This is a genomic window from Bacillus sp. NPDC094064 (assembly GCF_050279585.1).
Lineage (GTDB): Bacteria > Bacillota > Bacilli > Bacillales > Bacillaceae_G > Bacillus_A.
The window spans coordinates 57,216-114,886 of the sequence record NZ_JBNNUI010000007.1; the positions used below are offsets into that span (position 1 = coordinate 57,216).

At 36.2% G+C, this 57,671-nt stretch carries 56 protein-coding genes, 1 pseudogene and 1 riboswitch (2 of these 58 cut by a window edge); of the genes and pseudogenes, 39 read left to right on the forward strand and 18 right to left on the reverse strand.

From position 1 onward, the window contains the following. The 3 genes in view from ACQKNI_RS16845 to ACQKNI_RS16855 are tightly spaced (at most 2 nt apart) and all read right to left on the reverse strand, a layout consistent with a single transcriptional unit that may run on beyond the window. Positions 1-386 carry the start of an ABC transporter permease gene (locus tag ACQKNI_RS16845; protein WP_088232401.1) on the reverse strand. Its footprint begins 790 nt before the window's first position, so 386 of the gene's 1,176 nt are visible here — the first part of the coding sequence; the start codon lies at positions 384-386; its stop codon lies off the left edge, out of view. 2 nt (positions 387-388) lie between these two features. Further along, positions 389-1,063 (reverse strand): ABC transporter ATP-binding protein, encoded by a 675-nt coding sequence (locus tag ACQKNI_RS16850; protein WP_000609103.1) that lies wholly within the window; start codon positions 1,061-1,063, stop codon positions 389-391. Further along, positions 1,060-2,163 (reverse strand): efflux RND transporter periplasmic adaptor subunit, encoded by a 1,104-nt coding sequence (locus ACQKNI_RS16855; RefSeq protein WP_088232402.1) that lies wholly within the window; start codon positions 2,161-2,163, stop codon positions 1,060-1,062. The genes ACQKNI_RS16850 and ACQKNI_RS16855 overlap by 4 nt, the downstream gene beginning before the upstream one ends. 211 nt (positions 2,164-2,374) lie before the next feature. Here ACQKNI_RS16855 and ACQKNI_RS16860 point away from each other — a divergent pair, with 211 nt between their 5' ends. The 3 genes from ACQKNI_RS16860 (at position 2,375) to ACQKNI_RS16870 (ending at position 5,078) form a co-directional block, all read left to right on the forward strand. Further along, complete coding sequence (locus tag ACQKNI_RS16860; RefSeq protein WP_088232403.1) at positions 2,375-3,109, forward strand: TIGR02206 family membrane protein; 735 nt, start codon at positions 2,375-2,377, stop codon at positions 3,107-3,109. An 87-nt stretch (positions 3,110-3,196) separates the two neighbouring features. Next, positions 3,197-4,063 carry an ABC transporter permease subunit gene (locus ACQKNI_RS16865; protein ID WP_088232404.1) on the forward strand — a complete coding sequence of 289 codons (867 nt, stop codon included), beginning with the start codon at positions 3,197-3,199 and terminating at the stop codon, positions 4,061-4,063. Between the two features lies 1 nt (position 4,064). Then, positions 4,065-5,078, forward strand: coding sequence for an ABC transporter permease (locus ACQKNI_RS16870; protein ID WP_088232405.1), 1,014 nt, complete (start codon positions 4,065-4,067; stop codon positions 5,076-5,078). A 43-nt stretch (positions 5,079-5,121) separates the two neighbouring features. Here ACQKNI_RS16870 and brnQ2 read toward each other — a convergent pair whose 3' ends face one another. The 4 genes from brnQ2 to ACQKNI_RS16890 form a co-directional block, all read right to left on the reverse strand. Next, entirely contained in the window at positions 5,122-6,438 is a 1,317-nt protein-coding gene (brnQ2, locus tag ACQKNI_RS16875; RefSeq protein WP_098840761.1) for a branched-chain amino acid transport system II carrier protein BrnQ2, read from the reverse strand. 218 nt (positions 6,439-6,656) lie between these two features. Next, a complete protein-coding gene (cotJC, locus tag ACQKNI_RS16880) occupies positions 6,657-7,226 on the reverse strand; it encodes a spore coat protein CotJC (protein WP_002170510.1) in 570 nt (189 codons plus the stop codon). A 12-nt stretch (positions 7,227-7,238) separates the two neighbouring features. Beyond that, a complete protein-coding gene (locus ACQKNI_RS16885) occupies positions 7,239-7,502 on the reverse strand; it encodes a spore coat protein CotJB (RefSeq protein WP_136699588.1) in 264 nt (87 codons plus the stop codon). Between the two features lie 8 nt (positions 7,503-7,510). Next, entirely contained in the window at positions 7,511-7,726 is a 216-nt protein-coding gene (locus ACQKNI_RS16890) for a spore coat associated protein CotJA (protein WP_088232408.1), read from the reverse strand. 108 nt (positions 7,727-7,834) lie between these two features. Between ACQKNI_RS16890 and ACQKNI_RS16895 the strand changes: the two genes are divergently transcribed. The 5 genes from ACQKNI_RS16895 to ACQKNI_RS16915 all read left to right on the forward strand — a co-directional run bounded on the left by ACQKNI_RS16895 (position 7,835) and on the right by ACQKNI_RS16915 (position 10,238). Then, complete coding sequence (locus tag ACQKNI_RS16895) at positions 7,835-8,209, forward strand: VOC family protein (protein ID WP_088232409.1); 375 nt, start codon at positions 7,835-7,837, stop codon at positions 8,207-8,209. A 275-nt stretch (positions 8,210-8,484) separates the two neighbouring features. Continuing rightward, positions 8,485-8,766 (forward strand): YkvA family protein, encoded by a 282-nt coding sequence (locus tag ACQKNI_RS16900; RefSeq protein ID WP_088232410.1) that lies wholly within the window; start codon positions 8,485-8,487, stop codon positions 8,764-8,766. 10 nt (positions 8,767-8,776) lie between these two features. Continuing rightward, positions 8,777-9,382, forward strand: coding sequence for a DedA family protein (locus ACQKNI_RS16905; RefSeq protein WP_088232411.1), 606 nt, complete (start codon positions 8,777-8,779; stop codon positions 9,380-9,382). Between the two features lie 109 nt (positions 9,383-9,491). After that, entirely contained in the window at positions 9,492-9,869 is a 378-nt protein-coding gene (locus ACQKNI_RS16910; protein ID WP_088232412.1) for a DUF3992 domain-containing protein, read from the forward strand. Positions 9,870-9,884: 15 nt separating this feature from the next. Then, complete coding sequence (locus ACQKNI_RS16915; protein ID WP_088232413.1) at positions 9,885-10,238, forward strand: DUF3992 domain-containing protein; 354 nt, start codon at positions 9,885-9,887, stop codon at positions 10,236-10,238. Positions 10,239-10,349: 111 nt separating this feature from the next. Here the strand turns inward: ACQKNI_RS16915 and ACQKNI_RS16920 are convergent, their stop codons facing one another. Beyond that, the gene (locus ACQKNI_RS16920; protein ID WP_088232414.1) at positions 10,350-10,817 is read right to left on the reverse strand and encodes an S-Ena type endospore appendage; all 468 of its coding nucleotides are present in this window, start codon (positions 10,815-10,817) and stop codon (positions 10,350-10,352) included. 317 nt (positions 10,818-11,134) lie between these two features. On the opposite strand from ACQKNI_RS16920, the gene ACQKNI_RS16925 reads away from it, so the two are divergent. Further along, positions 11,135-13,594 (forward strand): LamG-like jellyroll fold domain-containing protein, encoded by a 2,460-nt coding sequence (locus tag ACQKNI_RS16925; protein ID WP_141552127.1) that lies wholly within the window; start codon positions 11,135-11,137, stop codon positions 13,592-13,594. Positions 13,595-13,674: 80 nt separating this feature from the next. Continuing rightward, entirely contained in the window at positions 13,675-13,878 is a 204-nt protein-coding gene (locus tag ACQKNI_RS16930) for a hypothetical protein (protein WP_088232485.1), read from the forward strand. Positions 13,879-14,031: 153 nt separating this feature from the next. Here ACQKNI_RS16930 and ACQKNI_RS16935 read toward each other — a convergent pair whose 3' ends face one another. Further along, positions 14,032-15,435: an amino acid permease gene (locus ACQKNI_RS16935; protein WP_088232416.1), complete on the reverse strand. Its 1,404-nt coding sequence runs from the start codon at positions 15,433-15,435 to the stop codon at positions 14,032-14,034. Positions 15,436-15,641: 206 nt separating this feature from the next. Here ACQKNI_RS16935 and ACQKNI_RS16940 point away from each other — a divergent pair, with 206 nt between their 5' ends. The 5 genes from ACQKNI_RS16940 to ACQKNI_RS16960 all read left to right on the forward strand — a co-directional run bounded on the left by ACQKNI_RS16940 (position 15,642) and on the right by ACQKNI_RS16960 (position 21,554). Beyond that, positions 15,642-16,850, forward strand: coding sequence for a cation:proton antiporter (locus ACQKNI_RS16940; RefSeq protein WP_098882881.1), 1,209 nt, complete (start codon positions 15,642-15,644; stop codon positions 16,848-16,850). Positions 16,851-16,999: 149 nt separating this feature from the next. Further along, entirely contained in the window at positions 17,000-17,863 is an 864-nt protein-coding gene (locus ACQKNI_RS16945; RefSeq protein WP_088232418.1) for a MurR/RpiR family transcriptional regulator, read from the forward strand. A 301-nt stretch (positions 17,864-18,164) separates the two neighbouring features. Continuing rightward, a complete protein-coding gene (gene murQ, locus ACQKNI_RS16950) occupies positions 18,165-19,049 on the forward strand; it encodes an N-acetylmuramic acid 6-phosphate etherase (protein ID WP_088232419.1) in 885 nt (294 codons plus the stop codon). Positions 19,050-19,072: 23 nt separating this feature from the next. Further along, positions 19,073-20,437, forward strand: coding sequence for a PTS transporter subunit EIIC (locus ACQKNI_RS16955; protein WP_098882882.1), 1,365 nt, complete (start codon positions 19,073-19,075; stop codon positions 20,435-20,437). 55 nt (positions 20,438-20,492) lie between these two features. Then, positions 20,493-21,554, forward strand: coding sequence for a DUF871 domain-containing protein (locus ACQKNI_RS16960; RefSeq protein ID WP_098882883.1), 1,062 nt, complete (start codon positions 20,493-20,495; stop codon positions 21,552-21,554). A gap of 41 nt (positions 21,555-21,595) precedes the next feature. Here ACQKNI_RS16960 and ACQKNI_RS16965 read toward each other — a convergent pair whose 3' ends face one another. Beyond that, positions 21,596-22,507 carry a DMT family transporter gene (locus tag ACQKNI_RS16965; protein ID WP_098882884.1) on the reverse strand — a complete coding sequence of 304 codons (912 nt, stop codon included), beginning with the start codon at positions 22,505-22,507 and terminating at the stop codon, positions 21,596-21,598. 204 nt (positions 22,508-22,711) lie between these two features. Here ACQKNI_RS16965 and ACQKNI_RS16970 point away from each other — a divergent pair, with 204 nt between their 5' ends. Next, positions 22,712-23,206, forward strand: a complete 495-nt coding sequence (locus ACQKNI_RS16970; RefSeq protein WP_088232423.1) for an Lrp/AsnC family transcriptional regulator — start codon at positions 22,712-22,714, stop codon at positions 23,204-23,206. A 127-nt stretch (positions 23,207-23,333) separates the two neighbouring features. Next, positions 23,334-23,789 carry an N-acetyltransferase gene (locus ACQKNI_RS16975; protein ID WP_098882885.1) on the forward strand — a complete coding sequence of 152 codons (456 nt, stop codon included), beginning with the start codon at positions 23,334-23,336 and terminating at the stop codon, positions 23,787-23,789. A 73-nt stretch (positions 23,790-23,862) separates the two neighbouring features. On the opposite strand, the gene ACQKNI_RS16980 is transcribed toward ACQKNI_RS16975, so the two are convergent. Further along, positions 23,863-24,633, reverse strand: a complete 771-nt coding sequence (locus ACQKNI_RS16980) for an SDR family NAD(P)-dependent oxidoreductase (protein ID WP_088232425.1) — start codon at positions 24,631-24,633, stop codon at positions 23,863-23,865. Between the two features lie 243 nt (positions 24,634-24,876). Between ACQKNI_RS16980 and ACQKNI_RS16985 the strand changes: the two genes are divergently transcribed. From ACQKNI_RS16985 to ACQKNI_RS17005, 5 genes are all read left to right on the forward strand, one after another. Then, positions 24,877-25,236 carry a MerR family transcriptional regulator gene (locus ACQKNI_RS16985; RefSeq protein ID WP_088232426.1) on the forward strand — a complete coding sequence of 120 codons (360 nt, stop codon included), beginning with the start codon at positions 24,877-24,879 and terminating at the stop codon, positions 25,234-25,236. Positions 25,237-25,650: 414 nt separating this feature from the next. After that, complete coding sequence (locus ACQKNI_RS16990) at positions 25,651-25,995, forward strand: DMT family transporter (protein ID WP_088232427.1); 345 nt, start codon at positions 25,651-25,653, stop codon at positions 25,993-25,995. Between the two features lie 2 nt (positions 25,996-25,997). Next, the gene (locus tag ACQKNI_RS16995; RefSeq protein WP_088232428.1) at positions 25,998-26,312 is read left to right on the forward strand and encodes a DMT family transporter; all 315 of its coding nucleotides are present in this window, start codon (positions 25,998-26,000) and stop codon (positions 26,310-26,312) included. 135 nt (positions 26,313-26,447) lie between these two features. Beyond that, positions 26,448-27,026 carry a TetR family transcriptional regulator gene (locus ACQKNI_RS17000; RefSeq protein WP_098252346.1) on the forward strand — a complete coding sequence of 193 codons (579 nt, stop codon included), beginning with the start codon at positions 26,448-26,450 and terminating at the stop codon, positions 27,024-27,026. Between the two features lie 210 nt (positions 27,027-27,236). Then, complete coding sequence (locus tag ACQKNI_RS17005) at positions 27,237-28,439, forward strand: MFS transporter (RefSeq protein ID WP_098252345.1); 1,203 nt, start codon at positions 27,237-27,239, stop codon at positions 28,437-28,439. Between the two features lie 58 nt (positions 28,440-28,497). On the opposite strand, the gene ACQKNI_RS17010 is transcribed toward ACQKNI_RS17005, so the two are convergent. Next, positions 28,498-30,237, reverse strand: a complete 1,740-nt coding sequence (locus ACQKNI_RS17010; protein ID WP_098252344.1) for an SgrR family transcriptional regulator — start codon at positions 30,235-30,237, stop codon at positions 28,498-28,500. Between the two features lie 107 nt (positions 30,238-30,344). On the opposite strand from ACQKNI_RS17010, the gene ACQKNI_RS17015 reads away from it, so the two are divergent. Beyond that, positions 30,345-31,601, forward strand: a complete 1,257-nt coding sequence (locus ACQKNI_RS17015) for an MDR family MFS transporter (protein WP_098882886.1) — start codon at positions 30,345-30,347, stop codon at positions 31,599-31,601. 122 nt (positions 31,602-31,723) lie between these two features. Here ACQKNI_RS17015 and ACQKNI_RS17020 read toward each other — a convergent pair whose 3' ends face one another. Both ACQKNI_RS17020 and ACQKNI_RS17025 read right to left on the reverse strand, forming a co-directional pair. Further along, on the reverse strand, positions 31,724-32,923 hold the full coding sequence (locus ACQKNI_RS17020; RefSeq protein WP_098357040.1) for an ABC transporter permease: 1,200 nt from the start codon (positions 32,921-32,923) through the stop codon (positions 31,724-31,726). A gap of 60 nt (positions 32,924-32,983) precedes the next feature. Further along, entirely contained in the window at positions 32,984-34,408 is a 1,425-nt protein-coding gene (locus ACQKNI_RS17025) for an amino acid permease (protein ID WP_088232434.1), read from the reverse strand. A 147-nt stretch (positions 34,409-34,555) separates the two neighbouring features. After that, a riboswitch (Lysine riboswitch) is annotated at positions 34,556-34,737 on the reverse strand. A 199-nt stretch (positions 34,738-34,936) separates the two neighbouring features. On the opposite strand from ACQKNI_RS17025, the gene racE reads away from it, so the two are divergent. The 7 genes from racE to ACQKNI_RS17060 all read left to right on the forward strand — a co-directional run bounded on the left by racE (position 34,937) and on the right by ACQKNI_RS17060 (position 43,981). Continuing rightward, positions 34,937-35,767, forward strand: a complete 831-nt coding sequence (gene racE, locus ACQKNI_RS17030) for a glutamate racemase (protein ID WP_088232435.1) — start codon at positions 34,937-34,939, stop codon at positions 35,765-35,767. Between the two features lie 262 nt (positions 35,768-36,029). Then, positions 36,030-37,121, forward strand: a complete 1,092-nt coding sequence (locus ACQKNI_RS17035) for a DUF3626 domain-containing protein (protein ID WP_088232436.1) — start codon at positions 36,030-36,032, stop codon at positions 37,119-37,121. A 568-nt stretch (positions 37,122-37,689) separates the two neighbouring features. After that, a complete protein-coding gene (locus ACQKNI_RS17040) occupies positions 37,690-39,450 on the forward strand; it encodes an ABC transporter ATP-binding protein (RefSeq protein WP_427282509.1) in 1,761 nt (586 codons plus the stop codon). Beyond that, positions 39,447-41,447 (forward strand): ABC transporter ATP-binding protein, encoded by a 2,001-nt coding sequence (locus ACQKNI_RS17045; RefSeq protein WP_427282510.1) that lies wholly within the window; start codon positions 39,447-39,449, stop codon positions 41,445-41,447. Before ACQKNI_RS17040 ends, ACQKNI_RS17045 begins: the two co-directional genes overlap by 4 nt. Before the next feature lie 288 nt (positions 41,448-41,735). Beyond that, on the forward strand, positions 41,736-42,533 hold the full coding sequence (locus ACQKNI_RS17050) for an amino acid ABC transporter substrate-binding protein (RefSeq protein ID WP_088232439.1): 798 nt from the start codon (positions 41,736-41,738) through the stop codon (positions 42,531-42,533). Continuing rightward, positions 42,520-43,218 (forward strand): amino acid ABC transporter permease, encoded by a 699-nt coding sequence (locus ACQKNI_RS17055; RefSeq protein ID WP_088232440.1) that lies wholly within the window; start codon positions 42,520-42,522, stop codon positions 43,216-43,218. The genes ACQKNI_RS17050 and ACQKNI_RS17055 overlap by 14 nt, the downstream gene beginning before the upstream one ends. A gap of 28 nt (positions 43,219-43,246) precedes the next feature. Then, a complete protein-coding gene (locus ACQKNI_RS17060; protein WP_088232441.1) occupies positions 43,247-43,981 on the forward strand; it encodes an amino acid ABC transporter ATP-binding protein in 735 nt (244 codons plus the stop codon). Positions 43,982-44,031: 50 nt separating this feature from the next. Here the strand turns inward: ACQKNI_RS17060 and sasP are convergent, their stop codons facing one another. After that, the gene (gene sasP / locus ACQKNI_RS17065; protein ID WP_000013349.1) at positions 44,032-44,235 is read right to left on the reverse strand and encodes a small acid-soluble spore protein, SasP family; all 204 of its coding nucleotides are present in this window, start codon (positions 44,233-44,235) and stop codon (positions 44,032-44,034) included. Between the two features lie 447 nt (positions 44,236-44,682). Here sasP and ACQKNI_RS17070 point away from each other — a divergent pair, with 447 nt between their 5' ends. After that, the gene (locus tag ACQKNI_RS17070) at positions 44,683-44,928 is read left to right on the forward strand and encodes a hypothetical protein (RefSeq protein ID WP_088232442.1); all 246 of its coding nucleotides are present in this window, start codon (positions 44,683-44,685) and stop codon (positions 44,926-44,928) included. 19 nt (positions 44,929-44,947) lie between these two features. On the opposite strand, the gene ACQKNI_RS17075 is transcribed toward ACQKNI_RS17070, so the two are convergent. Next, entirely contained in the window at positions 44,948-46,405 is a 1,458-nt protein-coding gene (locus ACQKNI_RS17075) for a YheC/YheD family protein (RefSeq protein ID WP_427282511.1), read from the reverse strand. Positions 46,406-46,425: 20 nt separating this feature from the next. Further along, positions 46,426-47,478, reverse strand: coding sequence for a YheC/YheD family protein (locus ACQKNI_RS17080; protein ID WP_427282512.1), 1,053 nt, complete (start codon positions 47,476-47,478; stop codon positions 46,426-46,428). Between the two features lie 129 nt (positions 47,479-47,607). Here ACQKNI_RS17080 and ACQKNI_RS17085 point away from each other — a divergent pair, with 129 nt between their 5' ends. From ACQKNI_RS17085 to ACQKNI_RS17100, 4 genes and pseudogenes are all read left to right on the forward strand, one after another. Then, the gene (locus ACQKNI_RS17085) at positions 47,608-48,744 is read left to right on the forward strand and encodes a DUF445 domain-containing protein (RefSeq protein WP_427282513.1); all 1,137 of its coding nucleotides are present in this window, start codon (positions 47,608-47,610) and stop codon (positions 48,742-48,744) included. A 143-nt stretch (positions 48,745-48,887) separates the two neighbouring features. Continuing rightward, a complete protein-coding gene (locus tag ACQKNI_RS17090) occupies positions 48,888-49,244 on the forward strand; it encodes a YlbF/YmcA family competence regulator (protein ID WP_016089162.1) in 357 nt (118 codons plus the stop codon). Between the two features lie 266 nt (positions 49,245-49,510). Beyond that, positions 49,511-50,590: a glycosyltransferase gene (locus ACQKNI_RS17095; protein ID WP_088232446.1), complete on the forward strand. Its 1,080-nt coding sequence runs from the start codon at positions 49,511-49,513 to the stop codon at positions 50,588-50,590. A gap of 23 nt (positions 50,591-50,613) precedes the next feature. Next, a pseudogene (locus ACQKNI_RS17100) lies at positions 50,614-50,844 on the forward strand (glycosyltransferase); the annotation flags it as partial. A gap of 197 nt (positions 50,845-51,041) precedes the next feature. On the opposite strand, the gene ACQKNI_RS17105 reads toward ACQKNI_RS17100, so the two are convergent. Then, positions 51,042-51,656 (reverse strand): DNA-3-methyladenine glycosylase, encoded by a 615-nt coding sequence (locus ACQKNI_RS17105; RefSeq protein ID WP_088232447.1) that lies wholly within the window; start codon positions 51,654-51,656, stop codon positions 51,042-51,044. A gap of 134 nt (positions 51,657-51,790) precedes the next feature. Between ACQKNI_RS17105 and ACQKNI_RS17110 the strand changes: the two genes are divergently transcribed. The 4 genes from ACQKNI_RS17110 to ACQKNI_RS17125 all read left to right on the forward strand — a co-directional run. Then, complete coding sequence (locus tag ACQKNI_RS17110) at positions 51,791-52,663, forward strand: Cof-type HAD-IIB family hydrolase (protein ID WP_088232448.1); 873 nt, start codon at positions 51,791-51,793, stop codon at positions 52,661-52,663. Positions 52,664-52,907: 244 nt separating this feature from the next. Next, a complete protein-coding gene (locus ACQKNI_RS17115) occupies positions 52,908-54,398 on the forward strand; it encodes a coproporphyrinogen III oxidase (RefSeq protein WP_141552208.1) in 1,491 nt (496 codons plus the stop codon). Positions 54,399-54,970: 572 nt separating this feature from the next. Then, positions 54,971-56,527, forward strand: a complete 1,557-nt coding sequence (locus ACQKNI_RS17120; RefSeq protein WP_088232450.1) for a fatty acid--CoA ligase — start codon at positions 54,971-54,973, stop codon at positions 56,525-56,527. 561 nt (positions 56,528-57,088) lie between these two features. Then, on the forward strand, positions 57,089-57,671 hold part of the coding region annotated (locus tag ACQKNI_RS17125; protein WP_427282514.1) for a Cna B-type domain-containing protein (this coding region is incomplete at its 3' end). The annotated region continues 1,173 nt past the right edge of the window; 583 of 1,756 annotated nt are visible.

The window sequence follows — 57,671 nt, forward strand, 5'->3', positions numbered from 1 at the left end:
TTTAGTTTCTCATCTGTCATAAAGCTACCAGTGCCACCTTTTAAGTTGAGAGAGGTAGTTTTTGATCCAGCTGAAGCATTGATTTGCATACTTACATCTGGATAAACATCTTTAACCCCTGGTACAGTTTGAAGACGTTTCAGCATATCAGCATTAATTTTGGCACTATCTGTTCCAAAATCGGGATTGTTGTAGTAAATCGTTACTTCATTATCTTTTCCTTGGCCTAACTCTTGTTTAAACTTTGCGTTTGTACCATCACCCATTGAAATGATAGTAATAATGGCACTAATACCGATGATAATACCTAACATCGTTAAGATAGAACGCATTTTATGGGCAAAGATAGAGGAAAGGGCCATGCGTATATTTTCACTTGTGTTCAAAATTAACCTCTCCAATCTTGGACGATATTTCCGTCACGAATTACAATTTGACGTGCTGCAGCTTCCCCGATTTCACGGTCATGGGTAATCATAATGATTGTAGATCCTTGTTTGTTTAATTCGTAAAAGAGGTCCATAATTTGTGTACTCGTTTTCGTATCAAGTGCTCCCGTTGGTTCATCGGCTAAGATGAATTTTGGGTTATTTACGATTGCACGTGCGACTGCGACACGCTGCTTTTGTCCACCGGATAATTCGTTCGGTAAGTGAGTAGCACGATCAGCTAAACCAACTTTTGTTAAAGCAGCTAATGAGCGTTCACGTCTTTCTTTTTTATCGACTCCGGCGTAAATAAGAGGTAGCTCTACATTTTGAAGTGCTGTAAGTCTTGGTAGTAACATAAAGTTTTGGAATACAAATCCGATCTCTTTATTACGAACACGTGCAAGTTCTGTTTCAGACATGTTTGAAATGTTTTGACCAGCTAGTTCGTACGTACCTGTCGTTGGTTTATCTAAACAACCGATAATGTTCATTAAAGTTGATTTACCAGAACCAGATGGCCCCATAATAGAAGTAAATTCTCCTTGATTTAGTGTTACGTCAATTCCGTGTAGTATTTGAACTGATTCAGCACCGTTTTGGAAAGATTTCGTGATGCCTTTTAAGTTAATCATTGAGTGACAACCTCCATACCATCTTTTAAGTCTTTTTCAGGTTTAGAGATAATTTCTTCTCCTTTTTTCACTCCAGAAACTTTTGCTTCGCTATCTGTCTCGAATTCAACCGTAACGGCTTGTTCTTTCGCTTTACCATCTTTTACAACGAAGACAACATTTTTGTCTCCTTTTTTCACAATACTGCTCTTCGGAACAACCGTACCAGTTGCTTCGCCTGATTTACTCGTTACGTAAACGTGGAAGCCGTTTTGTAATTCTTCACTATTATCTAAAGTGACAGTGAATTGATAGTTAGAAACTGTTTTGTTTTCGTCCATACTCTTTAATGGAGTAGAGCCGATTTCTGTTACTTTTCCTGTCCAAGTCTTACCAGCAACCGTTTTTGATGAAACAGTTACTTCTTGCCCAACTTTCATACTAGCAAGCTCATATTCAGAAATTTGACCTTTTACTTTAAATGGACCAGCGTGACGAAGTGTAATGCCGCTCATACCGGTTTTTTCATCAGCAGTTTTCACGATATCATCAATTACGCCATCAGCGGGGCTTGTTACAGTAAGAGTATTTACTTTCTCTTTTGCTGCTTTAATCATTTCATCAGATTTTTCAACTTCAAACTTTTTCATTTCAAGTTGTGATTCTAATTGCTGCACTTCGACTTCCGATGCTTTTAATGCTTCCTGAGGAAGACCAGCATTTTTATCTTTTTGTAATTTTTGCTTCGCTGCATCAATTTGTTTTTGATACAATGTTACTTCTTTTTGTGCGATTTTCTTTTGCATTTCTGCTTCCGTTACACCTTGTTTAGCTGTAGGATCATTATATTTAAACAGGAGCTGACCTTTTTTCACTTCATCCCCTTTTTTAACAGCTAATTCGTACGTACCTTTTGTTGGATCGAATGAAATGGTTTCAATTCCGTTTGGAATAACTTCGCCGCCAAATTTTTGTGCATTTTCAATTTGTTTTTCTGTAACTTTATAACCGCTATATGCCATCGCTACTTCTGAACCGCCACCAGCAAATGCAAAATATGATCCAGCTGCAATTCCGATTGCTACTACACTAGTAATTAACACTTTATTTTTCTTCTTCATCTATTTATCACCTTTTCGTTCGTTTTAGTATCTACATTCAGTATAGAAGAGGGAAGGAATCTGACAAATCGTTTTAGCTTACAATAACCTTACAGTTTTGTAAGGTATGAATATGTAGATGTAAGGTAGAGGTTGTCCCAGCCTAAGCAAATGAATTGACTCGTTGTTTCTTTCTTACAATAATATTGGATGAAGGAGAGGAGGAAGGAAGATGGAAGCTTATTTTAGTGCGCATCCATTAAAACCATTTATTCCATATTCAAGGCAACATGCCATTATATTATTTATTATGTTGGTAGGGATCGTTTTTCTGTATCAATACCAAAATGTATTACGTCAAAGTAAGTGGAATATAACGGTTCGATACGCGATTGCATTTTTATTTATAGGGAGTGAAATTGGACTTCATATGTGGGAGTGGAAAGCAGGGATTTTTGAGCTAGGCACTTCATTGCCATTTGAGTTATGTACAATAAGTTTATTATTAGCATCGATTATGATTGTAATGAAAAGTTATCGAATATACGAGATTGTCTTTTTTACAGGAATTATCGGTGCATCACAAGCTATTTTAACACCAAACTTGCAGTATGCTTTTCCGCATTTTCGCTTTATAGAATTTTTCCTTGCACATGTATTACTTATTTGGGCACCGCTCTTTATGACTTGGGTAGAAGGATATCGTCCTACATTGCAATCTATTAAACGCACAATGATATTTTTAAACATATTAATTCCAATTGTTTCATTCGTAAATTATAAAACAGGCGGTAATTATATGTTTTTAGCCCATAAGCCAGAAACAGCTTCATTACTCGATATGTTAGGGCCGCATCCTTACTATATTATTTCATTAGAAGTTGTAGCGCTTATTGGATGTTTCATTTTGTATATGCCGTTTTCCAAAAGTGAAAAGCATGTGCATAAAGAATCGCTAGGATCATAACCTAGTGATTTTTTTGTTGTAAATATTTACAATTCGGAAAATTAAGAATAAAATTAAAGAGTAAATTATAGAGAGAGAAGGGAGAAAATGGTAAAGAGAGTTTTTTTGAATGGGATGGAAATGACAATTCAATTTATCATTTCAATTTTGGGTATTATTTTTTTAGGGGCACTGCCGAAATTATTTTATGGATTTGAGCTGAATGTATCAGCGTACATAGAGAGTCTAAAAGAAGTATTTGCGAAATTAATGGATATTTCCAATTTGCAATATGCAAGTGATAAATTTTTATTTCCACAGTTGTTTGTTCATTATAAAGAAACAATGATTATTTTCTTGACTGCATTTTGCATTTCATTGTTGGTAGCATTTTGTATTGTTTATATGATTATGATTAGTTCACCGCGTATACAACATCGAATTAAATCGTTTCTCATCTTTCTAGAATCCATTCCAGACATTCTTCTTATTTTAGGATCACAACTTTTAGTTATATGGTTTTTTAAGCAGACAGGCTTTTTACCTTTTAAAATTGCGACAATTGGAGGCGAGTCCATTAGAGGATTGCCGATATTTTGTTTGAGCATCCCGACTACGATTATGTTTGTGAAACTGTTAGTGCTTCGTTTTGAAAATGAACTAGAAAAAGATTATGTATTATTTGCTAAGGCAAAGGGGTTGAATCGCTTTCATATTTTAAATCGCCATATTTTACGAAATGTGTTGCTTAGTACACTTTTCTTTGCAAAAACGAATATATGGTTCATGTTATCAAATTTATATATTATAGAATGGATTTTTAATATAAAAGGTATTTTTATGTTTTTGAAATCGTATCCGGATGTTAGGGTTGAGGTTTTCATCGTTAGTGTACTACTTATTTATATTCCGATTTTTATTTTATTTAAACTGTTTCATTATCTCGTTCCAGCTGCAATGAAGGAGAGATTATAATATGTGGATGTACATAAAACGTGATAAAAGGTTTTGGATAAGTATTGGATTTTTTCTCATATTAGTTCTTTTGAGCATCGGAAATACGATATGGAATGATGGGCAGATTAGAAAAGTTACACTACAATATGATGCGGCTGGAAACCCAGAAGTGCCACCGTTTTCACCTTCATCACAATTTTTACTTGGGACAGACCGGAATGGATATGACCTTTTACATTTAGTAATTGAGGGAGCAAAGTGGACGATTGGAATATCGTTTTTAATCGCATTACTTAGAATGGTAATGGGTGTGTTTTTCGGTGTTCTGCTCGGAACATACATAAAAAGAGGCTTTGCAAAGATTGAGGCTTTCTTTGATAGTTTTACAGTCATTCCAACAGTTATGATTGCGTATTTCTTTCTTCAATCTGTTAATAGATTTGGAAGTGGAGAGGAAACAACAACTTTCTTTGAAAGGGCTTCATTCCAAGTGGTATTACTTGTAGCGCTTGCGATGCCAGTTATTGCACTATATGTTGCGAATGAAGTTCGTAAATTGAGAACGGAAGAATTTATTGATGCCGCGCGCATATTAGGCGGATCAAGAAGACACATAGTTATAAAGCATATTTTTCCACATCTCAATATGACGTTTATACTCGTATTTCTTCAACAGTTTACTCAAACCTTGACCATTTTACTTCATTTAGGGTTACTTGAGGTGTTTTTTGGTGGGACGGTCCAGTATGGTGGACCGATTCCAGGGATGAAAGAAATAGATTCTTATACACATGAATGGTCAGGTTTAATTGGAGTATACTTTAGATCTTTAACAGTGCATCCATGGATTCCTCTTGTCCCAATTACATTTTTCGGGCTTACTATTTTTTCAGGAAATATGATTGTAAAAAGTATAGAAGAGGCGATGAGGAAAGTTCGATTAGGGGGAGAGATAAAGAAGATAGATGTAAAAGAGGAACAGTCTGCTGTACAGTCAAAAGAGGATCTGTTTACATTTAAACATACGATGTGAAAATAAAAAAGAAGCAAGCATAATCAATGCTTGCTTCTTTTCTTTATTTTGCAGAAACTTCACCTTCAGCTTCTGTTTGCGGAATACAGTATCCGATTAGACCACCGATTATTGCTGGAACGATCCAACCGATTCCTAAGTTGTAAAACGGAATTGTGTGTACGATATTAGCAATAAATCCTGGTATCATTCCCACATTATCAAGTGCATGAACACAGCTAACAATAAATGCTGCAATCATCGCTCCGATGTAGACAGAAGGTTTACGTTTCGTATATTTATCAATAAAGGATACGAAAATTAAAATGATTGTAATTGGATACAAAATGATTAATACAGGTAATGTAATTTTTATTAGTAAGCTTAATCCTAAGTTTGAAATAACAAAGCTAAATAAACAAGCATATAAAACAAGTTTTTTGTACGATACATTTGTTAGGACTGTTGCGAAATAGTTTGCGAATGCACTTACAACGCCCATTGCTGTCGTTAAGCAAGCGAAGATAATAGCGATGCTTAATAAAACATTCCCGCTTGTCCCAAAGAATTGGTACATAATGACCGCTAATAGTTGACCACCATTTTCGAATTGTCCTAAGTTTCCATTTGAAGCGCCGATATAACCGAGTAAGAAATAAACAATTGTTAAGAATAGAGCAGCAATGCTTCCGCAAATAATTGTATATTTTGCAATGGACTTTTTATCTTGTATACCGTTTTGACGAATTGCATTTACAACAATCGTTGATAATACAAGTGCTCCAATTGCATCTAATGTTAAAAATCCTTCAAGAAATCCTTTGAAAAATGGAATTTCTTTATAGTCACCGATAGGCTCAGTGAATGATCCTGGTGAAAGAATCGCTTTTGTTGCCATAATTGCAATAATTCCGAGTAAAATTGGCGTTAAGATTTTACCGATATGATCTACTAATTTGGATGGGTTTAATGATAAGAAGTAGACGACTGTAAAGAAAATCGCACTAAAGATTAACATAGAATACCATTGATCAGGGAAAAGTGGTGCAATCCCAATTTCATAAGATACAGATCCAGTTCGTGGAATAACAAATAGTGGGCCGATAGAAAGATAAATGATGATAGCGAATACTGCTGCGAATTTTGGATGAACACGGCTCGCTAAAGTGTTGAAACTACCACCGGCAAGAGCAACAGCGACGATAGCCAGTAAAGATAAACCGACGTCTGTAATAATAAAGCCTGTAATGGAAACCCACATGTTTTCTCCAGAAGAAAGTCCAAGGAGTGGTGGGAAAATCATATTACCAGCACCGAAGAAAACTGCGAATAGTAATAAACTAATCGAAAGTATTTGCGCTGGTTTTAAAGTTGTACGCATATAAAGAAAATCCTCCTAATGAGTGTTTTTGTCGAAAATTCAAATAATTTGTCGAGTAACTGTTACTATTTTAAAGGTCTGATGACTAGAAAGCAATAGGGAATTTTGAAAATATTAAAAAATAATGCATTAAATCGAATAAATATACTATTTATATGTTTAATAGGAAGGATTTAACTGTAAACGCAAAAAAAACACATATCGCTAGGATACGTGTGTTAAAAATAAATTTTTCGATCGCGTTCTTCTTTTAAAATTTCCACTGCTTCCCGGAAACGTTGTGAATGGACAATTTCTCGTTCGCGTAAAAATCGCAAGCTATCATTTATGTCGGGATCGTCAGATAAATCAATGAGCCATTGATAAGTTGCTCGTGCTTTTTCTTCAGCGGCAATATCTTCATATAAATCGGCGATAGGGTCTCCTTTTGCTTGAATATAAGTAGCAGTAAAGGGAACACCGCCGGCATTATGATAAAACAAAGCACTATCGTGATTAGCGTACTGTGCGTCTAATCCAGCAGCTTTCATTTGCTCTGGTGTTGCATCTTTTGTTAACTTATAAATCATTGTCGCGATCATTTCCAAATGTGCGAATTCTTCTGTGCCAATGTCGGTTAGTAAGCCGACGACTTTGTCAGGAATTGTATAACGTTGATTTAAGTAACGAAGAGCAGCAGCTAATTCACCGTCCGCACCGCCATATTGTTCAACTAATAATTTGGCGAGTGCGGGATTACAGGTACTTACTTTAACAGGGTATTGTAATTTTTTTTCATAAATCCACATATTTTCTCTCCTTTATATTTGCCATGGCCAAGGTCCTTTGCTCCATTCCCATGGAGCGTTAGAATAACTATTTCCAAACTGCTGAAGTGGCCCGTATTTTTCTTCAATTTTTTGCTGTAATACTCTTCGTTTATAGGAGAAATCATTGAATTGATTTATAGCCGCAGTATCATCGGGATGCGTATCTAAATAGAGGGTAAGTTCCACTAATACGAAGTCTAGCTCTTGTAGTTCTTCAATCCATTTGTAATATTCATCCGGCAATGTTTGTGTCACGTTTTTATTCACCGTCCTTTTTTGTAAGGATTTTCATAAAAATCATAAAAAGCGGGCCATAGAGTTCCTTTTCTTAAAGCTTCTTTTGGTGGGAATTGTGGTAAGTTAGGTGGTTGAAAGCCTATAAATAGGTGTGGGGGAGTTGAGTAATATTTTTTTCCAATTGGAGGGCAAGGATCGTTTGGTCCATGAAAAGGTATGTAGGATTTCATGTATTTATCCATGTTACACTCCTCCTTTATTAATGAAATATTGATCACTATGTATTGTATTCGTACATAATTGTAAATTATGACTCATATAGAAAACTAATAGAGACAGGAGGAGTGCGGATGGAAAGGATTACAACAAGTGTTGTATTAGAATCTAAAAACTTAAAGGAAACATTATATTTTTATGAAGGGATTCTAGGTTTTAAACCGAGTAAGGAGAGACCACAATTACGTGTAACAGGTGTTTGGTATGATATTGGTTCAACGAGAATTTGTTTTGTTGTAAACAGGGGACTGGGAGAGTATAGAGAGACTGTCACATCATCAGTGAAGGAACTATTTTTAAAAACTACAAATATCGAGCGGATAAAGAAAAAATTGGCATTTTATCGTATATCATTTGTGGAGGAATACGATGGTGAAGAAGTAAGAATAACCTTCTATGATCCCGATCGTTTAAAGCTCCAAATTGTTTCGAAAAAGAATGGGGAATAGAGTCTTCTATCATGTAATGGTATGAATACAAATAAAAAAATATTGACAAGCCTAAGTAAATATTTTAATGTGATTGTATAAAATTGTGTATATAAAGGGGAGTAACTTATTACAGTAAAGTCGTCATTACAGGGAGAAACCCTCGGCTTTATTGGCAACGTTTCGTTGTTAGTGAGACCTTTACCAGCAATGGTGAAGGCCCCTTTCTGTCTTTTTTAGGACCCTTACCATATTTGGTAGGGTCCTTTTTGTATACAAAGAGAGGAGATATAAAAATGAAAAAACTTATAAGTAGATTAAGAGTTGTATTTCATGTTCGCAAGTTTGTTCCATTCCTATTTGACTTTTTTACTTCAAAAGAGGTTTCAATAAAGAAGAAAATTTTATCTATCGCTTTTTTAGTTGGGTATGTTGCGATGCCACTCGATTTCATTCCAGACTTCTTACCATTTATCGGTATTCTAGATGACATTGGAATCGTGTTATTCATTTTGAACCGAATTGTAAAAATGGCACCAGTGCAATTACAAGAGAAGCATAATATGAATATAGGATAGGAGTTAAAGTATGGAGCAAATTATTTTAGATATAATCGAGTTTTTAAAGCAGTTTTCTTATTTTGGAGTTGTATTAGCATTAACGTTTGAATTTATTCCAGCAGAAGTAGTTTTGCCCATGGTTGGGTATTGGGTATACGAGGGTGATATGAATTTTTGGCTAGCTGTATTAGCTGGAACACTAGGTGGAACGACAGGACCATTAACGTTATATGCACTCGGTTATTACGGTGGTCGTCCTCTATTAATAAAATACGGGAAATACTTCTTTATTAAAGAAGAACAAATTCAAAAAGCAGATGATTTCTTTGAGAAATATGGGCCAGTTGTAGCATTCGTTGGACGTTTTGTACCGGGAGTTCGAACGCTTATTTCCGTTCCGTGTGGTATGGCGAAAATGAACATATGGAAATTTATCATATATACATTTGTTGCAATGTTCCCGTTAACGACTTTATATGTCTATTTTGGAATGAAATTAGGTCCGCATTGGGCAAAAGCGGCGGATGTTGTTGGAGAGTATATGCTACCAATATTAGGGGGCGTTCTTCTTATTGTGGCTAGTATCTTTATCTATAAATTTATGAAAAAAAGAAACAAAACGGAATCTATCTAGTTAGTAGTAATGAAGTTTGCATATTTTTTGAAAATGGATGAATAGTACAGGCAAAAGACTCTGAAGGACATACACATATAAGGAATAAAAAAGAAAGAAGGGAAAGACTATGTCTTGTGAGTGCTCAGGAACAGTTTTAACGTGTTGTTCGGATGATAGTAATAATTTTGTCCAAGATAAAGTTTGTAATCCGTGGTCTAGTGCTGCTGCTAGTACGTTTACTGTGTATACAAATAATGTGAACCAAAATATTGTTGGAACAGGTTATTTAACTTACGATGTAGGTCCAGGCGTTAGCCCTGCAAACCAAATTACAGTAGCAGTACTAGGTCCTGGCGGAGGAACTATTCAAACATTCACCGTTTCTGAAGGAACAAGTATTTCGTTTACGTTCCGCCGTTTTGATATTATTCAAATTACGACACCAGCTCCGATAGGAACGTATCAAGGAGAATTTTGTATTACGACAAGATATTTAATTTCATAGAGAGGGGAAAATGAAATGGGGAATTGTAGTACTAATCTTTCATGTTGTGCAAATTCACAAAAAACAATTGTGCAAGATAAAGTGTGCATTGACTGGACTGCGTCGGCAACAGCAGAAGTTATTTATGCAGATAATATTTCTCAAGATATTTACGCATCTGGGTATTTAAAAGTAACGACTGGAACAGGACCTGTTACGATTGTGTTTTATAGTGGCGGGATAGCGGGGACTCCGGTGGAAACAATTGTTGTTGCATCTGGAAGTAGCGCATCCTTTACAGTTCGTCGTTTTGATACGGTTACAATTCTTGGAACGGCAGCGGCAGAAACAGGAGAGTTTTGTATGACGATTCGTTATACTTTATCATAGAATATTGCAATATTTCGATAAAAACCGTGCAAACTATGTATTCGTTTGCACGGTTTTTTGTGGACCTTTAGCCTTTTTCAAAGGTAATAGTTGTTTGTAAACAGAATATACTTATAGGCAATCACGCTTTGATTTACAATAAGTGAGTTGAAAACAGTAGCGACCCTCGATATAAGTAGATGGATCAGTTGGAATATCGATTATAGAAACAGATTGTAAGTTTGATCCTGTGTATGAAATGGTATTACCAGGTAGAACAGTGAAAGTACTAGAATTATTACTTACTATTTGTACAGTTAAAGCATCTGTACTGTTTTTGCTGTTGTATACAGAGATAGTTCCAGATGCTGAAATACTTCCATCATCTTTCCAAATAGTTAATGTTGGATAAATTTGTTTTGATTGTCTTTGAGCAACAGAAATAAAATCATTTGAAATGAAAATATTACCTGCAAATTCATTTGTAATGAGTTCAGCATCGCATTGTTCAGGCGGGGGGATAGGAGGAGGACAGGGACAAATGGGTTGACAAATGATAGATAAAGGAGCAAAGCATCCGATGTTTTTATGGGGTTTCAATAGAATCCCTCCTTTTTCATGAGATTGTTTACTATTATTAAATGTAACAACACGGAAGATGTTGTTAATAAATGGACAAAAAAATAAAAAATTTAAATAGTTTACTAGGCAGAGAAAACGGTATGATTTGTCGGTATCGAGAAGTAATCGGTGTCTATTAGACAAAGAGGGTCTGTTTCATATAAATGTGGAATTTCATATGAAATTGACTGTATGTTTACAAAAGTGAAATAAATTTTATTTTTAATTTAAACGAAATTAATATACGTTCAGTACAATAATCATTGTAATTAATTCATTATATGAGGAGGATTCACGTGGACAGAACTGTTTTACGAAAAGTAAAAGGCCTTATTGGATTATTAATGGTTTTTGTATTAGCGTTTGTATCAATTCCGTGGAGTACATCAGTCAAAGCGGAAGAGAAAAAGCAAGAAAAGGCAGCGAGTGAGAAGAAGTTAGTTTTTCCGGTTGTAAGTGATGTGCATATTAAAAACAGTGGAACAGATGATACGTTTCGCTGGAAAAGGGCGATTGAACAGTTCAATACACTAGCACCGAAGCAGGATGCATTTGTTATTGTAGGTGATTTCACGGATACAGGATCAGTGCAGCAATATGATCGTTTCATGCAAGTGTATAATGAAAATGCAAATAAAGATGCCGTGCGAATGAATTCTCTTGGTAATCATGATTACTGGAACGGTTTATCTGCAGAAGGCGCGCAGAAGCGTTTCTTAGAAAAGACAGGAATGGAATCGATTTACTACCATAAAGTGGTAAAAGACTATCATTTCCTTGTTATGTCGCCAGAAGATGGGACAACGCATGGGTATTATTCAGACAAGCAAATTAATTGGTTAAAAGAAGAGATGGCGAAAGCGCAAAAAGATGATCCAGAAAAACCGATTTTCGTATTTTTACATCAACATATTAAAGATACAGTATACGGTAGTCAAGAGTGGGGAACAAAAGATAGTGCGAAAATTAATGAGGTATTAAAAGAATATCCGCAAGTGATTACATTCTCAGGTCATTCACATTATCCGTTAGATGATCCGAGATCGATTCATCAAAAAGACTTTACATCAGTTGGTACATCTTCAGTAAGTTATATGGAAGTTGAAGGCGGTAAAGTACAAGGAAATATCCCGCCAGGAGCTAGTACATTAAGCCAAGGTTTATTAGTAGAAGTAGATGATGAAGAAGTAACGATTAATCGCCGTGATTTCCATACAAATTCTTGGACAGGCGAGCCTTGGAAAATTAAATTGCCAGCAAAGAAAGACACATTTACACATGTAGAAGATCGTGATAAAGAAAAGCCATACTTTGCTAAGGATGCAAAGCTTGCTGTATCAAATGTAACAGAAAATGCGGCAACAGTAACATTCCCGCAAGCGTTGGATAATTTGCTTGTTCATTCTTATCGCGTACAAGCAAAGGATAAACAAACAGGCGAGATTAAAAACAAATTATTAGCATTCTCAGAGTTTTACCGTGACCCAGTGCCAAAAGATCTTACGTTTACGCTTGCAGGGTTAGATGGCGGGAAAGCATATCTACTTGAAGTCGTTGCAATTGATTCATTTGGCAATGAAAGTGTGCAGCCGTTAACGGCAGAAATTACTACGAAAAAAGATGATATTGACCCGAATGTAAAAGTGCCACAGGCTGATGTTTTCGATGTGAATTTCTTAGATGGTACATTTAAAGATAATTCACCATTTGGTACAAAGGGTGATGTGAAAGGGAATGTATCGATTGCATATGATAAAGCTTTAAAAACAAATGTAATGAAATTGAATGGACAAGCTAATACATTTGGGTATCTTCCATTTTCAGCGACGCAAAAAGAAAAAGTAGCAAATTCGTTTACGTTAGAAACTGTATTTTCAATGAATGAAATTCGTGGGCAAGGTATTTTGCAAAATACAGAGGGCGGCGGAATTGGTTTTGAATCTACAGGCGATGGAAATGTAGAATTATGGGCTCATATTGGTGGTAGTTATAAACGTGTTGGAACGAAATTAGAAGCTAATAAAACGTATCACTTAACAGGAACGTATAATGGAAGTGAAGTAGCAATTTACGTAGATGGTAAAAAAGTAAATAGTCTACCAGCTCAAGGGAAAGTGTATCATCCGAACGTACCATTTGCATTTGGAGCTGATCCTGATAGCAATGGAAATGGTGGTATTCCGTTAAATGGACAAATTGCGTTAGCGAAATTATATAGTAAAGCATTAAGTTCCTCAGAAGTATTAGCAGCGTACAATCAGTTTTCTAATCGTACGAAGTTAGAGCAAGTAAATGCGTTATTTGAAGAGCTTGGAAAAGTAAAAGAAGTGTTAGCTGGTACGTATGAATTTGGTGATAAGCCAGGTCAATATTCAAAAGAGGCATTTCAAGAATTAGAGAAAAGCTATAATAATGCAAAGCAAGTGTTTGAAAATGTAGCAAGTGCTGGGGAACAATTTGTTCAAACGTATAATGAATTAAAAACTGCACATCAAACATTTGTACAATCTAAAGTAGTAGAACAACCGAAAACACCGAAAGAAAAATTACAAGCGAACATTGAATCTGCCAAAGCTGTCGTAAAGAAAGCACAAGATGCGAATGTAACGGATGGTGCAGTGAAATCATTGCAGCAAAAAATTACAGTTGCAGAGGCTGTATTAAAAGATGCGAAAGTAAAAGATGCACAGGTAGAAATGATGAATCGTACATTAGAGCATGCGATTTCACTCGTTGAAAAAAGTATCAACAAGTAAGGTATAAGAAAAAGAAGCTTATCATGATAGGCTTCTTTTTTGTTATACTAAAAGGAGCATAGAAAAAGGGAGCGAATAATTTGGAACAGAAAAAGCTAAAAAGAATTCTTGAATATGTATGGATCGCGGTTGTGCTCCTTGTAGGATATTATTTCTTAGAAGATAAAAGTATTTGGATTCTATTTTTAATGACGTTCTTATTAGCGGGTTTAGGCACGTTATTTATTAACTTTTTCTTTGATAGTGTGAATGCATGGAAGAAGAAAAAGAAGGGAACGAAGTAAAGGAGATATGTATGCAAAAGTGGAACTCGTGTATGACCGAAATAGGCATTTTGAAGTGTTCCACACCAATAGGAAATTGGGCATATGTTTCATTTTACAATCGTTAACGAAAAGCATAAGAATAGCTCGCCAGTTTATAGGCGAGCTATTTTGTTATGCTTTTTTCTTTTCATCATTTGTTTTTTCAGTAGCTAGATGACTATGTTTTCTAGAGTAGAAGAAATAGAAGCATAAGCCGGCTATAAGCCAAGCTATAAAGCTAATCCATGTCGTTTTAGACAAATTAATCATTAAATATAAACAACAAAGAATCGCAACAATTGGTAATACAGGTACGAAAGGTGTACGGAATCCTCGTTTTAAGTCAGGATGTGTTTTTCGTAAAATAAGGACAGCGCAGCAAACGAACGTGAATGCTGTTAACGTACCGATGTTTACTAAGTTTGCTAGTAAGTGTAAGTCTAAAAATCCTGACAATAAAGCGGCAACAACGCCAGTGATCCACGTATTTAATAAAGGGATTTTTACTCTTTTATTTACACGCGCTAATGCTTTTGGAAGTAAACCATCGCGGCTCATCGCATACGAAACGCGAACTTGTCCATACATAACGACTAAAAGAACGGTTGTCATTCCCGTCATGGCTCCAACAGCGAGCAGTCCTGCAATTGTATCTTCACCAACGAAATGCAGTGCAAATGCAACTGGATCAGAAACATCTAATTGTGTATAAGGAACCATGCCTGTTAAAACGAAAGATACAATCATGTATAAAACAGTACAAATAAGAAGGGAACCGATAATGCCAATTGGTAAATCACGTTGTGGCTTTTTCGTTTCTTCTGCAGCAGTTGCGATTGCATCAAAACCTAAAAAGGCAAAGAATACAGTGGCCGCTCCAGTAATAATACCGTCGTATCCGAATGGAATGAACGGTGTCCAGTTTTCAGGTTTTACATATTTTGCACCTGCTACAATAAAGGCGATAATAACAGCTAATTTTATTAGCACCATAATATTATTAATGCGTGCGCTTTCGCGTATACCAAAACTTAAAAGACCAGTAATGAGTAGTAAAATACAAACAGCTGGTAAATCAATCAGCCCACCTTTTCCGACGCCAGGGGCCGAAGCAATAATGGCGGGAAGGTGTATGTTAAAGCCTTGTAGTAGAGATTGTAAGTAACCAGACCAACCGACAGCTACCGCTGCGACTGCCAGTAAATATTCGAGCATTAAACACCAACCAACGATGAAGGCGACGACTTCTCCGACTGTCATGTATGCGTAAGTATACACACTTCCTGAGACAGGTATAGAAGAAGCGAATTCAGCATAACAAAAGGCTACGCAAGCACAAGTAAATGCAGCAATGAGGAATGATAGCATAATACCAGGACCAGAATGTTTTGCTGCAACAATCCCTGTTAATACAAAGATCCCTGTTCCAATTACGGCGCCAATTCCTAAAAAGGTTAAATCGAGTGCCGTTAATGTCCGATCTAGTTGCCGTGGTGATTCGGTACTAAGTGCTTTTTTTCGCAATAATGACTTCACTTTGGACTCTCCCCCCGTTTTTTCATTTCCATAACTGCGACTATAGTATGGGCCCACTAGAAAAGAGTATGTAAGGAAATGGAGGTACAGTTATGGTATGTAGTTTTTTAAAATTGCTGGATTAATTTTATTATAATTCAGAATATTTTGTCAAATAAAAATATGACAAATAAAATGCGGATGAATAGGGGAAACTACTTGCAGAAATGGACGGGGGTTACCGATTCGCTTCGGATAAAGAAAACCCACTCATTAAAGTTTCACTTTATAGAGTAGGAGAAGATGTTATGTTATTTTATTTTGAACTTGTCGTCATTTTACTTTGTACGAAATTAGCTGGTGATATTAGCGTAAGACTCGGCCAGCCTTCTGTACTTGGTAAATTAATTGTTGGTATTATTATCGGTCCGGCTGTGCTTGGTATTATTAATAGTTCTGAATTGATTGATGAACTGAGTGAGATTGGTGTTTTGTTACTCATGTTTATGGCTGGGCTTGAAACAGATTTAGAAGAGTTAAATCGGAATTTGAAATCATCATTTGCAGTAGCGGCTGGTGGGATTATTTTTCCTTTCATCGGTGGTTATGTAACAGGATTGCTGTTTGGATTAATGCAATCCCATGCAATTTTTTTAGGTTTATTACTTTGCGCAACGTCAGTTAGTATTACAGTACAAACGCTAAGAGATTTAGGGAAAATGAATACGAGAGAAAGTACAACGATTTTAGGTGCTGCTGTATTTGATGATGTCATTGTCGTTATTTTATTAGCGTTTGTTATGAGCTTTTTAGGAACGCAAGATGTGAATATAACGCTTGTTATCGTAAAGAAACTTATTTTCTTTGTTAGTATTGTTTTTATCGCATGGAAAGTTGTTCCGTGGATTATGAAAATGCTTGTCCCACTTCGTGTATCGGAAGCGTTAATTAGTGCGGCACTTATCATTTGTTTCTCTTTTTCGTATTACAGTGAAATGATGGGGATTGCAGGTATTATTGGAGCGTTTGCAGCAGGGATTGCTATTTCTCAAACAGAGTATAAGCATGAAGTAGAACATAAAATTGAACCAATTGCTTATGCGATATTCGTGCCGGTGTTCTTCGTAAGTATTGGAATGGAAATTACATTTCAAGGTATTGGAAGTCAACTTTGGTTCATTATCATCATGACGCTTATTGCGATTTTCACAAAGTTAATCGGATCAGGTTTAGGAGCAAGATTAACAGGATTCAACCTTCAATCTTCTATTAGTATCGGTGCAGGGATGGTGTCGCGCGGGGAAGTAGCGCTTATCATCGCTGCAAATGGACTTACGGCGAATTTATTAGCGAAAGAAAATTTCACAGCGATTGTCATTGTTGTTATATTAACGACAATTATTACGCCACCGCTTTTGAAGAAATATTTCGTATAGAGAGGAAGGGCTTATCTGATGCAGGTAAGCTCTTTTGTATTGCAAAAAGCAATGGTCATGTGGCATGAAAAGTTTATAATTATGGTAAAATCTATGTATGTGATGACAAGGAGAGGGAAGAGTGGAGATTACGAAGTGGAGGTTAAATAGTGAAAGCTTCAACATTACTATTTAAAATTGAAAATAATATGGATCAATTTTCACCAGCTGAAAAGAAGATTGCCATGTACATAATGGAGAATGCAGAGATTGTTCCGAACTTAACGACGAAAGAAGTGTCAACGAATGCAGGCGCAAGTGAAGCGAGTGTTGTTCGTTTTTGTAAGTCAATTGGGATTGGGAGCTTTAAAGCATTTAAAATAGCGCTCGTTCGTGAATTAACGATTGCTGATTATAATATTAATGATTTTTCAGTGATGAATACGGAAGATGGACCGTACGATTTGTTTAATAAAGTTACGTATGTGAATAAAGCTGCAATTGAGGCGAGCGTTACGGCTATAGATAAGAAGGAGCTGGAGAAAGCAGCGGACCTTATTGTAAATGCGGATAAAATTATATTTTACGGAGTAGGCGGATCAGCTACTCCGGCGATGGATGGGGCTTATAAATTTACAAGGCTCGGATTTACAGCGATGATGCTATCTGATTTTCATATGATGTTGCCACTTGTGACGAATTTAAAAGAGGGCGATATATTTGTTGCGATTTCAACATCTGGTCGAACGAAAGATGTGCTTGAAATGGCGCAATATGCGAAGAGGCAAGGTGCAACGGTTATCGGAATTACGAAGCTTGATCAATCATCCCCTTTATATAAAGAATCAGATATTCGCCTTTGTATGCCAGATGTAGAGCAAGATCATCGCATCGCGAGTATTGCTTCCAGAATGACACAGCTGAATATGATTGATGCTTTATATGTGATTACTTTTAATCGTATTGGTAATAACGTATTGGATCAATTTATGGAGACGAGAGAAGAAGCTCTGCGGTTACGGAAGTTAAAATGAAAAGATGGGGAAACCCATCTTTTTTTGCATATTGACATAAAGTGAAACTTTAATAAGTGGGGGTTTTGTTCATCCCCCACTTATTATTAGTTGAACCAATCGGACTTTTACAGGCAGTTGATCCCCCACCGATCTTCTTTGCTTTCGCTGAATTTGAGGTGGGGGTCTTACTGCCAGTTAAAGTGACATAAATTCGTCATGAAGAGAAATAAAATTTCATAAAATAAGAAAGTAATATTGATTTTAAATTTCTCGAAGTTATAATAAAAGTATGAAATTAAATTTCAGAGAAGGTGACAACATGTTAGAAAATTTATCTACAGAACATCGCAATGAGAAGACGATGAACCTAGATGAGATGAGCATAAAAGAAGTTTTGCAAAGTATGAATGAAGAAGATCGAACTGTTGCGTTAGCAGTTGAAAAAGAGATAGAACAGATTGAAAAAATTGTCCAAATTGTTATTAAATCCTTTGAAGAAGAGGGTCGATTAATTTACATTGGGGCTGGTACGAGTGGCCGTTTAGGCATTTTGGACGCGGTGGAATGCCCGCCTACATTTGGTACAGATGACACAATGGTGCAAGGATTTATAGCAGGTGGATTGAAAGCGTTTACTAAAGCGGTGGAAGGTGCTGAAGACCGCGAAGAGTTAGCAGAAGAAGATTTAAAAAGTATTGGATTAAATGAGAAAGATACTGTAATTGGCATTGCAGCAAGTGGTCGAACACCGTATGTAATTGGTGGCTTGAAATACGCGGGTAGCGTGGGAGCGAGTACAGCTAGTATTTCTTGTAATAAACATGCTGAAATAAGTAAATATGCAAAATTAAATGTGGAAGTAGAAACAGGTGCAGAAATTTTAACAGGATCAACGCGCTTAAAAGCTGGTACAGCACAAAAATTAGTGCTGAATATGATTTCAACAGCTTCCATGATTGGTGTTGGGAAAGTATATAAAAACTTAATGGTAGATGTTCAATCTACAAATGAAAAGTTAGTAGAACGATCAAAACGAATTATTATGGAAGCAACAGGCATTAGTTATGAAGTAGCGGCAGAGTATTATGAAAAAGCAGAACGTAACGTGAAAGCTGCGATTGTTATGGTGCTATTGCAGTGTGAGCATGGGGAAGCACTGGAGAAATTAAAATGCGCGAAAGGGTTTGTGAAGAAGGCATTATAAAATAATAGGGAGGGGATTCTATTATGAAGAAAGAAGAGAGAATGGCCAAAGAAATTTCGGAGCAACTTGGAGGAATAAAAAATATTCGAGGCATTGCTCATTGTATGACGAGGCTACGATTAACGCTTCATGATGAAAGTAAAGTGAATATGGACCTTTTGAAGAAGGTTGAAGGGGTTATGGGGGTCATTGAAGATGAAACGCTTCAGGTTGTCGTTGGTCCAGGGACAGTAAATAAAGTAGCAGCTGAAATGGAAGGTTTAACGGGACTGCGAATTGGTGAGGTGGCAGATCATCACCTTGAAGATCTTGGACAAGAGATGAAGTCAGAGATTAAGAAGAAAAATAATACATCAGTGAAAAACTTTTTACGAAAAATAGGAAGTATTTTCATTCCGTTAATTCCTGGTCTTGTTGCGTCAGGAATTATAAACGGAGTCGCTAACTTTGCGAAAAATGCAGGTGCTGACCCGAATGCAACGTGGCTGCAAATGTTACTACTTATTGGCGGAGGTATCTTTACATTCCTAGGAATTTTAGTCGGCTGGAATACAGCGAAAGAATTTGGCGGGACACCGGTTCTTGGGGCAATTGCTGGTATTTTAATTTTCAACCCGGCAATGGCGAACGTAAAGTTATTCGGTGAAGCGCTCGTACCCGGACGGGGCGGATTGTTTGCAGTTATTTTTGCAGCGTGGCTTATGGTTGTAGTGGAAAGACAAGTTCGAAAAGCTGTGCCAAATGCAGTTGATATTATTGTGACACCACTCATTACTGTATTAGTGGTAAGTATCGTAACGATGTTAGCAATTCAGCCAGTTGCAGGTTTCTTATCTGAAGGAATTACAAGCGGAATTAATGCTATTTTAAATATTGGTGGAGCGTTTGCTGGAGCAGTGCTGGCCGGAACATTTTTACCTCTCGTTATGGTCGGACTACATCACGGTTTAACACCAATTCATATGGAATTTATTAATCAAACGCAAGTAACGCCTTTATTACCGGTACTCGCAATGGCTGGCGCTGGGCAAGTAGGAGCAGCGATTGCGATTTATGTAAAAACAAAAAATAAACGACTTCGTAACGTAATTAAAGGTGCATTGCCAGTTGGATTTTTAGGAATTGGCGAACCGTTATTATACGGGGTTACATTACCACTTGGGAAACCGTTTCTTACTGCTTGTTTAGGCGCAGCAGTTGGCGGTGCATTCCAAGCAGTTATGCACACAGCCGCACTCGGAATTGGCGTATCAGGATTATCTTTAATTCCGTTAATTGCTGATAATAAATATTTATTATATTTCCTTGGATTAGTAGTGGCATATACTTTCGGATTCATCTTTACGTACTTCTTCGGATTCAAAGAAGAAATGGCAGAAAATATATAGAAAAAGAGAAAGGGATTTCCTTTCTCTTTTTCTATTCATAGAGAGGGAGATTTATATGATAGGAGTTTCAATTTATCTTTCAAAAGAGCGAGTAGAGAAACAAGAAGAGTGGCTAAAAGTAGCGAAGGAAAACGGGTTTTCATCTATTTTTACATCACTTCATATTCCAGAAGATGATCCAAATACGTATAAAGAGTTAATTCAAATACTTGGGAAACAAGCTCTCGAAAATAAAATGGAGTTAATGGTTGATGTCTCTCCGAAATCGTTACATCATTTAGGAATATCGTATGAAAATGTGGAAGAGTTATTGGGCTTTGGCATTACTGGTTTACGAATGGACTATGGCATTGCGCCGAAAGAAATTGCGCGCGTGTCCCATAAGATGAAAGTGGCTTTAAATGCGAGTACGATTACAGAATCTTTTTGGGAAGAGTTAATCGCTGAAAAGATACGGATAGAGAATGTAGAAGCGTGGCATAATTTTTACCCGCGTCCCGAAACAGGACTAGCAAAGTCGTTCTTGCAAAAGCAAAATCAATATTTACATGAGTGCGGAATAAAAACGATGGCATTTATTCCGGGGGATAGGGAAAAACGTGGTCCGTTATATGAAGGTTTACCGACGTTAGAAAAGCACCGCAATATGCGCCCGCTTGAAGCGTATTTAGAACTTGTACAAGATTGTGGTGTCGATAAGGTGTTAATTGGAGATATAAGCGGAAGTCTAGAAAGTGTACAAGAGATTGCGGGTGCGAGTAGAGGGATTATTCCGCTGCGCTATAAATCACTTATAACTGATAGAGAAGTATTAAAAATGGTAGAGAGAGTGCATACGAATCGATTAGACCCAGCGCGTGATGTCATTCGCTCTGTAGAATCAAGAGAAGGAAATAAAGTTGTGTTACAGCCACTACATACAATTGCAAGAAAGAAAGGCAGCATTACAATTGATAATGAATTATATGGTAGATATGCTGGAGAGATGCAAGTTGTTGTACATGATTTACCTGTAGATGAGAAAGTGAACGTTGTTGGAATGGTTGTGGAAGAGGATATTTCATTACTGCCTTTTATTCATGCGGGACAGAAATTTAAACTTATTTCTAACGATTAAAGTCAAAAAACATTATCCATAAAGAGGATAATGTTTTTTTGTTAGGAGTGCTTTCGTATTAAAGCTCTAGTTGGCTGAACAGCAACAGTTTTGAAGTGAGAAAATAAATAACATCCTGTCACGACGATCATTGTACCTAAAATTTGTATCCACGTTAATTCTTCTCCGAGGAAAAAGAATGCTAAAATTGCTGTGAAAATTGGATTGAAGTTTAGAAAAATCCCTGACGTTGTAGCTCCTAATTTCTGTACGCCAATATTCCAAAACACCATACAAAGAACTGTAGAAATAAGCCCTGTATATAAAAGTGATGTAATGAAAGACGTATTTATATTTGTAACAGTAAAGTTCCCTATGTTAAATGGCAGTAATAAAATCACGCCGAAAATACCAGAATATAACGTCGCCATAAGTGGCGTCGTTGTTTTTGTTGCCCATTTACTGCAAACAGAATACATTCCCCAAATGCAAACTGCCGCCATCATCCATAAATCTCCGCTATTAAAATGTAGTGAAAATAAAAGTGAGAAATCACCTTTTAAAAGTACGAGAATTACCCCAAAGAATGAAAGAATCATGGATAGAATTTGAAGTGTATTTACTTTTTCTTTTAAAAATAATACTGAAAATAGTGCAATTGAAATTGCGTTCATTGTAGAAATAAGCCCTACATTCGTTGCGGATGTTTTTTCTAATGCTAAAAATTGAAAGATGTTAAAAAGAGCGACCCCTGAAATTCCCATCAGTATTAACGGAAGTATTGCAGCACGTGGTGGAATGATTTTCTTTTCTTTAAACCATACCATCGGCAATAAACAAACAATGGCAATGATCCATCTCAAACTTGTCAGTGTCATCGGTGAGGCATGATCGACGAGTGATTTCCCAACGACAAAATTTCCTCCCCATAATAAGCTCGTGAGTAATAATAAAAAGACATAAAAATAAGGCATGCTAAAATCCCCTTTGTTGTAATCAATGTGAATTGTAAATAATTTTAGCATTTTTCTTTATTGTGTAATATATTCTTTTGTATAATGGTAAAAACTAAATAAAATGTTTAGTTATAAATGATATTCGCGGAAAAACATTCAGTTTTATATAGATTATAAGATGTTTTTTCGAATAATCATCGGTAGTAAAAAGGGGGGATTTTGGTGGAGTCATCTGTTATTAAAGTGTTGGATGATTTAGATGTACAAATTTTAGATATATTGCAGAAGGAGTCACAAGTAAGTAATGCAGAGCTAGCACGCCGCGTTAATTTATCACCAGCTGCGATGCACGCAAGAATAAAAAGGTTAGATGGGGAAGGATTCATTGATAAGCAAGTAGCCATTTTAAATCAAGAAAAGCTTGGGTTTGATTTGTTATGCTTCATTTTTATGAGTACGAATATTCATCAATCCGATAAGCTAGAAGTGTTGGAGAAAGAATTAGAATCGATGCCGGAAGTGTTAGAATGTCACTGTTTAACGGGAGAGTACGATTATTTATTAAAGGTTGCAAATCGTGATCGCAAAGAGTTGGAGCAGTTTATTAGAAAGCTGAATAAGCTTGGTATTACACGTATACAGACGAGTTTAGCACTTCGCGAAATTAAATATTCGACGGTATTGCCGATACGAAATGAGGAACCGAGCATAGATTAGATTGCTTGGTTTTTTGTTGTATAAAGTGATTGACGGGAGGAAAAGAGAGATGTATTATTATATAAAATTATGTATTAAAATTCATTTTAAGTTATAAATATTAATATCGGGGGCAAGGGGATAGCATATGAAAATCTTTAATGCAGTCACAAGTGATGTGCAAGAAATTTATAATCTCATTGAGATTTACGCAAAAGATGGAGTTGTTTTACCGCGTTCTCTATTATCTCTCTATCAATATTTGCAATGTTTATATGTGATGAAAGAAGAGGGGGAAATTGTTGGAGTTGCTGGATTGCATGTGTTAGGGGAAGATCTTGCAGAAATACGATCGTTAGTCGTTTCACATACATATGCAGGGAAAGGAATAGGGCGCATGCTCGTAAATCATGTGATGGAGGAAGCTACGAAAATACATGTGAAAAGAGTGATTTCCTTAACGTATGAAACAGTATTTTTTCAAAAGTGTGGATTTGATTTTGTAAATAAAGAAGCATTGCCAGAGAAAGTATGGATTGATTGTAGACATTGTCCAAAAGTTGATTATTGTGATGAGGTGGCGATGGTTCGGTATGTTGGATGAAAAATGTATATAGATGCCCACTATTATGTAAATAATAGTGGGCATCTATATTTCCATAAGAAATGAGAGGTTATTAAGAATTTGAATTCGTTTGTCTCACGGCAAAATTATAAAGTGGGTCTTTAAGTTCATAGTTATACGTATAACCGTCGACAATTCCTACAACTTTATCGCTATCATAAAGGTCGAGCATAAATTGTGCCATTTGTTTTGCAGTGTGGAATTTCGGTACAACATTATCGTATTGGAACTCATCAATATCCAATGAGCGTTTCGCAAATTCTGTTTCAGTAGCAGCAGGAGCTAAAACTTTTGCTTGCAGTTTTGCGCCTTGTTCTTTTAGTTCGTGAGATAGCCCTTCTGTAAATGCACTTACATAAAACTTCGTAGCACAGTACGTAACAGCATCAGCAACAATTGTGTATCCACCGCCCGATGAAACGTTAATAAGTTGTGTTCCATCAACCATTGAATAATCTCGAACGAAAAGAGAAGAGAGTATAGTTAGTGCTTCTATATTTAGATGCAGCATCGTCTCTATTTTATTTAAATTTTGTTCAGCAATTGAGGCGAAATTACCAAAACCTGCGTTGTTAATCCACGTTTCAATTTGAAAAGTTTGTAGGCTTTCATAAAGTTTATAAACATTTTCAGTGACGGATAAATCGGTTCTTCGAATGACAACATCCAACTCCGGATGCATTTCGTTAATTTTCGATTTTAATTCGTTTAATTCTTCTTGTCTTCGAGCGACAAGTACTAAATTTTTTCCACGAGATGCAAAGGCTAAAGCTGATTCATAGCCAATCCCTGAACTAGCGCCAGTAATAACAGTATATTTCATATAAAATCCTCCTAAATTCAAATTAATTTATCCCGCTCTTTGCCGGGCAGTAAGACCTCTACCTCAAAATTCAGTGAAAGTAAAGAAGTTAGGCGGGGGATGAGGAGAACCCCACTGATTAAAGTTTCACTTTATTATGGTTAGATTGTATTTGTTAGAGTATACTCTAAGTCAAATGTTTTTATAAATTTGATAGGGCAGTAAAAGATATGAGGGTAAATCGCATGCGGAGGGAGTATGAGTATGTACACAATTAGTGAGGTAGCTAAATTATTAGGAATGAGCACACATACATTACGTTATTATGAAAAGGAAAATATATTAATTGCAAATCGCGATACAAATGGGAATCGAATGTATGAAGAGTCACATATAAAGTGGTTGCAGTTTGTAATGAAATTAAAACAAACACAAATGCCGATAGCGAAAATAAGAGAATACGCTAGATTATATATAGAAGGGGAGCATACAGCCGGGGCTCGTTTGCAATTGCTAGAAGATCATAAAAAATCTATTCAAACTCAAAGAGAAAACTTAGTAATTACAGAGAAGATGCTTGAAAATAAAATTACTGCATATAAAGCTGCTTTGGAAAATAAATAGATAAAAAAATCATCCGTTCCTTGTTACGTAATGAAAAATGAATTTGATTTATGAGTAGTGTACGGACAAATTAAAAAGAGCGATTAGCAAAAGCTAACTGCTCTTTTTAAGGGATCTCTCCAAGGGGGAATGGAGAAAATATTATGTTACTAGCATTATTGACAGATTATTAGGGAATATACAATCAGATGAAAAAATTTTAAATAATCTTTTGGCGTTGACAGTTTGTAAAATATTTGTGTACAGTATATATGAATGACATTCAGTCATTTTTATGTAAAAGGATGTAGTTAGTTTAGTAATTGAATAAATAAAATGGTAAATGAGGTTGATAGTTGTTTTTATATAGTAGTGATGAAAGAGTATATTTTTCAAAATAAAAATGACTGATATTCAGTCATAAGAGGTGGTAGTATGAAAAACAAAGCTTGGTTATATGTCATATTAACATGTATCTTTGAAATTTTTTGGGTGTTTGGTTTTAATAAAGCTGATACTTGGTGGCATTGGGTCATTATTGTAGGAGTTATCGCTGTTGATTTTCACTTTCTTTCTAAAGCGTGCGAACATATTGCAACAGGGACGGTATATGCTGTCTTTGCCGGAGCTGGTACGGTAGGCACTTTCTTAATGGATGTATTCCTTTTTGGCGGGAGTTTCAGTGTAGGAAAACTATTCTTTATCGTGATGGTTGTAGCTGGCGTTATTGGTTTAAAGTTAGCTGATAATAAAGAAGAAACTATGGAAGGAGCTGCTTAAAGATGGGATGGTTTTTCGTATTTTGTGCTGCAATTAGTGAAGTAGTCGGTGTGATAGGACTTAAAATGTATAGTAAAGATAAGACGTTAGCCAACGGGGTGATTTATATAGGTGGATTTGCAACTTCCTTCGGATTCCTGTACACATCTTTCTTATTTTTACAAGTAAGTGTTGCGTATGCGGTTTGGATTGGTATTGGAACAGCAGGTGCTGTTTTATTAAATATGTTCTTATTTGGTGAATCGAAAAGTAAGGCACGTATTATTAGTGTCGCTCTTATTGTATGCGGTGTGACGGGATTAAAGGCTCTTTCGTAAAGATATAATTTCACTGTATCTCCTAACGATTTGTTGGGAGATTTTTCGTATGAAAAGTGCACAATAATTGACAGTACAGCTAGTTATTTTATAAAATGAATGACAGTCATTCAATACGTGTGTGAAAGGGTTTAGATGATGAATAAAAAAGAAAAAATTGTCTATGCAGCTATTGAAGTGTTTCAGGAAAAGGGTGTTGAAAAAACGAAGATTTCTGATATCGTGAAATTGGCTGGCATTGCACAAGGAACTTTCTATTTATATTTTCCTTCTAAGTTATCTGTTATGCCTGCAATAGCAGAAGTGATGGTTGAAAAGATGATACTTGCAGTGAAAGAAAAAGTACAGAACGATGCACCTTTCTCAAGTAAAGTTACGCAAGTAATAGATGCGGTGTTTAACTTTATAGCTGAATATCGTGAAATACAGGCTTTAATGTATGCGGGTCTTGCATCTACAGAACATATAAAAGAATGGGAAGCTGTGTATGAGCCTCTCTATATGTGGCTAAGCGAATTTTTAAGTGAGGCGAAAGAAACTGGTGAAATTCGTGATTCGGTTCACGCAGAGCGAACAGCGAAGTTATTTATCGCCCTTGTTGAATCAGCAGCGGAACAAGTGTATTTATATGATCATAAAGATGATGAGCAAGTCGAACTACAAAAGGCAGAAGTACTAGATTTTTTAACACATGCACTACATATAAAGAAATAGTGGGATGAACCTGTCTGAAAAGGTGGGTTCATTTTTGAGGAAAACTGAATGATAGTCATTCATCTAATACTTATGTATGTGTTGAAGGAGAGAGTGAAACTTTAATAAGTGAGAGCCGTCTCCATTTATTATGAGCCCACGAATAACAGGATAAAGAAAAAACTTCTTGGGCATTATTTTGAGAGGAACTTGCGGGAAGAGGTGTTAAAAGTGAATAAACCGATAAAAGAACAAAAGATGGTATTGGTCATTCTTTTGAGTAATATATTTATCGCTTTTTTAGGGATTGGATTAATCATTCCGGTTATGCCGTCCTTTATGAATGATATGGGTTTAACAGGGAAGACGATGGGGTATCTCGTTGCAGTTTTTGCAATGGCTCAGCTTATTGCTTCACCTATTACAGGCCGATGGGTTGACCTTTACGGTAGGAAGAAAATGATCATCATTGGATTATTTATTTTTGGTGTTTCAGAGCTTCTGTTTGGATTAGGAAAAGATGTATGGATGCTCTATGCAGCGAGGGTGTTAGGCGGAATTAGTGCTGCGTTTATTATGCCTGGTGTTACGGCGTATGTTGCGGATATTACATCTATTAAAGAACGTCCAAAGGCGATGGGATATTTATCTGCGGCTATTAGTACCGGCTTTATTATAGGACCTGGAATCGGCGGGTTTATTGCAGAATACGGTATACGTGTGCCGTTCTTCGTAGCAGCAATTATAGCCTTTATAGCATGTGTGATTTCGATCTTTATTTTGAAAGAGCCGTTAACGAAAGAACAAATTGCAGAAATTTCTTCTAATACGAAAGAATCGAGCTTTATTGGAGATTTAAAGAAATCATTAAACCCAATGTATGCAATCGCATTTATTATTGTATTTGTACTCGCATTCGGTTTATCAGCATATGAAACTGTATTTAGTCTGTTTTCTGATCATAAATTTGGTTTCACACCGAAAGACATTGCTGCGATTATTACGATTAGTTCCATCTTTGGAGTAGTTGTGCAAGTATTTATGTTTGGAAAATTGGTAGACATATTTGGCGAAAAAGTTTTAATTCAAATATGTTTAATTGTAGGTGCAGTGTTAGCGTTCGTATCAACTATAGTCTTTAATTATTGGATTGTACTTCTCGTTACTTGCTTCATTTTCTTAGCATTTGATTTACTACGTCCCGCTTTAACGACGTTTTTATCAAAAGCAGCTGGAAAAGAGCAAGGGTTCGTTGCTGGTATGAACTCAACGTATACGAGTTTAGGAAATATCGCAGGACCAGCGATGGGCGGAATATTATTTGATATAAATATTCATTACCCATACGCTTTCTCAGGCGTTGTTTTAATAGTTGGTCTCGGAATTACATTTATGTGGAGAGAGAAGCAGCTAGCTGAAAGTTTAGCGAAGTAATGAGATGAGAGTAAATAATTAGCGAGAAGCCCCTTTTTGTAAGGGGCTTTTTTGTATGTTATTGCAGAGATGGTTGTATCCATAACTTCGCAAAATTCGCCCAACCGAATGAATCAATTGTTACGTTTTTCAAAGAAGAAGGATAGGTTTTTCTTTTTAAAACGTGATAGTTAAATAAAATGATGTGTTCTTCTTGTAAAAACTCTTCAATCTCATACATGAGTTCATAACGCTTTTCTTTATTTTCTTCTAGTAAAAATGTATCTAGCAAACAGTTAATTTGTTTTTCATAGTGCGGGTCCATGAACCGGCTTACGAAGCAGCTTTTATTTTTAAATACATTTAAGAATGCAATTTCATGATTGGTAGCAAATACTTCTCCCATTAAAATAATATCGGCATGTTGATCGATAGAACGATTCGTATAATCGGAAACGAGAAATGGATGAAGTTCTACTTGTATACCTAAACTTTCGCACTGTTCTTTTAGGAATTCTGCATCATTTTCACTATCTTTAAATGCGAAGAAATAAATATGTATCGTCTCTCCGTTATAGTTGCTCTTTTTCAAATACTCTTTCGCTTTTTCTAAAGAGTAGGATCTTTTAGGAGTTTGGCGGCTTCTTTCAGGGAAAAAGCTTGAAGCAGCAATTGTTCGTCTGCCTTCTATGTTACGAAGTATCGTTTCAACATCATATATTTCTCTCCAAGCTTTACGAAAATAAATGTCGTGATGCGGACCAGGTTTTGTAAAGTTGAAGCCAGCATAAATACAGCCTATTTCTTCTATTTGTATGTCGTGTCTGTCATCTTCCTCTTCATTTGGCAGCTCATAATCAGCATCTACTTGCACGTGATCAGGAATACCCCAAAATTCAATACGGTCTAATAATGCACGCTCTTTAAAATAATGGGTGAATGCTTCGAGTACGATATTATCTTCAGAGTAATGAGCAAGTTTGAAAGGTCCAGTCCCTATGTAGTGGTGATTTTGAATACTTGCATCATGCGGTAAAATGGCGAGCTGCATGGAACTTACATAATGTAAGAAAAATGAATTCGGTTTTGCTAAATGGAATCGAATTTGCAGTGGTGATGGTGTTTCAATTTGAACAATCTCTTCTGTTAACCATTCGAAAGGAGAGTGAACTTGCTTTAATCTTTCAAATGAAAATTGAACATCTTTAGAAGTTAAAACTGTTTCGTTATGAAAATGTATATCTTTTCGTAAATAGAACGTCCATGTAAGCCTGTCTACACTTAATTCCCACGTATGTGCAATGTGTGGCTCCATTTTTTCAGTAACATCGTTATAAACGACTAATGTATCAAAAATTTGACCCGTAAGATGGCTCTCTGTTGTAACAGCCGCAAAAGCGGGATCCAGCGGCATTACTTTTCTTGATATTGGAATTTTTAAAATGTCGTACATATCATTTGAAGGTTCATAGCCAAAATGATGATGGAGTTTACCTTCAATGTTCTTATGAAGTGTAGGAGGCAGGGGCTCCTTTAAAAGAAGAAAGACATCCTTTAATTTTTCTTGTGCCAATAGTTCATCTGTATAAGATTCAACTGCTTCTATGAAACTATGTATAAATATAATTTCTGTTTTATTCCCACGACCTCGCCCTGGAGTCCAGCGAATTAATTGTTCTTCACTCATTTTCCTTAATACAATTTTTACGTTTTTCGTACTGCAATATAAAATATCCGCTAATTCTTGTAAGCTAATTCGTATATGTTGTTGATCTTGTGCATGTAATCGTAAACGAATGTAATAGTCCATAATCTTCATGCGTATACACTTCCTTCTTTCATAAAAGGGGAAACTCTTTAGAATATTCTAACCTTTTTCTTCCTCTTTTTCAAAGTAAAATAAGTAAGCATAAGGAGGGGGAAACAATGGGATTTTGGAGTATGCATCGAAATATAAAAATTAGAATTATAACTTCGTTTTTAACACGTACTGTGTCCACAATGATTTTTCCATTTATGGCGATTTATTTTTCAATCAAGTTAGGTAGTGCGCTTGCTGGTGCTTTATTGCTAATCAATGTGTTAGCTTCATTAATTATTGGCTTATATGGTGGGTATGTTGGAGATCGGCTCGGTCGTAAAAAAGTGATGATTATCGGCCAAAGTATACAAGTCGTTTCCATTGCTTGTATGGGGATTGCAAACTCAGACTATGTAGATTCCCCGTGGTTAACATTTGTATTTATGTTAGTGAATAGTTTAGGATCTGGACTTATGAACCCAGCGACAGAGGCAATGTTAATTGATGTGAGTACGCCTGAAAATCGAAAAGTGATGTACAGCATTAATTACTGGGCTATTAATTTATCAATTGCGATTGGAGCAATATTTGGCGGATTACTATTTGAGAACTATAGATTACAACTGTTTATCGTGTTAATGCTTGTTGCAGTTATTACTTTATATGTGATGGCTGTGTATATGGAAGAAGTGTATGTAGCGCGAAAAACTGTAGAGAAGAAGAACGTATTAAAAGATATGGCAGATAGTTATAAGGTTGTGATGAAAGACAGGGCGTTTCTAATTTTTTGTGCAGCGAGTATATGTACATTATCGTTAGAGTTTCAAATTAATAATTATTTAGGCGTTCGCTTGCAGAAGGAATTTGAAACGGTTCACTTTTTCTTCGGTAATGGTTTCACGTTTGATTTAACAGGTATTCGCATGCTGAGCTGGATTTCTGCAGAGAATACAATTTTAGTTGTGTTATGTTCAGCGCTTCTTATTAAAATGCTGAAACGCTTCAATGATTTGAAAATTTTATATGTAGGCTTATTCATTTATACAATTGGATTTACAATACTCGGAACGAGCAATAGTTTATGGATCTTATTAGTCGCAGGGCTTTTCCAAACGGTAGGCGAGATGATGTATGTACCAGTACGTCAATCTATTATGGCAGATATGGTGCCAAACGAGGCGCGAGGTTCTTATATGGCGATTAATGGGATGGTCTTTCAAGTGGCCAAAATGAACGGTGCATTAGGTGTTATGATTGGCTCGTTTCTTGCATCTTGGGGCATGAGTGCTCTGTACTTTATCGTGGGTATGAGCAGTATTGTATTATTTATGAAGGCGATAGGGAAAGAGAAGTATGAGGGGGAGATTTCTCAGATTGGATAAAACTATATGGAAAGCGAATCGGTGATAATGGGGCTCGCTTTTTATATGATTTTTAAAAGGGATCAACTTCAGCTAAATTTGGCGACGAAAAAAAGAGGCTGCTATGTACAGCCTCCTTTTCGTTAAAACGAGGAAATTCGTTTCTTCGTTTTTGGTACAATAATAAATTTGATCCAGAGTAATCCGGCAATCATAATGATAAAACTATGTAGTAATTGTCCTGTAGCAACGAGTACTACAGCTGAAAAAACAATTAGTTGAATGGTTATTAACGTGAAAATTAAGCTAAGAAATTGCTTCATTCTTTCTTCAGTATTAATTGGATACAATGCTACAATAATATTTCCTGAAAAATATTTCCACAGAGAACGAAGCTGCATGGAAATCATATATAGGACGATATAAGCGATAGCACCTTTTACATATATGTTCGGTATAAAATATAAGGCGAAGGCACCGATTATACTTAAACGAATATATATACCGAAATAATCATTCCCACGTAAAAACGATAGTGTATGTAAATAGAAGAAAGTAGCGTGTTTTTTATGTAGTAAAGGTTCAATCCAATTCGTAAGCCATTTTCTGCTGTTTACTTGTTTTTTTAGTTGCGGCACATCGGTGAAGATGCTAGCGAATTGATAAAAACGTATGTCCATTTTTTCTTCTTGCTCGATTATGTACTCCCACGGTATTCGTTTTGTCGGTTGTTTTTTCGTATATAGAAGTAAGAAAGCGAGAAGTAAAAGTAATCCACCTAATATGATTACATTTGCTGTATAAAACAGCATGTAAATGATAAGTGCGTTACAAGCAATACGAATGATAAACCATATGCTTTTTTCATCACTATCACGCCACATCCAATGTATGTACATATTCCAAGCTTTCGTAATCATTAAAACGATAAAGATTGTACATAAAAAAGGTACAGTTAATTGCAATGCTTGCAGTGCAAGTGGTACGAGAATGAGGAACGTAAATAATAATGGGAAAAGCTGAATGATGTAATTATATAGAAGAGACTTTTTGAAATAAGAAGTTAACTTCTCTTCTAGTGCCAGTAAATAGACAGCATCAGGCTTTTGGATAAATGTTCGTATCGGGCATCTCGATATAACCCCGGTTAGGACGATTGTAATAAACAATAAGGATACTCCTTTAGAAGGAGCTGTTTTAAGAAACTTTGCGTAATAGTAAGCGCCTATACAGGAAGCGAAGATGAAGCTATATAGTAAACCGTTAATCATACGTGCAAAGTATGTAATGATATTTTGAATATGTTGTTGGAAGCGACTGCTCCATAATGATTCGATTGACATGTTTTTCACCTCTTTGTTCTATTATATATGTTTTATAAAAGAAAAAACGAGCAAATTGCGTTATGCAACTTGCTCGTTTTTCTTTTCGTCATTTTTTTTCTGATCACGATTCATTAATGGATAGAAGGCAAAACCGATTACGAATAATCCGATTCCGAGAAGGAACGTTTTTATATCAGATGCGCCTGTTTTAATAACCCATAGTGCATAGCAAAGTGCGATGACTGCGACTATGCCATCCATAATTCTCGAACTCATTTCATTTTTATACGTTTCACCAGTTGCGACTAGTTTTAACTGGAAGATTGGCGAAACGAGATATGGAATAAGGTAGGCCAGTGTTGAGACGGTTATAACGAATGTATAAGCTTCCGCAATGGTTCCTGATAATGTTGAGAATAAGAACACTTGCGACATAATGTTTGTTAATCGTAATGAGTAAATTGGACTTCCTTTTTTGTTTGTTTTTGCGAAGAAGGAAGGGAAGAAACCTTCTTTTGCTGCTTGATAAGGTACTTCTGAGCTTAATAAAATCCAGCCTAAGATGGAACCGAATAGGGAAGTAAGAGCAAGTAATGCCATAAGTTTCCCGCCGCCATGACCCATTGCAGCGTTTAGTGCATCTGCTAATGGACGTTCAGAAGCTTGTAATTTATCAACGTGAAGTACACCCATTGTTAAAATTGTAATTCCTAAGTAAATGGCAACTGTAATTAATAATCCTGCAACTGTTGCACGTTTTACTGTTTTGGGAGAGGTAGCTCGGTTTGATAAAAGAACCGCTGATTCAATCCCTATAAATGCCCAAAGCGTTGTAAGAGCAGCTAAATTTACTTGTGAAAGGAGGCCGTGTGATACGCCTTCTTTATCGATCATCGGTGTGTACCATTGTCCAAATTTTGAAGCTTCGAATGCAAATAAAGTAACGACGATGAATAAAAGGAATCCAGTTATTTTCGTTGTAGTTGCTATGAAGTTTAGTTTTCCAGCTCCGCTTACACCGTTTGTTAAAATTAAATGAGTTCCCCATAGTAAGGCGGAACAAATAGTAAATGTAATAAGTTTTCCAACTTCTACATTGAAAGAGCCGATTGAAAATAGTAGTCGTGTATCTTTCATAATCGGGAAGAAAAGTGATAAGTATCCCGCAAATGATGTAATGATGGCAACGTTACTTGCCCAGTTTGCAACCCAATATCCCCATACCATACTGAAACCAGCCATTTTTTTCTTTTTTGGTGATGAGAATAAAGCATATGCATGACTTTGTGGTCCTGTCGTTAAATCAGGACGACGAATTGCTAAATTACCGAAAACAAGAGCTAGCATTAAAACACCAAACCCTGTTGTTAACCAAGCTAAAGTGACACCGAGAGGGCTTGCTGTTTGTGCCAACGTACTTGGCACCATGAAAATACCAGCGCCAACCATGTTACCGACAACGAAAGCTGTTAGTACCCAAAAGCCCCATTTTTTTTGTTGCATAGAAAATACCTCCAAAGTTAGTATAACCAAGTCAAGCGAGGAGATATGTATGTCTTCCCAAGTCAGGAAGAGAAGTCCCAAACAAAACAAAAAAAGCACGTAATTTGCCGTTACATGCTTTCTATCTTATAAGAAACCCACGACATACCTCTCGATAGCTCTCCACAAACGAAACGTTTGTGACAGTTCTGCACTTATTAAATGCAGACCCAGCAAGCGTGCATGGTGGACACGACTTACTTCGGCAACCATTCCTTTCTCATTTCTTCATCAATGCCACTACATCTCCTGAAATGATACTCTTAATGATTGCAACCTCTACCTCACCGAGATACGAATGAGGATTTAAATATTAAATTAACGTATTTAAGAGTAACAAATGAATTTTTATACGTCAATGGATATATCAATAATCAGATTATAGAGAAGAGTTTGTGATTAAAAGGGAAGGGATTATTATGTAATATTGAACTTTCATAATATAATAAATATTATGAGAGCTAGAAGATTGAGAAGGGGATGAAGTATATGTCTACAGGTCATAAAAATTCCGTAATAGGTGTGCTAGATTCGGGAGTTGGGGGATTAACAGTTGCGAGTGAAATTATAAGACAATTGCCTAAAGAGAGCATTTATTATATTGGTGATAATAAGCGTTGTCCGTATGGACCAAGAAGTGTAGAGGAGGTACAATCTTTCATATTTGAAATGGTTGAATTCCTCCAACAGTTTCCGTTAAAAGCTCTAGTTGTAGCATGTAATACTGGTGCAGCAGCTGCATTGACTGCGCTGCAAGAAGCACTGTCCATTCCGGTTATTGGCGTTATACATCCAGGAGCAAGAGCGGCAATTAAAGTGACAAAGAAAGGGAAAATCGGAGTAATTGGAACTGTAGGTACGATCCAGTCTAATATGTATGAAAAAGCATTACACGAGCTTGATACATATTTGGAAGTGCATAGTCACGCGTGTCCGACTTTAGCTACAGTTGTAGAAAATCAATTAGAAGATATAGCATATGTAGCGCAGCAAGTGAAACAAGCTTTACTGCCATTAACGAAAGAAGATATAGATACGTTAATTCTCGGATGTACGCATTATCCACTTTTAGAGTCTTATATTAAAGAGGAACTAGGAGAGGATGTAAGGATTATTAGTTCTGCAGAAGAAACAGCGATAGAGTTAAGTACAATTTTACAGCACAAAGGAATCCTGTCTGACAATTTGAATCCGAAGCATCGGTTTTTTACAACAGGCTCTGTTTCTTCATTTGAACATATTGCTGAGAGATGGCTAGGGTATCAAATTTCTGTAGAATGTGTACATTTGCCGATTAAAAATGCGCGTATGTATAATTAAGATTTATCCCGCTTTAATGGGCAGTAAGACCCCCACCTTAAAATTCAGCGAAAGCAAAGAATTTAGGTGGGGGTCGGGCTGCCCATAAAAGTCCGATTGGTGAAGGCTAATAATCAGTGGGGGATGAAGAAAACCCCCACTGATTAAAGTTTCACTTTATTAAATTGCTTTTTTAATAAATCAGGTTCGTTTCATAAGAAGGAAAGAATAAGCTTTTAATTGAAGTGTTTAAGGTCAGTTCAATTAAAGGGGAGATTGGATTATGGAATTATCAAGGTCTCAACTATTTGCTTTAGAGTATATTTCAAAATATGCAGAGAACGAAAAACGTGAGGCTAAAGAAACAATTAATCATATACTTAAAATGTCTAATATTACAGATGAAATGTTTGAAGAAGCTGTCGCTAATGTAAAGTCCCATGCGAGGATTGCATTACACTTTCATCCAGACAGAATAGATTCGAATATGAAAAATGTTGCCGAAGCGCTGTTTGAGCAAGGAGTATATAAAAGTCAGTTTGAAACATTGCTATCTAATGGAAGCGTATCTGCTTACCCTGGTGGTGAACGTGACCTTTGGGAAAAGAGAATATTTGGAGGAGCATATCAATTGGAGGGAGTAACGAATAACCAACGGCCAAAGTATGGAGCGCTAAATTTGATGTTACATCCAGATGGGCCTGCTCCGCGTTTTGGGTCATGTTATTTTCTTTTATCTCCAAAGGTTTCTTATCGCTCTACATATACGTATTTAGATTCGCATCAAGATCCAAAAGAAAAAGGCACTTATGAAGAGTTTGATATGATTTTAGCTGCTCTTTTGGAAGAGGTATTCGTAAGAGATTTTGCAATTGGTGAAGGGAATTTGACTCCAACAAGATTCATTAATCATTTACTGGCTAACCTGGAAAGGCCGTTTATAGATTTAGTAAATAAAGAGTCAGCCCGTAATCTTAACCATTATATTGAAGCGCAAGTTCATGGAGATATTTCTCTTAAAGAAGATGTGGAAGTGCTTGTTGTAGATCCTTCATTTAAGGGTACGGATGTAGGAAGAACTTTAGAAGAAATTTGCCTGAAGTATTCTATTAATTTGTATTGGCACATGGGTTTTTTACTTATGGTAGATGAAGTTCCAATGGACTTTAGGGGTTCAAAAATGCCATCTTTGGCAAGACGCATTGCGCAAAATAATTGTATCGATGCAAATATAATTGGCTCTGCTGTAGTGGATTTGAAACGTAATCCACTATCTTGGCGTGATCGTGGAACTTATGAAGAAGTGCTTCAGGAATTAAAATTATTATGGCATGTGTTAGTTCGATTTGGGAAACCAAATCGAAAATTGAACTAAATACTCCATTCTCCGTTTACATAAAATTTGTACGTCTTGCTAGTTGGCATGATTAGTCCTTCTAAAATAGCAACTTGTAAGAGTGAGTATAAGGTGATTGTAGGGGTGATAATATTTTCAAATGGATTCATTGTGTTTTTTTTCTATATGTAAAAAAACAATTGACAGAATACTTAATAAAGTTATAAGATTATAAATGGAAAATAAATGAAAGGGGTGTGCGTAATGATTGTAATCGTAAATGTAATGAGTTTAGCTCTGTTAAATGGCAGAAAACATTCATATCATTACGCAACCCGTGCGGATATATAGGACCTTTTTGTCTTATGAGAAGCGTACGTTGCGTATATCGTAACGTACGCTTTTATGCATTTCTTTTGCATATCGTCAAGCGACGGTATGCTTTTTTTTGTTTATTTTCCGTGTTTCCTTTGTAGGATTACGAAAAAATCGTTGGAAGGTGGAAAAATGTGATGAGATTGTATGGGTTGCGAAATGTAAATGTGCTGGATTTGGATAGTGGATAACGAAATGAGAGTGAAACGAGAACGAGAAGGGAGAGATTACATTGTTTTCAGTATTACTAAAGTTAAGATGGTTTTTTAAAGAACATTGGAAGAGATATAGTATCGCCATTGGGGCTCTTTTAATTGTGAATATAGTTGAAGTCATTCCCCCGAAAGTGTTAGGGGTTACGATTGATAATATAAAAACAGGAACGTTATCGAACGAAGCAATTATACAATCTATTCTTATTTTAATAGGGGTCACGATAGTTGGATATGGTCTTACTTTCGTTTGGCAACATCAATTGTTTGGTGGTGCATTCGTACTTGAGAAGACGATGCGTTCTAAATTTATGGGGCATTTACTTAAAATGACGCCGACGTTTTATCAAAAAAATCGTACTGGCGATTTAATGGCGAGAGCAACGAACGATTTAAAAGCAATCGCTATGACAGCGGGCTTTGGTATATTGACGCTCGTTGATTCTAGTTTATATATGCTTACAATCGTTTGTATGATGGGGTTTACAATTAGTTGGGAGCTTACATTCGCGGCACTTATCCCGCTTCCGATTATGGCATATGCGATGAATATATATGGAAAGAAATTGCATGAAAGATTTACAGTTGCGCAAGATGCGTTTGGTGATATGAACGATAAAGTACTGGAATCGATCGCTGGCGTGCGCGTTATTCGTGCGTATGTACAAGAGAATGCAGATGAAGGAAGATTTCATCATTTAGGAGATGACGTCTACGAAAAAAATATGAAGGTAGCAAGAATCGATGCATTATTCCAACCAACTGTGAAAATGCTTGTCGGACTGAGTTATTTAATCGGTTTAGTGTATGGTGCATATCTTGTATTTCAATCAAAGGTGACGCTTGGGGAACTCGTTTCTTTCAACGTGTATTTAGGGATGATGATCTGGCCGATGTTTGCAATTGGTGAGTTAATCAATGTTATGCAAAGAGGAAATGCGTCGCTAGACCGTGTGAATGAAACGTTAGCGTATGAACCGGATGTTAAGAATCCGAAAAATCCAAAGCTTGTACAAGAGCCGGACTATATTCAGTTTGATGACGTTTCCTTTTCATATCCTTCATCAACTGAAGAAAAGTTAAAAAAGGTTTCTTTTACATTAAAACAAGGAGAAACGCTTGGGGTTGTCGGGAAAACAGGAAGCGGGAAAACGACGCTTGTACGTCAGCTTCTTCGTCAATATCCGCTTGGAGATGGGGATATTGCAGTTTCTGATGTGACTTTAGATAAAATGACGAATGAAAATGTACTCGGGTGGATTGGATATGTACCGCAGGAACATATTTTATTCTCAAAAACAGCGAGGGAAAATATTTTATTCGGAAATAGGGAAGCGACAGAAGAGGAACTCGAGAAGGCGATTGAAATTGCTGCGTTTAAAAAGGACTTAGAGTTTTTACCTGAAGGATTAGAAACGCTCGTTGGAGAGAAAGGTGTTTCGTTATCAGGTGGGCAAAAGCAACGAATTTCGATTGCGCGAGCTGTTATTCAAAATCCAGAAATTTTAATTTTGGATGATTCATTATCAGCTGTTGATGCGCGTACGGAAGCAGCAATTATTGAAAATATAAGAACGGAAAGAAGCGGAAAGACGACGATTATTACGACGCACCGTTTATCGGCAGTGCAACATGCGGATTGGATTCTCGTTATGGATGAAGGTGAAGTAATAGAAGAGGGTACGCATGATCAGCTTCTTAGAAATAATGGCTGGTATGCTGAGCAGTTTGACAGACAACAAGGTGAAAGTGAAAGTGCGGATAGTGGGGTGAAAATATGAGCGTTTCAAAGCGATTGTTTCAATACGCGATGAAAGTGAAAGGGACGATTTTTGCAGCGATGCTAATGTTATTTATTTTCGTCATTGCAGAGCTTGCTGGTCCTTTCGTCGCGAAAACGATGATTGACGATCATATCGTTGGGATAGAGAAACCTTGGTATGAAACAGAAAAGAGTGAAGAGGCTGTTTCGTATAATGGTGCCTTTTATAAGCGAAGTGATCGTTTTGAAAAGGGTGAGACAAAAGGAAAAGAAGTGCGCGTGATGCAAGTCGGTTTTCAATACTACTTTGTACCGAATAAAGTGAATATTGAAGGGTCACGTACTGTAAAAGATGATATGATTACCATTCAAAATGGTAAGGCAGTACAAGTGTATAAAGCGAAAGCATTAACGAAGGAAGAAGTGTTTGCGTTTTATAAGCCAGAAATAAATCGACTGTTATTACTTGGTGGTGGCTATTTTGCTTTATTAGTAGTCGTATCATTGTTTGCGTATGGAAAGCAGTTCTTCTTGCAGAAGGCAGCAAACAAAATTATTCAAATTATGAGGGAAGACGTTTTCTCTCATATTCAAACGTTGCCAATTCGGTACTTTGATCATTTACCGGCGGGGAAAATTGTTTCGCGCGTAACGAATGATACAGAGGCCATTCGTGATTTGTACGTAACGGTGCTGGCCACATTCGTTTCGAGTATTATTTACATTATTGGGATTTTTGCAGCGCTATTTTTACTCGATGTGAAGCTTGCGTCGTTCTGTTTATTAATTATCCCGATCTTAATTGTTTGGGCGATTCTTTATAGAAAGTATGCGTCTGTATACAATCATAAAATGCGTTCCCGTTTATCTGATATTAACGGAACGGTGAATGAATCGATTCAAGGTATGCCAATTATTCAAGCGTTCCGCCAAGAGCACGAAACGAAAAAAGAGTTTGAAGAATTAAATGGCGATTACTTTAAATATCAAAATAAAATTTTAAATTTAAATGCAGCAACTTCGCATAATTTAGTGTCTGTATTAAGAAATATTGCTTTCACAGGTGTGATTTGGTATTTCGGCGGTGCGTCATTAAGTGCTACAGGTATTATTTCACTTGGGGTATTGTATGCGTTCGTTGATTATTTAACAAGATTGTTCTCGCCAATTACGAATATGGTGAATCAGCTGGCGAACTTGGAGCAAGCGCGCGTTGCATCCGAGCGTGTTTTCGAATTGTTAGAGGAAAAAGGAGAGGCAGTAGAAGAAGAACGTATGCCTCGCTTAAACGGAAATGTGAAGTTTGATAATGTGTCGTTTTCTTATAATGGAAAAGATGAAGTGTTAAAAAACATTTCTTTTGAAGCGAAACAAGGGGAGACGGTCGCACTTGTCGGTCATACAGGATCAGGGAAAAGTTCGATTATGAATGTACTCTTTCAGTTTTATGAGTTTGAAAAAGGGAAGCTTACGATTGATGGACACGATATAAAAGAGATGCCAAAACAAGCCATTCGTGAGCATATGGGTATTGTATTGCAAGATCCATTTTTATTTAGCGGAACAGTTGCGTCTAATGTTAGCTTAGAAAATGAAAAAATTTCAAAAGAGCGTATTGTAAAGGCGTTACGTGATGTTGGTGCTGAAAGGTTTGCGAACAATATAAATGAAGAAATTACAGAAAAGGGAAGTACGCTTTCTACGGGAGAGCGTCAGCTTATTTCGTTTGCAAGGGCGCTTGCTTTTGATCCGGCCATTTTAATTTTAGATGAAGCGACTTCCAGTATCGATACAGAAACTGAGGCGATGATTCAACAAGCGTTGGAAGTTGTGAAGAAAGGGAGAACGACATTTATTATTGCTCACCGTCTTTCAACTATTAAAAGCGCAGATCAAATTATTGTACTCGACGGAGGTACGATATTGGAAAAAGGTTCTCATGATGAACTCATGAAAAAGCGCGGGCGTTATTACGATATGTATAAAACGCAAATGGAAGGCAATCAAAGTGCTTAATAGGGAAGAACTTGCGATTTTCGCAAGTTCTTTTTGTATTGGTGAACATATCGGTTTTCGATAAATCATAATGATGAAATAAGAAGTATTGTTTTACCTTTTTCTTTATAAATGCTATATTAAAAAATGTTACTTATTTTTTGTATGTGACGTTATTTTTCTATTTTGTTTGATTATGAAGAAAAAGGATAAACTAAATAAGAACATTTTCATTGAAAAATTGTTCAAGATTGCATACAATCAATATAGTTTTTAAATTCCTATCAGAATACTTGGAGGATTACCATCATGAAAAAATTATTTTCAGTGCTTGCAGTAACTACATTAGCAATCGGGATTGTAGCTGGCTGCGGTAAAGAAGAGAAAAAAGATACAGCTAGTCAAGACGCTTTAGAAAAGATTAAACAAAGTGGAGAAATTGTAATTGGAACAGAAGGTACATACCCGCCGTTCACATTCCATGATTCAAGCAATAAATTAACTGGATTTGATGTTGAATTAGCTGAAGAAGTTGCAAAACGTTTAGGAGTAAAACCTGTATTTAAAGAAACACAATGGGATAGCTTACTTGCAGGATTAGATGCAAAACGTTTCGATATGGTTGCAAACGAAGTTGGTATTCGTGAAGACCGTCAAAAGAAATATGACTTCTCTCAACCATACGTTTCATCTTCAGCGGCATTAGTTATCGCAAAAGATAAAGATAAGCCTGCTACATTTGCTGATGTAAAAGGATTAAAAGGAGCACAATCTTTAACGAGTAACTATGCAGATATCGCTAAGAAAAACGGTGCAGAAATTGAGGGTGTAGAAGGATTCAGCCAAGCAGCAGAATTATTAAGTTCTGGCCGTGTTGACTTCACAATCAATGATAAATTATCTGTACTAAACTATTTAGAAACGAAAAAAGATGCAAAAATTAAAATTGTAGATACAGAAAAAGAAGCTTCACAAAGTGGATTCTTATTCCGTAAAGGTAGCGATAAGCTTGTACAAGAAGTAGATAAAGCGTTAGAAGATATGAAAAAAGACGGTACGTACGATAAAATAGCGAAAAAATGGTTCGGTGAAAATGTATCTAAGTAGCGCATTAGTTTCAGATCGATTGTCTACTTGGATAGATATTATGCAGTCTTCCTTCATGCCTATGCTGAAGGAAGCTGTTTTTACGACAATTCCATTAACGCTAATTACGTTTATTATCGGGATTATACTTGCGACGTTAACAGCACTTGCACGTATTTCAGGTAGTCGTATTTTACAATGGATTGCTCGTATCTATGTATCTATCATTCGCGGAACACCACTTCTTGTACAATTATTTATTATTTTCTATGGCCTTCCAACTCTTAATATTGAAGTTGAGCCATATACAGCAGCAATTGTTGGATTTTCATTAAATGTCGGTGCGTATGCATCTGAAATTATTCGTGCTTCTATCCTTTCTATCCCGAAAGGACAGTGGGAAGCAGCTTACACAATTGGGATGACATATCCACAGGCGTTAAAACGTGTCATTTTACCGCAAGCAACGCGTGTATCCATCCCGCCGCTTTCGAATACATTTATTAGCTTAGTGAAAGATACTTCATTAGCATCGTTAATTTTAGTAACAGAAATGTTCCGAAAAGCGCAGGAGATTGCGGCGATGAACTATGAGTTTTTAATTGTTTATTTTGAAGCAGGTCTTATTTATTGGGTTATTTGTTTCTTATTATCAATCATACAACAGATGTTAGAGAAACGTTCAGAACGCTATACGTTAAAATAATCCTTTTACAAAAGGAGTTTTTGTTTTTATGATTTCAATTCAGCACTTACAAAAAAGTTTCGGAGATAATACCGTACTAAAACATATAGATTTAACAGTTGAGAAGGGTGAAGTTGTTGTTATTATCGGGCCATCTGGATCTGGTAAAACGACGTTCTTACGTTGTCTTAACGTACTAGAAACACCGAATGCTGGTACGATTCGTATCGGCGGGGAATCACTAGACTTCTCGCAAAAAGTAACAAAGAAAGATATTGTAAATCTTCGTACGCAAACAGGAATGGTGTTCCAACATCATAACTTATTTCCGCATTTAACAGCACTTCAAAATGTAATGGAAGGGCTCGTTACAGTGAAAAAGATGGGGAAAGAAGAAGCGAAGAAGAAAGCAAACTATTTCCTTGAAAAAGTTGGTCTTGCGGATAAAGTAGACTTATATCCATTCCAATTATCAGGTGGACAACAACAGCGCGTTGGAATTGCTCGCGCGCTTGCGATGGAACCTGAAGTGTTACTATTTGATGAACCAACTTCAGCACTCGATCCTGAGCTAGTTCAAGAAGTTTTAAAGGTTATGAAAGAACTTGCTAACGAAGGTATGACGATGGTCATTGTAACGCACGAAATGCGTTTTGCTCATCAAATTGCGAACCGTGTTATTTTCATGGATGGTGGTGTCGTTGTCGAGCAAGGGACACCAGAAGATGTATTTACAAATCCGAAAGAAGAACGCACGAAAAGGTTCTTACAAATGTTGCAGTAAATAAGGAAGGTCTCAAGGCATATGCCTTGAGACCTTTTTGCCATATATATTTATTTTTGGAATCCGCCAAGGCTTTGTTCAGCCATTGCAACTAGACGTTTTGTAATTTCTCCACCAACAGAACCGTTAGCGCGAGCCGTAGAATCTGCTCCTAATTGTACACCAAATTCTTGAGCGATTTCGTACTTCATTTGATCGATTGCAGCTGTTGCACCTGGTACTACTAATTGATTGTAAGAACTTTGGTTTGCCATAGGAATATATCCTCCTTAGAGTATAAAAGTTTTTTTGGTTGGACTAGCTGGATTTGAACCAGATTATCGCCCCGTTTGGCGCTAATCCATCGGTAATTAAGTTTGTACTCATAGTATGGATGTTACCTAGAAAGATATACGAAATAATAATTTGTAAATTTTGTAAAAAAATATTAGTGATTTCGTAAATTATGAAATAAGAGTAATCGTTGTATTTTTAAGAAAGAAGGCTAAACTAAGAGCGATATGAGATAGAGTTTTCTCTTTGTAACCCGCTATTTTGGGGCTAATACTTAGCTTCTTATTCATTAAAATAAAAATGAAATCGGCACCAACTTCCTAGTTCTGTTTTAAACAGGAATGGGGCAGAAAAGGAACTGACCGCAATTACGCATGGCTAGATGCTCTCTTCAATCTAAAAAAGCGATATTTTTAGGAGGAATCATGATGGGGATTTGCCCGCTTTGCAACGCATTAGAATCACAAACATATTCTTGTCAAAATTGCCAAAGTATACTCCAAGATTATGGAAAGGCTGTAGATTACATAGACGATTATAGTGCGTATATGGATCAAGAATTATTAAGTGCAGTGGATGGTTTAGCACATAATCATTCACAAGAATACTGCAAACATATTTTTTATTGCGGTGTGTGTCATGTGGAAACTGAGGTTGTAGTAAAGCTCGTGTAAATAGAAAACTTCCACCTTATTACTTAGGCGGAAGTTTTTGTTTTCGTATTTTTGAGTGAATCATAGGGGAAGGGATATGTTCGGTGTTTGACGAAGTCTCTAATTTCATTTGAGACATTTTTTCTTTCGTATCGCGCAAAGAATGTTCAGTTAAGTAGATGGCATATTCGTAAAATAATTGGCGCGTCAGTTCACTTTGCTCTTTTAACTTTGTATCTTGAAATACAGTTCGCCCTGGTTTAGAGTTTGCTTCAAATAGCCACGGATTTTCCTCGTTGTCTAAACCGATATCAAAACCGATCTCGCCAATGTTTCCAGTTACTTGCTTATCAAGTGCATAACTGATTTGCAAGGCTGTTTGTTTTAATTTATTTTCAATTTGAACTTGTTTCGTTGAATCTGGAAAGAGCTCTTGCAGTAATTTTGTATCACCACCGCTATTTACATGAGTCGTTAAGCTACCTTTTCCAGCAATTTTAGCGACGATGGCACTGACTACCCAATTGCCGAAATGATTTTTATTTGTATGAATACGGAAATCGACAGGTTGCCCGTCAAAGCGGAGTAACGAAATACCTTGCTGCACGATAAATTTCTTTAAATCATGTCCTTTTAACACATGGTTCAGAAGTGTTTCTAATGACTGATACTTTCTTAGTTTATTTTCCTCATTTTCACGATAACGACAGTAGTAGCAATTTTCTGTTTGAGAATAAAATATTTGATGAATGTTTCGCCCGAAGCTGCCATGTATCGGTTTCATGTAAATGGATTTATACGTACCGAGAAATCGTTCAACTTGTTCGAAGTGTTGAAATGCTTCTGTGTTTGGTAATAAGGGCATAATTGACTCGTCTTTCATAAGAAGTTGATGAATTTCCCATTTGTTAAAAAACCCTGGGTTAAACCACGGAATAGCGTAGTCATGTTCTAATTTTCTTTTTGCTCTGACGATTGGTTTATAATTTTCTGCTTTACGATTTGGTAATCGATCGTAAATGACATTTGGTAAAGGGACTTTGTTCTTTCGCCATGTTCCTTCTTGAAAGAAATATCCTTCAATTGTTTCTTCTTCCCAGTTTATATGTTGAACGCCAAAGACGAATACGAACGGTTGTAATGTAAATGGTGGTGTCAGTAACTCACTGAGAGACGTTGATCGATTTCCTAAAGGAATAGGTGAGTCATCGTTGAATCCGGTTGTGAAAATGCCGATTAATGGTCCGAAAATAATCGTTTGGTTTTGTGTGAATGCATGAATAGTAGTGGACTTAGGGAGTAAAAGTTTTTCGGCAATATGTTTTCCAATCATAATTTCGCGAGTAAAGGAATAATGAATTTTTACATCCTCACTTGCAACATGACGTATGCCGAAGGAGAGGGATGTAATAGGTGGTGTAATAGAGAAAACGTAAGGTAAAGTAATACTATTTGGATGTTCATCTGAAATGTTTAATGTATATATGTGCTCTTTCAAAATGAGTTTACCTCCTTTCGCTATGGTGTAAACCGGCTAAACTTTAGTGGTCCGTGAAAGATTTTTTCAGCTAATGCATCACTATGACGAATGTAACGTTCATAAGGGGGAATTGTGTTCACATACATAAGCCAAATGGCTCCTTTTTCATCCATAATTGTGGAAAGCTCTAGTTCGAATAAGGAAGTGTAAGAGCGATCTAGTGTTTGAAATACTTCATTTATAATGTCATGTAAAGCATCTTGTAATAGTTGAACGCCAGTACTAGATAGTACATATTTAATTTTTGAAAATGAGTGCAACGAGGAATCTTCTGTTGCTGAAAGTAAAAATTGATTTGGAAAGGAGCTTGTTTGTATAAATTGACCTATAACGTTCCAAGTCTGTTCTTTACTTTTTTGTAAAATGGTTCGAATGTGGAGTGGGTATGTTAATTGATTTGGTGGTTGTAGCATCGTATGTGTGATGTAACGTGCTGAATGTACGTTAGATTTATACCAACATATAAATTCATCTGTCCGCTTGAATTGAGTAGAGGTATGATATGTTTCATGTATTGTATCGATATAAAATGTTTTATTTTTGTAAGCGACCCGGTACAAACTTTCATTGGAATGTGCATTAGTAGGGCGTATAATAATATCTTTTGTTTTTAATAATAGTTTGAAAATATTTTGTATCGTTGCTATTTCAAATTTTGGTATATAAGGAGATAACTTTTTATTAGTGAGAAACAAATCATGTAGTTCGCTTAAGTCAATGAGTGTGTTATTTAAAAAGGTAGTTGTAGGACGGTTGTGTAACGATTGAATAATTGGTTTTGCTTTTTCAAAGTCTGTTTCCTCATGAAAAGAATAACGATCATATATATAAGAAGGAATCGGGAATGTTTGCTCTTTCCATTTTCCTGTATCTGTATCATAAATAAGACCAGAAACAAGGTCTGTTTTAGGATCAATACTAAATGGCGTAAACTGGGCAACGACATTATGATAAAGCCGAGCGCGTTTAGCGATTTCGGTGTAATACGTTTGCTCATAATGAATTTGAGAAGTTAAAAGACCAAGAACCAACGAAATCACTCCTTTACAAACATTTGCATAATAGGCGAAGCTATATATTGCAAATACGTTTTTATACCATTATACTTTTGTCCGTATGATGATATGCTATAGTTTTGGAGAAGCGAAAGGTTGATTATAATGAATATATGGTTAAGTATGTTAACGACGACAGGGCTCGGAGCGATTATTGGAGGATTCACAAATCATTTAGCGATAAAAATGTTATTTCGTCCGCATCGTCCTATTTATATCGGGAAGTTTCAAGTTCCATTTACGCCGGGGTTAATTCCGAAGCGCCGAGATGAGCTTGCTGTACAATTAGGGAAAATGGTTGTCGAGCATTTGTTAACGCCAGAAGGAATCGGAAAAAAGCTAACAAATGAAGAATTTCAAAAAAGTTTCATTCACTGGGCACAAGTAGAGGTGGATAAAGTAATTACGAATGAACAGTCACTGCGACATATGTTAGAAAAATGGAATGTAGCGCATGTAGAAGAAGAAGCAACCGGGAAAATCGAACGTGTGATTACAGAAAAAATAGAGTCATTTTTAGCGGAGTACTATACATATACATGGGAACAAGCTTTACCTCATTCTGTTCATGAAAAAATAGAGCATGTAATCCCAAATGTCTCAGCGTTTATTTTAAAGCGAGGAATTCAATTTTTTGAAAGTGAAGAAGGGAAAGCACGTCTTTCAAAAATGATTGATGATTTCTTCGCTTCTCGCGGAACGCTGCTTAACTTAGTCGGGATGTTTTTAGGAAATGTAAGTGTAGTAGATCGTGTGCAGCCAGAAGTCATTAAGTTTTTAGGCCAAGATGGTACGAAGCAAATTTTAATTGACGTACTGCAAAAAGAGTGGGAAAAGCTAAAAGGAAGAGATGTTAAAGAAGTAGAAGTATTTGTAGAGAAAGAAATGATTGTAAGCTCCGTGCTGTCAGCAATTAAAGTAGAAGAAACAGTGAGTACATTTTTAAATCAGTCTGTTCAGCAAGTATGTGAGCCGGTTCGAGAAACAATCATTGAAAAGGTGGTTCCGGGCTTAGTGCAAAAAGGTTTGAAGTGGGGAACAGAAAATGTAGAGAGCATACTAAACAATCTACATCTCGCGGAAATTGTCCAGCAAGAAGTATCTACATTTTCAACAGAAAGACTAGAAGACCTAGTTCTGTCCATTACGAAAAATGAACTGAAAATGATTACGTATTTAGGGGCATTATTAGGCGGCATGATCGGACTCGTGCAAGGGTTGTTACTTCTAGTTCTTAGGTAATAAAGGCATATACATAGAAATAAAAGTGAAATTCCTTCACATCTTTCGCATAGTTTGATATGGTAAGAAGAGGTGCGTATGAAAACGTACTTAAAAGGCAGTGCGTACGAAAAGCACGAGCCTTCTAAAGGAGGAAAAATAAAATGACAAAAAACATTCATGATGTTGCATATGAATTACAAAAAGCAATCGCTGAAAACGAAGACTTCAAAACTTTAAAAGAAAGTTACGCAGCAGTACAAGCTGATGCAGCGTCAAAGAACTTATTCGATGAGTTCCGCACAATGCAACTTGGCCTACAACAAAAAATGATGCAAGGTCAAGAAATCACTGAAGAAGACAACCAACAAGCACAAGAAGTTGTAGTTCGCATTCAACAAGATGCTAAAATTACAAAGTTAATGGAAACTGAGCAACGTTTAAACATCGTTATCACTGACGTTAACAAAATTATCATGAAGCCACTTGAAGATTTATATAACGCGCAACAACAAGCGTAATAGTGGAAGACGCTCCTTTTATGGGGGCGTTTTTTTGTTTAGTTGTATGTAAAAGACTTCATTACGTATTGTGGATGAATTGTGCAATAAAGCTATCTATTTTGAAGTGCTCCTGATAATTAGACTATGTCTAGTGATTAGGGCATTTTTTATTGCTGCGTAATCTCCTCATAAAATTCCTCTATCCAAATGAAAACGCAACTGTAAAGCAAAGGAAATATAATTTTCTCTCTAAACATATACATCAAAAGGATAGGGGGGATATGATGGGAAACTCCATTACTATTAGTTTATGTATGATTGTAAAAGACGAGGAACAAACGATAGCAAGATGCTTAGAATCGATCAAAGGTATTGCGGATGAAATTATTATTGTAGATACAGGTTCCACAGATGCTACAAAAGAAATTGTGCAGAAGTATGATGCGAAAATATATGATTTTAAATGGATTGAAGATTTTTCAGCAGCACGAAATTTTGCGTTTTCTAAAGCTACAAAAGAATATATTCTTTGGCTAGACGCAGATGACATAATAGCTACGGAGGATGGAAAGAAATTCTTGCAGTTAAAAAATACGTTACATCGTAGTACGGATGCAGTATCTATGAATTATTACTTAGCTTTTGATGCAGAAGGAAAACCAACACATTCGTTAAGGAGATATCGATTAGTCAAAAGAAGTAGAAATTTTCAATGGCATGGATTTATTCACGAATATTTAGAGGTGTATGGAAACCTTATAAATAGTGATATTGGGGTAAGTCATAAAAAAGTAAAAGTATACACTAATCGTAATTTACAAATGTACGAAAAACATCTTGAAAGTGGAAAAGAATTTAGCCCTCGTGATGTGTACTATTATGCAAATGAATGTAAGGATCACGGATTATATGAAAAAGCTATTCAGGGGTATACCAAATTTTTAGATGAAGGAAAGGGTTGGGTTGAAGATAATATTCAAGCTTGTTTAAAAAGAGCCGAATGTTATTTAGCCTTGGAGAATCTTAAACAATCTATCGATTCTTGTTTACAATCCTTTACGTACGACATTCCGAGAGGAGAACTGTGTTGTCACTTAGGACGTGTGTTTTTGGAACAAGGCGAATATTCTAAAGCAATATATTGGTACCATGCAGCAATTGACGGACCAAGACCAAAAGATTCTCCATTTGTTCGGGAAGAGTGTCATACGTGGTTGCCGCATATTCAATTATGTATTTGTTATGATCGAATAAAAGAATATGAAAAGGCGATTTATCACAATGAAGAAGCTGCAAAGTTCATACCTAATAATCCAAGCATTGAATATAATAGAAAATATTTTGAGAGTGTATTCAAAAAATAGTATTTAATAATAATAGATAATGATTTGGGGCGGAAATGAATGAAAAAGCAGCAGCTTTTTTAAATCGGACAGCTCCTACACCCTCTGTTGCGTATGACAAGTTACATGAGATATTTACAGATCAAAAATGCCAGTACATTCTATTAGCGCAATTACCTCATGTCATACAACCTATTTTACAATTTTTAATACCGACAGGAACTTTCATTATGTCGAAATTTAATTGGGATCATTATAATGCATCAAAAAAATAATGCTTGTAAAATTTTCTCTTTGGAGAGGAACTGTATTTGGCCATGAAACAAAACCGAAATCTAAGATTGGATTTCGGTTTTTGACGTGTAATGAATTACGAAATGATTACTTGCAAATATATAGGGTCGTACGATTTTGTATGCAGAAAAAGAACGATCCTATAAGGTTGGTTTTAATGACTTATAGGATGGCTTCTTTATTTTGAAACAAAAGGATGTCCCTCATAATAAAATCGCCACGGATAATGCACAGCTTCTTCTGCATAGTTAATATTTATACGAGGTCCTGCTGTTATTTTATATTGTGATGACATATGTTCTTCTTCTGGAACTAATTCAATATGCAACGTATCACTTTGTAATGATACACCGCGTTCTTCTAAAGTGATGCTAAGTGCACGGCATAGCTTGCCAGGACCGCTTGTTAAATTTTTGTACTGCGCTTTTGTAATGTCGGTTTTGTTGTAGCGCGCTCGTTTCATTTCTTCTAGCCCATCTACAGGCTCAAGTGCACGAATGAGAACACCTTGCGGGGTGCCGACTGGCGCTGTAATGACATTAAAACAATGGTACATACCGTAAATTAAATATACGTAAGCATGCCCAGGCGCGCCAAACATAACTTCTGTACGATCCGTTCGTCTGCCGCCGTAACTATGTGCGGCTTTATCATCTGGTCCTTTATATGCTTCCACTTCTACAATGATGCCGCTTCGTTTTATTCCATCTACAACATGTACAAGTTTTTGTCCGAGTAACTTTTTTGCGACTTTTAACGTATCGCCTTCATAAAAGGAAGGTGGTGCTTGCATTGTACTATCTCCTTTGCTAAGTGTATATGTATATAGTAAACCAAATTTTCAGTAGTAATTCTAACTCGTTCTATTTGCTACATTTATTTCATAAATTATGGATAGAGTACAACAGCGAAGAGGGGGAGTGCGACATGATTTATCGCTTACTAGCTCTTAATATAGATGGGACACTACTATACAACAACGGTAAAATCGCAAAAGGATTACGCGAAACAATTGAATTTGTGAAAAGAAAAGATGTATACGTTACATTATTTACGAGCCGTAATTTTCAGTCCGCTCATAAAGTAGCAAAGGCGTTAAAATTAGATTCTATATTAGTGACACATGGTGGTGCTTTCGTTTCAGCAACGTTAGATAAGCCGTACGTTCAAAGAAGATTATCCGAAGAGAAGACGTTTAACATTGTGCAAGTATTAGAGCACTTTGATTGTAACGTACGTATTTCGCATGAACGGTTTTCGATAGGAAATCGTGAAAGAAATACACCAAACATAATTGCGCGTACTGTATTATCAAGCGCAGATCCGTTATTTTATCCAGTTCAATTTGTAGATTCGTTAGGTGATGCGCTTCGTGATCATCCAGTAGCAGCGCCAAAAATTGATGTGATTTTCCATAGTAACGGTGAAAAAGAAAGAGGGCTAAATACACTCCGAAAAGCGTTCAAAGATATAGAGTATGTGGAGTGTGATTCAAAACGGGTAGAGATTTTACCGCTAAATGTATCAAAATTACGTGGATTACAATTGCTTGGAGAGCATTTAAATATTTCGCTAAATGAAATGGTGGCGATTGGGGATAGTATGGAAGACTTAGAAATAATTGAAAATGTAGGACTCGGGGTAGCTATGGGGAACGCACCTGTAGAATTAAAGAAAGCTGCAGATTGGGTTACACGTTCAAATAGTGAGAATGGTGTAGAGTATATGATTAAAGAACACTTCCGTAAGCAATTCCCGCTTCCGTTTTTGAAAAATCATAAAAATACACCGAGACGATAAAAGGAAAACGTAGCTTTTTGGCTACGTTTTTTTGTGTTTAAGCATTTGATTAAAAGATGCAGCTGCTTATGTCTTACGATACGTTCTAAATTGTAACAAGAGTCATTTATAATAGAGGATATGCGTAAAGAATCAACATTCAATAAGTGGTAAATAGGATGTAGAAATAAGGTAAAAGCTTCTGTATTGACCTATAAACGCCCTTCAAGTAAACTAAAGAGAGTTTGCAAATGAAAAGGTGATAATGTTGTTAATTTCAATTAAAACGTTACAAGATGATCGTTTTTTACGTCCGCTACAAAATATTGGCGGCTTATTTTTTGAAGATAGTACGATTGGATTTGAACAAGAGGAAGCAAATCTTATCGTAGATATTCACATTGAAGATAATGTGAAAGCATCAGCTCGTTTAACGGATGTGGCTACTGGAAATGTGTATGAAGAAACATTCGCGAAAGATTTATCTGCTTTTACAGATGAAAAAGAGCGTATGAAGCAAGTGAAACACGTTGTTTCTTATGTATATCTTTCTGTCCTTCAGCAGTTAACGGGACTTGAACAAAGCTGGGGTATTTTAACAGGAGTACGTCCAACGAAACTTCTTCACAAAATGCTTCAAAATGGTATGTCAAAAGAAGAAGCGCACCAAGAACTTCGTGAAAGCTATTTAATTCATGAAGAGAAAATTGAACTTCTTCAGCGTATTGTTGATTGCCAATTAGCGGTTGTTCCGGATTTATACCGCTTGAAAGAGGAAGTAAGTATTTATATCGGTATTCCGTTTTGTCCGACGAAATGTGCATACTGTACATTCCCGGCTTACGCAATTAATGGACGCCAAGGATCAGTTGATTCATTCTTAGGCGGTTTACATTATGAAGTTCGTGAAATTGGTAAGTTTTTAAAAGAAAAAGGTGTAAAAGTTACGACGATTTATTACGGCGGCGGTACACCGACAAGTATTACAGCAGAAGAGATGGATATGCTGTATGAAGAAATGTATGAAGCGTTCCCAGATGTGGAAAACGTGCGTGAAGTAACAGTTGAGGCAGGTCGCCCAGATACGATTACGCCAGCGAAGTTAGAAGTGTTAAATAAATGGAATATTGACCGTATTAGTATTAATCCGCAGTCATACCATCAAGAAACACTAAAAGCAATTGGACGTCATCATACTGTAGAAGAAACAATTGAGAAGTATCATTTAGCTCGTGAAATGGGAATGAACAATATTAATATGGACTTAATTATTGGCCTTCCTGGTGAAGGGTTAGAAATCTTCAAACACACGTTAGATGAAACAGAAAAGTTAATGCCAGAATCATTAACAGTTCATACGTTATCATTTAAACGTGCTTCTGAAATGACGCAAAACAAACGTAAATATAAAGTAGCAGGTCGCGAAGAAATTACAGCGATGATGCACGAAGCAGAAGAATGGACGCAAAAGCATAATTACGTACCATATTACCTATACCGTCAAAAGAATATTTTAGGTAACTTAGAAAACGTTGGTTATGCGATTCCGACGCAAGAAAGTATTTACAACATTGTGATTATGGAAGAAGTACAATCGATTATCGGACTTGGATGCGGTGCTTCAAGTAAGTTCGTTCATCCGAAGACAGGTGCAATTACGCACTTTGCGAATCCGAAAGATCCAAAATCATATAACGATGGCTTTGTGAAATATACAGAAGATAAGCTGAAAATATTAGAAGAGCTATTTGTGTAAGGAGGTGGAGACTGTTCCGATTTGGAACAGTCTCTTCTTTATGTTGTCAGTTTTTGTCGGTAAGTCGATATATTCGAAAAATCGCCGATATAAATGGAGTTGCGGTCGATATATTCAAAAAATCGCTGATATAAATGGAGTTGCGATCGATATATTCAAAAAATCGCTGATATAAATGGAGTTGCGGTTGATATATTTAAAAAATCGCTGATATAAATGGAGTTGCGATTGATATATTTAAAAAATCGCTGATATAAATGGAGTTGCGGTCGATATATTTAAAAAATCGCTGATATAAATGGAGTTGCGGTTGATATATTTAAAAAATCGCTGATATAAATGGAGTTGCGATCGATATATTTAAAAAATCGCTGATATAAATGGAGTTGCGGTCGATATATCCGGAAAATCGCCGATATAATTTCACTTCCCAAGAAGTGGATGAAAAAGTAACGTCGTTTGTAAAATTATGTCGATAATAATCAGAAAAATTAGTCAAATTATTAGAGGACAATGTCTACTTATAGACGAAATGATAGAATTATGAAAGAGAAAAGGGGGAAAATGTTGGCATGTACATGACGATAGGGAGAATTTTCGATTTAGCTGTTGGTAAGTATCCGAATAAAGAGGCGTTAGTGGAACCGGAAAAAAATATTCGCTGGACATATAAACAGTGGGATGAACAAATAAATAAAACGGCGCACGCCCTATTAGAAGAAGGGGTAAGAAAGGGAGATTGTGTATCTGTTTACTTATATAACTGTCGTGAATTTGTAAACGTTTACTTAGCCTGTGCGAAAATTGGGGCGATCTTTAACCCGATTAATTTCCGCTTAAAAGCAAAAGAATTATCGTATATCCTCCAAGATGCAGCCTCGAAAGTAGTTGTCTTTGAAAAAGCAGTTGAATCAACTGTTGCTATGATTGAACGAGATTTTCCGAATTCGTCTTTTTGGTATGTAGAAGACGATACACCTTCCTATGCTAGTTCTTACCATGAAAAAGTAAATGAAGCATCAGCTGAACAAGTAGATATTGTAGTCGATGAAATGGATTATTGTTCTATGCTTTATACGAGCGGTACGACTGGTCATCCGAAAGGCGTGTTGCATCGTCATCGTGATATGGCGGAGCATAGTATGATTTGTACGTATTTTATAAAATATAATAGAGATAGCGTTGGGCTTGTAGTAGCACCTTTATATCATTGCGGTGAGTTAAACGCTGGAATTATCCCGCGCATTCAAGTTGGCGGAAAGAATGTTATTTTACATCATTTTGATACAGAAACAGTATTACATACTATTCAAGAAGAGAAGATCACAACTTTCTTTGCAGCACCGACGATGTGGAATATGTTACTGCAAAAAGATTTAGCACAGTATGATTTAACTTCGATGAAGATCGGTGTTTATGGCGGGGCTGCAATGGCACCAGCACTGGTGAAGGAATGTAAAGAACGTCTTTATATTGATCTTGTTCAAATATATGGAATGACAGAAATGGGACCAGTTGTTGCATTTCTAGTAGAAGAGGATCAAATTACGAAAGCTGGTTCAGCGGGGACGCCGTGTTTTAGTCATGAAATTCGTATTGTAAAACCGAATGAAGATGCACCGGCAGAACCAGATGATGTATTGCCTCCTTATGAAGTAGGAGAAATTATTTTACGAGGTCCAACTATGATGGCTGGCTATCATAACCGTGAAGAAGCAAATGCAAAATCGATGTATAAAGGATGGTATCATTCAGGTGATTTAGGCTACTTCGATAAAGACGGCTATTTATTCGTTGCAGATCGCGTAGATGATATGGTGATTAGTGGCGGAGTTAATATTTATCCTCGTGAAATTGAAGATTTCCTTCATAGCCATCCTGGTGTATTAGATGTTGCAGTACTTGGTGAGCCAGATGAACTATGGGGAGAGCGTGTTGTTGCGGTCGTTGTGAAGAAAGATGAAACAATAACAGAAGTTGATTTAGAAACATATTGCAAAGAAAGTGATGAATTAGCAGATTATAAACGTCCACGTCATTATTTATTTGTGGATGAACTTCCTCGTAATGCGAGTGGGAAATTACAAAAATTTGTACTAAGAGAGTCGTTGAAAGGCGCGAAAAAGTAAGTGGTAGAGTGGTTACGTATATAAACGAGGCTATCTTTCTTAACAAGGAGAGATAGCCTTGTTTTTTTAGAATGATCAAGTGAGGTAGTTTGGTTAAAAAAATATATACATTTTATTTTATGTTTTGAATAGAAGTGTTTTGTGATTATGAAATATATTCATATTTTAGTATGAGTTGAATAAATAAATTGGGGGAGAATGTTGGGGACATATTGGAAAAGAAAGATAGTTGGTCATCAGATGACCTTATGAATAAAGCAGTCATCTAGTAAAAATGGTTACTACTAACATAGTAACAAAAAATAATTTAGATAACTAGTCTTGTAATATATTTTTATAAGTATTAATATTTATTGTTGGCTGCCCAAAAAAGACGTATAGCGGAATAATATGGCTAAGTAAGTGAATGGTTAATGAATCGTGTTGTTTTATCGCTGTATGTTACATGATTAAAGATCGTTTGATGCTGCAAATATTTTTTAGTCGGAACTCTTTTTTAGGTGGTTTAGGGTAGAGAAGATTTAACAACAAAACAAAATGACAATTAAAATTGGAGGCGTTATGAGTACATATTTAAAAAGAATATCTGTAATTTGTTTTATTTTTACCGTTATAATTGGGCAGGTTTTTCTGCCTATCATAGGGCATGCTCAAGAGTTAAACACGGCAGGATTTGTTGATAGTTTTACATTTGAAAAAACAAAATTAAATTATGGGGAAAAGACTAGTATACATGTAAACTTTAGTGAAAAACCTGGAAAGAAAATGAAGTCAGGGGACACATTAACACTATCGCTTCCTCCAGAATTAATGGGCTATAGTGGCACGATTGCATTAAAGGATGAATCAGGACGTGTTTTTGGTACGTGTCAGATTAATACAAATAATGTAGTTTGTACATTTAACGATACAGTAGAGAAGCTTGAAAATATTCGAGGGAACTTTAATTTCACTGTTCAAGGTACGAATGTAGAATCAGGAAAAACGAAAGATGTACAAACGAATTTAGGAACAAATTTAGAAAAACAAACGGTAAGTGTTACACACCCGAAAGGTGGAGGTACAGAACCGGGAATCTTTTTCTATAAAGCTGGTGATATTCAGCCAAACAAAAGTGATGAAGTACGTTGGTTTTTAAATTTCA

Coding starts and splice junctions, on each gene's coding strand:
- ACQKNI_RS16865 (WP_088232404.1), top strand. CDS start 3,197: ATGGTAAAGAGAGTTTTTTTGAATGGGATGGAAATGACAATTCAATTT.
- ACQKNI_RS16940 (WP_098882881.1), top strand. CDS start 15,642: ATGGACGGGGGTTACCGATTCGCTTCGGATAAAGAAAACCCACTCATT.
- ACQKNI_RS16965 (WP_098882884.1), bottom strand. CDS start 22,507: ATGCCTTATTTTTATGTCTTTTTATTATTACTCACGAGCTTATTATGG.
- ACQKNI_RS16990 (WP_088232427.1), top strand. CDS start 25,651: ATGAAAAACAAAGCTTGGTTATATGTCATATTAACATGTATCTTTGAA.
- ACQKNI_RS17000 (WP_098252346.1), top strand. CDS start 26,448: ATGATGAATAAAAAAGAAAAAATTGTCTATGCAGCTATTGAAGTGTTT.
- ACQKNI_RS16890 (WP_088232408.1), bottom strand. CDS start 7,726: ATGGATAAATACATGAAATCCTACATACCTTTTCATGGACCAAACGAT.
- ACQKNI_RS17115 (WP_141552208.1), top strand. CDS start 52,908: ATGTTGTTAATTTCAATTAAAACGTTACAAGATGATCGTTTTTTACGT.
- ACQKNI_RS17095 (WP_088232446.1), top strand. CDS start 49,511: ATGGGAAACTCCATTACTATTAGTTTATGTATGATTGTAAAAGACGAG.
- ACQKNI_RS17020 (WP_098357040.1), bottom strand. CDS start 32,923: ATGTCAATCGAATCATTATGGAGCAGTCGCTTCCAACAACATATTCAA.
- ACQKNI_RS17055 (WP_088232440.1), top strand. CDS start 42,520: ATGTATCTAAGTAGCGCATTAGTTTCAGATCGATTGTCTACTTGGATA.
- ACQKNI_RS16900 (WP_088232410.1), top strand. CDS start 8,485: ATGAAAAAACTTATAAGTAGATTAAGAGTTGTATTTCATGTTCGCAAG.
- ACQKNI_RS16960 (WP_098882883.1), top strand. CDS start 20,493: ATGATAGGAGTTTCAATTTATCTTTCAAAAGAGCGAGTAGAGAAACAA.
- ACQKNI_RS16955 (WP_098882882.1), top strand. CDS start 19,073: ATGAAGAAAGAAGAGAGAATGGCCAAAGAAATTTCGGAGCAACTTGGA.
- ACQKNI_RS16850 (WP_000609103.1), bottom strand. CDS start 1,063: ATGATTAACTTAAAAGGCATCACGAAATCTTTCCAAAACGGTGCTGAA.
- ACQKNI_RS17085 (WP_427282513.1), top strand. CDS start 47,608: ATGAATATATGGTTAAGTATGTTAACGACGACAGGGCTCGGAGCGATT.
- ACQKNI_RS17010 (WP_098252344.1), bottom strand. CDS start 30,237: ATGAAGATTATGGACTATTACATTCGTTTACGATTACATGCACAAGAT.
- ACQKNI_RS17015 (WP_098882886.1), top strand. CDS start 30,345: ATGGGATTTTGGAGTATGCATCGAAATATAAAAATTAGAATTATAACT.
- ACQKNI_RS16980 (WP_088232425.1), bottom strand. CDS start 24,633: ATGAAATATACTGTTATTACTGGCGCTAGTTCAGGGATTGGCTATGAA.
- ACQKNI_RS17090 (WP_016089162.1), top strand. CDS start 48,888: ATGACAAAAAACATTCATGATGTTGCATATGAATTACAAAAAGCAATC.
- ACQKNI_RS17050 (WP_088232439.1), top strand. CDS start 41,736: ATGAAAAAATTATTTTCAGTGCTTGCAGTAACTACATTAGCAATCGGG.
- ACQKNI_RS17120 (WP_088232450.1), top strand. CDS start 54,971: ATGTACATGACGATAGGGAGAATTTTCGATTTAGCTGTTGGTAAGTAT.
- murQ (WP_088232419.1), top strand. CDS start 18,165: ATGTTAGAAAATTTATCTACAGAACATCGCAATGAGAAGACGATGAAC.
- ACQKNI_RS17060 (WP_088232441.1), top strand. CDS start 43,247: ATGATTTCAATTCAGCACTTACAAAAAAGTTTCGGAGATAATACCGTA.
- ACQKNI_RS16855 (WP_088232402.1), bottom strand. CDS start 2,163: ATGAAGAAGAAAAATAAAGTGTTAATTACTAGTGTAGTAGCAATCGGA.
- racE (WP_088232435.1), top strand. CDS start 34,937: ATGTCTACAGGTCATAAAAATTCCGTAATAGGTGTGCTAGATTCGGGA.
- sasP (WP_000013349.1), bottom strand. CDS start 44,235: ATGGCAAACCAAAGTTCTTACAATCAATTAGTAGTACCAGGTGCAACA.
- ACQKNI_RS17025 (WP_088232434.1), bottom strand. CDS start 34,408: ATGCAACAAAAAAAATGGGGCTTTTGGGTACTAACAGCTTTCGTTGTC.
- ACQKNI_RS16995 (WP_088232428.1), top strand. CDS start 25,998: ATGGGATGGTTTTTCGTATTTTGTGCTGCAATTAGTGAAGTAGTCGGT.
- ACQKNI_RS16905 (WP_088232411.1), top strand. CDS start 8,777: ATGGAGCAAATTATTTTAGATATAATCGAGTTTTTAAAGCAGTTTTCT.
- ACQKNI_RS16910 (WP_088232412.1), top strand. CDS start 9,492: ATGTCTTGTGAGTGCTCAGGAACAGTTTTAACGTGTTGTTCGGATGAT.
- cotJC (WP_002170510.1), bottom strand. CDS start 7,226: ATGTGGATTTATGAAAAAAAATTACAATACCCTGTTAAAGTAAGTACC.
- ACQKNI_RS16985 (WP_088232426.1), top strand. CDS start 24,877: ATGTACACAATTAGTGAGGTAGCTAAATTATTAGGAATGAGCACACAT.
- ACQKNI_RS17070 (WP_088232442.1), top strand. CDS start 44,683: ATGGGGATTTGCCCGCTTTGCAACGCATTAGAATCACAAACATATTCT.
- ACQKNI_RS17045 (WP_427282510.1), top strand. CDS start 39,447: ATGAGCGTTTCAAAGCGATTGTTTCAATACGCGATGAAAGTGAAAGGG.
- ACQKNI_RS17035 (WP_088232436.1), top strand. CDS start 36,030: ATGGAATTATCAAGGTCTCAACTATTTGCTTTAGAGTATATTTCAAAA.
- ACQKNI_RS17110 (WP_088232448.1), top strand. CDS start 51,791: ATGATTTATCGCTTACTAGCTCTTAATATAGATGGGACACTACTATAC.
- ACQKNI_RS16860 (WP_088232403.1), top strand. CDS start 2,375: ATGGAAGCTTATTTTAGTGCGCATCCATTAAAACCATTTATTCCATAT.
- ACQKNI_RS16895 (WP_088232409.1), top strand. CDS start 7,835: ATGGAAAGGATTACAACAAGTGTTGTATTAGAATCTAAAAACTTAAAG.
- brnQ2 (WP_098840761.1), bottom strand. CDS start 6,438: ATGCGTACAACTTTAAAACCAGCGCAAATACTTTCGATTAGTTTATTA.
- ACQKNI_RS16870 (WP_088232405.1), top strand. CDS start 4,065: ATGTGGATGTACATAAAACGTGATAAAAGGTTTTGGATAAGTATTGGA.
- ACQKNI_RS16915 (WP_088232413.1), top strand. CDS start 9,885: ATGGGGAATTGTAGTACTAATCTTTCATGTTGTGCAAATTCACAAAAA.
- ACQKNI_RS17105 (WP_088232447.1), bottom strand. CDS start 51,656: ATGCAAGCACCACCTTCCTTTTATGAAGGCGATACGTTAAAAGTCGCA.
- ACQKNI_RS16975 (WP_098882885.1), top strand. CDS start 23,334: ATGAAAATCTTTAATGCAGTCACAAGTGATGTGCAAGAAATTTATAAT.